Here is a 57671-nt window from a genome sequence, read left to right as displayed (position 1 = left end):
GTGCTGAGTGGCCGAAGGTGCGGGGCCACCGGCAAACGGGCGCAACGGCTGCCAGAGGTCATCGCCACCGGCGGCAGCGCCTATCAGCAGCAGCCCACCCCACAATGCGCCCAGCAGCGGTACGGCGCGCAAGGCAGGCAAGCGCTGCAGGGCCGGCCACGCGGCCCAGCCCAGTGCAATCAGCCACGCGCCGCTCAAGGCCAGCAGCAGCGGTGCGGCGAGCAGGCTGCGTACGGTGTACAGGGCCATGGCCAGGAACACGAAGCCGAACACCCCCTTGACCCGCTCCATCCAGGCGCCCGGGCGCGGCAGGTAGCGGTTGCCCAAGGTCACCAGCAACAGCAGTGGCACACCCATGCCCAGGCCAAGGCTGAACAGCACCAGCGCGCCTTGCAGCACATCGCCACTCTGCGCGATGTAAAGCAGGGCGCCGGCCAGCGGGGCGGTCATGCACGGCCCGAGCAGCAGGCCGGACAGTGCCCCCAATAGCGCCGCACCGTAGAGGTTGCCGCCCCGGGTGCTCTGCCCCGCACGGTCCAGGCGATCACGCAGGGCGGCTGGCAATTGCAATTCGAAAGCGCCGAACATCGGCAGGGCAAGTATCACGAACAGCGCCGCCAGGCTGCCCAACAGCCAAGGCTGCTGCAGCCAGGCTTGCAGGCTGGCGCCAAGCAGCGCGGCGACCACGCCGAGCCCTGCATACACCAGCGCCATGCTCAGCACGTAGACCCCGGCCAGCACCCAGCCACGTCGTGCGCTGGCGCCGTTGCCCATGACCAGGCCGGCGAGGATCGGCAGCATGGGCAGCGAGCAAGGGGTGAACGCCAGCAGCAGGCCGAGGCCGAAGAACGCCAGCAGGCTCCAGCCAAGGCTGGCGCTTTGCAGGCCGCTGGCCAGGGCTTGGTCGCTGGCCTGGTCAGTGGCAGGCGCGGCGCTGCCGCCCAGGTCGATGACAGTGGTTTGCGGCGGGTAGCACAGGCCGGCGTCGGCGCAGCCCTGCCAGCCCAGGCGCAACTGGCCTTGGGCGTTGGCGGGCAGCAGCAGTTCGAGTTGGTCGCGGTACACCGCGCTGTCGCCGAAGAATTCATCGTGATGGTTGAGGGCCGGCGGCAGTTGCGGGTGCTGCTCGACGGGTAGGCCGTCGAATTTCAGGCGCTTCTGGTAGAGGTAGTAACCCTGTTTGATCTGGAAATAAAGGCGCATCTGGCCGTCGGCCTGGCGGTCGTGGGTCAGGACGAACGCCTGGTTCACCGGCAGGAAGTCGGGCTTTACGTCGAACGGGTTGGCCTGCAGCGGGCCGGCCATAAGGAATGTGAGGAAGAGCAGGAGGACGCGCATGTCTTCGCCTTGGCAGATTTGAACGGGGCCATGCTGGCCTGAGCCGATTAACCCAAGGTTAACCTGTGGCCACGTTCGTGCGAGCTGAGCATGGACATACCGCGACATACTGTCTGCTTGACTTTGCCAAAACCTACTTGAGTGCTGTAAAGTTGACGTGAAAGTCAGTTTTCTGTGGGCGCCCTGTGTCGGCGCTCACCTCCTTCCGCGTTTCCAGCACAAGAATCAAAAGATGGGCAGGCAGCGGCCTGCCCAGAGGATCAAGCATGTCCAACCGTGATATTTCCCGGCGCTCCTTCCTGCAAGGTGGCCTGATCGCCGGTGTCGGCGTGAGCATGGCGCCGCTCGGCAGCCAGGCCTTCGCCGCACTGATGGAAGATCGTGTCACCACCTCGCCGCAGAAGTGGATGAACCACGACGGCAAGGCGCGTTTCCGTAACGACGCGTTGTCCAAGGTGTGCGGCAACAAAGTCTTTGCCCGCGACATCCGCGCCAAGGACATGCCCGGCTGGCCCGAGCAGCAAGGGCACGCCATGTTGCTCAAGACCACCAAGGCCGACCGTATCTACGCCGGTTACGACCTTGAGTGGCTCGGCGCCGGGTTGCAGCCAGACCGCATCGTCACCTCCGCTGACCTGGAAAAGGACGGCATTGCCTGGCCCGAAGCCCATTCGCCCGACCCGCTGTTGCCACCTGGCAAGGTGCCGATGTTCATTGGCCACCCGGTGGCGATCCTGATCTGGAACGACTTCGAGCGCTTCCGCCAGGCCAAGCGCAAGCTGCAGTTCAATGACAAGGCGATCCGCTACGGGGCCCAGGCCCCGCTGTATCAGCGCGACCCCTATGGCAGCTTCCGCTTCGTTCGCGTTGGCGGTGCCACGCCGTTCGACGACGATGAGTTCTCCAGCCTGAAGAACGCCATGCTGTTCCCCACCATTCTCAACCGTAAGCCGGTGTGGTCCAAGCAGCCCAACCAGCACGGCGACCTCACCGAGCAGGGCCTGTTCTACGCCAAACGCATCGGCGAGCAACTGGACAACCCGCCCGAAGACTGGCTGGTGTTCGATGAGCGCTACAAGACGCCTTCCATCGAGCCGGCGGCGCTTGAGCCCGACAACGGCAATGGCTGGTACGACGCTGGCACCGGCACGCTGCACTTCGTGGTCGCCACCCAGTGCCCGTTCGAAGTGGCGCAGGACTGCGTGCACATGATCAAGCCGTCGCGCTTCGCCCTCAAACACCTCAACATGCACCCGGGTTACACCGTGGGCTATGGCTCCAAAGACAACAACATCTTCGTGTTCTATGCCGCGGTTGCCGCGCTGTATGGCGCCGGTGTGCCGGTCCGCCTGGCCAACGACCGCTATGAGCAGTTCCAGAGCGGCATCAAGCGTCATGCCTTCGACATTCGCTATCAACTGGCCGTGGACAAGAAGGACAACAGCTTCAGGATCTTCCGCGCCGACATGAGCTGTGACGGCGGTGGCCGGATCAACTACAGCCCGTCGGTGGCCGCAGTCGGGGCCACGGCGGCGCAGTCGATCTACTACATGCCGCAGAACGACCTGTCCGTCACCGCCTACCACTCGCGGGGCGTCGAGGCAGGGTCCATGCGTGGCTACGGTACCCTGCAGACCATGGCGGCCACCGAAATGATGGTCGACGAGGTCGCCCAACGCCTGGGTGTCGATGCCATCGACCTGCGTCGTGCCAATGCGCTGAAGTCAGGCATGAAGAACACCCAGGGCGCAGTGCCTGCCGGCGCCCTGCGCCTGCACGAGATCCTCGACAAGGCTGCTGCCCATGACTGGTGGCGCAACCGTGATGCGCGCAAGCGACAGATGGACGCCAAGGACCCGGACCACTGGTACGGCGTGGGCTTTGCCATTTGCCAGAAGGATTTCGGCACCGGTTCCGAAGCGCCGATGGCCAGCGTCGAGTTCACTGCCGATGGCCGCATCAGCCTGCGCCACATCGGCACCGAACTGGGCACCGGCATGTCCACTTCCCAGGCCCTGGTGGTCAGCGACTTCCTCGGCCGCTCGGCCGACGAGGTGAAGACCGCAGTGACCGAGTGGCCTGAACTGCAACTGGCCACCAGTGGCAACCCCTACCTGATCAGCCAGGCCGAGCAGGATGCGGCGCTGCGCAACCCGCGCTGGGTCGGCAAACTGGCTTCGCCATCGTCGGCGACCAACTCGGCGTTCTATTTCAGCCACGCCACCCGCGAAGCGGCGCGCGTGCTGTTCAATCATGGCCTCTGGCCGGCGGCCTTGGCACTGTGGCGCCAAGGCCCGTTCGGCGGGCAGGCCAACCCCTTGGTGGTGCGCCGCGAGAACGCGGTATGGGTCAATGGTGAGCTGACCGGCAACGGGCTGGCGCCTATTCCCTTCGCCGAGCTTGCGAAGAAAGCCCACGAAATGGGCCTGGTCACCGGCGTCAGCGTTCACGGTTTCAACCGTTGGAGCTGGGCAGAAGCCGACTTCGTCATCGACGGCGTGCGCGAGCGTTTCCCGCTCGATGCCGTGGCCGTTAAATACGGCGACGGTGCGCCGAACGCCAAGAAAGCGCAGATGAGCAGCAACGGCTACCACTTGCTCGACCGGCAGAACGCCGCCTACCCGGCCACCCAGTTGAACAACGCCATGGTCACTTACTACAGCCCGGTGGCCACTATCGTCGAAGTGAAAGTGAACAAGGGCACCCATGAAGTCCAGGTGCTCAACCATCACAGCTGGGTCGAGTGCGGCCGGGTGTTGGTACCGGAGCTGGTCAAGGGCCAGCTCGAAGGCGGCATCGCCATGGGCATTGGCCATGCGCTGACCGAAGAGATGCCACTGCATGAGGGGGGGCCGGGGGAGGGCGACTGGAACTTCAACCGCTATCGCCTGCCGCATGCCAAGGACGTGGCCGTCTGGACGCAGACGTCCGAGATCCTCCCACCGTTGTCGCCCACCGACCCGTCCAAGGGCATTGCCGAGGTGGTGATGATCCCGGTGGTCGGTGCCATCGGCAACGCCGTGGCCCATGCCATTGGCAAGCGTGTTCGCGATCTTCCGATTACTCCAGCCCGCATCAAGGAGGCCCTCAATGGCTAACCGTCCGCTTCAACTGACCCTCAATGGTCAACCTGTCGGTCCGGTCGAGGTCCCCGACGACCTGGCGATGATCGATTACCTGCACGAACACCAGAACCTCACCGGCTCGCGCCTGGGCTGCGGCCAGGGTATCTGCCATGCCTGCGTGGTGATCGTCGACAACCCCGATGGCACCAGCGAAGAAGTGCGCACCTGCATCACCGGTGCCCACTACTTTGCCGGCAAGAAGGTCCGTACCATCGAGAGCCATGCCAAGCAGGACGAGGCCGGCAACTTCACACTGAACCCGATCCAGCAGAAGTTCGTCGACCTGTTCGCCTTCCAGTGCAGCTACTGTGCACCCGGCTTCGTCAACGCGGCGACCGTGCTGGTGGAAAGTGCCCAGCGCCAACCGGTGAAGAAGAGCGAACTTGAAGACCGCATCGAAGAGAGCCTGGGGCATCACATTTGCCGCTGCACCGGCTACGTACGCTATTACGATGCTACCCGCACGGTCCTCAACGACCTCGGCCTGGTCAAGGAGGGTTGAGCATGGCGTTCGTTCGTTCCGGTCTCACGCTGGCGCTGGGCCTTGCCGTCGCCATGGTTGCCCAGGCAGATGACCAGGCGCTGGTCAAACGTGGGGAATACCTGGCTCGCGCTGCCGACTGCATGGCCTGCCACACCGCCGAAGGCGGCGCGCCGTATGCCGGCGGCCTGCCGATCCACTCGCCGTTCGGGACCATCTATGGCACCAACATCACCCCGGACAAACAGTACGGCATCGGCAACTACACGGCCGACGAATTCTTTGCGGCCGTCACCGAGGGCAAACGCAAGGACGGCGCCAACCTGTACCCGGCCATGCCCTACACCTCGTACCACCTGATCTTGCGGGAAGACTCGGACGCGATCCTTGCATACCTGATGACCGTGCCGCCGATCAACCGCCCGGCACCGCAGACCAAGCTCAGCTTCCCGTTCAACGTGCGCATGGGCCTGTCGGGCTGGAACATGCTGTACGGCAAGAGCGTGCAGTTGCAGCCCACCGACGGCAAGAGCCCGGCATGGCAGCGCGGGCAGTACATGGTCGAAGTCATGGGCCACTGCGGCGAGTGCCATACCCCGCGTAACCCGATTGGTGCGCTGCAGCAGGATCAGCGCCTGACCGGCGGGCTGCTCAATGGCTACCTGGCACCGAGCCTGCTGGCCAAGGACCTCGCCGAGCGTGGCTGGACCCACCCCGACCTCACCACCTTCCTCAAACACGGCATCAGCGCCCAGGGCAGCATGTTCAACGAGATGTACCCGGTGGTGCACCACAGCACCCAGCATCTCAAGGACGCCGACCTGGCTGCCATGGCCACTTATCTGTTGGGTGAACAGCCACCGCCTGCCAAGGTCATACAGGAAGTCCCCCTGGACCAGCTCAGCGACAGCGCCAAGCGCGGCCGTCAGCAGTACCTCAACGTCTGCGCCGGCTGCCACGGTGTCGACGGCGAAGGCAAGCCGCATATCGCGGTGGCCATGCAGGGCAACACGGTGCTGCGTCAGGGGGACTCGCGCAACCTGGTCAAGGCCATCCTCGACGGTATCCGTGAGCAGCAATTCACAGGCTTCGAACGCATGCAGCCAATGCCAGGCTTTGCCGACAAACTCAGTGATGAGCAGGTCACGGATATGGTCAACTACCTGCGTCAGGCCTGGGGCGGATTGCCGGGTGATTTGAGCGTACAGCAGCTAGCTGAGCTGAAGGCGGAGTAATACGTGCAACATCTAGATCTGCAGGTCGTACACCAGGCGATGCAGTGGTCGGGCAACGGCCAGCGGGTCTGGTTGTGCACGGTGCTTGCCACTTACGGGTCGGCGCCTCGCGCACCGGGCTCGCTGCTGGCGGTGAACGAGGCAGGGCAGTGGGTGGGCTCGCTGTCGGGCGGCTGCGTCGAGGAAGACTTCCTTGAGCGCGTGGCCCTTGGCGAGTTTCCCGAGCCGGTCGCGATCGTGCGTTATGGCGATGGCAGCGACCGGCGTTCGAGCATTCGCCTGCCCTGTGGCGGGGTGCTGGAGGTGCTGGTGGAAAACCTGCCGGCCGATTGCGAAGTGCAGGCGCATCTGCGCGCCTTGGCTGGTGCGTTGCAGGGCCAGCGGCGGCTTTTGCGCGAGGTGAGCCTGCCTGACGGCACGCGCCGGCTCAGCGACGACTCGTGCCAGGGCCCAAGGGTCGAACGTGATAGCACCCGTGTGCGTCTGCGTGTGGGCGCCGCCCAGCGGCTGCTGTTGGCGGGGTATTCCAGCGTTGCGCATTATTGCGCCGAGTTCGGCAAAGGGCTGGGTTTTGAAGTCATCCTCTGCGACCCGCGTGACGAGGTGCTCGAAGGCGTGGTGCTGGACGGCATCGAAGTACGCCGCGAGCTGCCGTCGGAATTCATCGCCAACGGTGGTTGCCATGCCGACACGGCAGTGGTTGCATTGACCCATGACCCCAAAATCGATGACTTGGCCATGCTTGAAGCAGTGCGTACCGAGGCGTTTTACATTGGCGTGATGGGCTCGAAGGCCACCTCCGACAAGCGTCGCGAACGCCTGCAGCGCATCGGTGGCCTGGCCAGCGGCGAGCTGGCGCGCATCCACGCACCGATCGGCCTCAACCTGGGCAGCAAGACCCCCGCAGAGATCGCCCTGGCAGTGCTGGCCGATATCCTGCGCATGCGTAACGGCATCGAGCGGGCGGCGCTGTGAGCATCGTCGCGCTGGTGCTGGCGGCGGGCAGCAGCGTGCGTTTCGGTGGCGACAAGCGCCGGGCCACGTTGGGCGACGGGCGCAGCTTGCTGGTGCATAGCGTCGAGCGTGCCTGTTCGGTATTCAGCGATGTTCGCGTGGTACTGCGTGAAGGGGAGCGCGGCGAGGATCTGGGTTTACCGGGCCAATGCCGGATCATTGCCAGCCCGGATGCCGGGTTGGGGATGGGGCATAGCCTGGCGGCTGGGGCTGCGTCGTTGATCGACAGTGAGGCACAGGCGGTAGCGGTTCTGTTGGGCGATATGCCCTGGATCGCTCAGGCAACGTTGGGCCAGCTTGCCGCGGTTGCCGATTTGTCCAGGATCGTCTTGCCAGAACATGACGGACAACAGGGGCACCCGGTGTTGTTCGGGCGCGATTTCTGGCCGGCGCTTTCACGCCTGACGGGTGATGAGGGGGCGCGCTCGGTGGTGAAGGCGCACCCGGCGAGTTGCATCAGGCTTGCAGTGCAGGACGCCGGAGTGTTGCAGGACGTCGACCGGCCCGAAGCCGTCAACCGCTGAGCACGTCGTTCTGCCTATTCATTTTCTTCTTCCTCTTCGTCGAGGTCATACGGCTGAAGGTCAGCCAGTTGCGCGAGCAGAATCAAATGCACTTCGGCATCGAGTCGCTGAAGGCGCCCCGGTTCGGCAGAACCTCCCAGCATCAGGGCAGGCACGAAACCGTACATCTCGCCGGCCTCCAAATCGCCCAATGTTTTTCTGGCCTCGTCGAAAAGCCCCAGGCCGATGTTTTCGGTCATGGCCCGCATGAGCAAGCTCTGGATTTTGTTGTCCCGTTCTTCGCTGTTGGCGCTTGGCGTACTCAAGAAGTACCGGGAATGGTAGGCCGCAATGGTCAGGAGCGAGCCGGTGTTTTCACCCCACAGGTACAACTCGCCGAAAGCGCTGTGGGCAATGAGGTGGTATGTGTCGTGGGTGGTGCCACCCAGCCAGGCATCGACTACGGATTCGTATTCACGCGGGTTTACCAGCCAGAAAAGGCCACTGCCGTAGCCGCACCAACCGTGTTCTTTCCAGTAGTCGAGGAGTTGGTTGGGGAGTTTGCCTTTGTAATGTTCGAGGGCGGATTGAGGAACGGGTTGGTGGCCCGTACGGTCGCCGAAGGTTTCGAGGAAGATAGAGAAGACTACGTTCATTGTTTGATTCCTTTAGGTCGAGTTAGAGGTCTGAAAAACTGAAGGGTTCGAGCTGGCAAATCTCAGAGAGTATTAGCAAATGTTCGACAGCTTTAACTTTTTCGAGGTGGGCAATATCGCAAGGTCCGCCCATTGCTAAGGCGGGAACGAATCCATACATCTCATTGTGGTTTAATTTGCCTAGTTTTTTCTTCGCAGGCTTGAACATGCCGTCGAAATCGACAGATGCCTTTTCTTTGCTGAGGAAAAAGTTCTGGACCTCTCTGTCCATGTCATCTGCCCTCAACTCATATTCGCTAGCCCTGTAGCGCGAGATGTGAGGCAAGATTTTTACGGAGAAACCTGTGGTTTCTCCAAATAAATAAAGGTCGCCAAACGCGCCGCGAGCGATAAGATGATATTTATCTCTATTTTCTAATGAGGAGCCTTCAATGAATGAGGCGGTCACACCTTCATATTCCTGTGGGTTGACAGTCCAAAATATTCCGTCACCATATCCACACCAGCCATGCTCCTTCCAAAGTTTCAGTAATGTGTCGGGTAGTATTCCTCTATATCGCTCTATGCTTGAAGGGGGCACTGCCTGTCGGAATGCAGGTCCACCGACTTGTTCAATGAATAGCGAGTAAACTTCATCCACGGCGTAGTCCTCGGGGCTCAGCACTTATGCAGTCGTATGTTGAGCAAGCTTGTGCCTGCTCCTGATTTTGACGCTGTCTCAGCGGCGGATTTCATGCTCTCAATTTTGCTTCTCCATTGTGGGCCTATCGTTGAATTAACTTGCTTGTCCCCGAAGTCAGAAATGGCATCTCGCCCACCGGCTATTAAGTCAGGGTTATGCAGGGCAGCTAAGGATGACATGGTTTCCTTCGCTTGCTTGACTGAGAGCTTTCTTGCTTCCAAGGGACTCATGGTTTTCAAAAGGTCTCTCTGAATTCTCTCCTGCAACTCAGCGTAGAGTTCTTTCCTTGCAATTTTTGCGAGGTGGGGATTTCGCTTGGCTGGATTAGCGAGGTTTTCGAGAAACTCCTCAACCGTCAGCCGATTCAACCCGTCCTGCTGTCCCTTCAACTGACGCTCAAACTCGCCATGCTTGGATGTCGGCAATTTGTCCGCCTTGAAACATGCCACCGTATGCAGCGGCATGCTACCGGGCTTGCCTGTGGAAGGCTCCTTGTCTTTCCCAGAGCGAATCGGGGGCTCAAGGTCGTGATTACCCATCGCCCCCTTACGTCGCTCCGGCACCTGCAAATCCGGCCGGTTCTTCAGCCCCTCTTCATGCTTGAGCATCCATTGCCCAAGCCGCGCCCCCTTGCTGCTGGCCGCCATCTCCTGCGCCAGCACCCGGGCATCGCCCCGACCACGTGTGAGGTAAGAAACGATCGCCCCCAATAGCAGAACCGCCACTTCCACATGGCCCCAGGCAATGTGATGGGCCGCCCTGGAAATTGCATGCGGATCATCCCGCCCGAAAGGGTTAAGGCTTTCGTCCCGTGTGCCCTCCCAGACGATGCGGATGCCATCGATGTAGTACTCGCCGATCCGGGGCAAACCGTCGATGAAGAACTCGGCAATGGAGGCAAGTCCCAGTGCGCCCAGGATCCAGCCACTGACCTTGAGGCCCATCGCCGCGCCAGCGCCGGCCAGGGGAATGGCCCCTGCACCGGCGCCGAATGCCCCGATCCCGGCGCCAATCGCGCCGCCGGTTAACGTGCTGCCGACGACGATCATCGCCATCTGCCTGACGACGATCAGCAGTTCGTCAATGATGCTGGCGATGTCCAGGTCGGCGAAGCGCTGGCGCAGCATGTGCGCCGCCTGCCATTCGGCCTGGTTGAAGGCGGACTGCACCGCCCTGAGCCGGCGCAGGTTGAGTGACAGTGAAGCGACCGGCTGGTTATGGTGGGTGCGGAAATGGGCGCCTCCCTGATAGCCCACTTTATCGATGATCCGCGACTCGATCTCGTGCCATGACGGCACCAGGTGGCTCAGAAACATGTGTGTCTCCCTGACAACGCTGTGCAGGGGGAAATCACATCATGGGTTGGAGGTGATCATTTCCGTAAACCTTGTAGGAAATGTCTATATCGTCTGCGAAAGGATATGATCATGGTGCAAAATGATCGATGCCCATGTCTGAGGCCGGGGACTTGGATGCCATGCCCACCATGGCCGAAAAAAGGCCCATAATCCCCAGTTAATCCCTTCATAGTGCAATGCCAGCCATACCACTCCGGGAGCCCCCACCATGCACGTTCTGCTCTGCGAGGACGACGACCTGATCGCCAGCGGCATCTGCGCCGGCCTCACCGCCCAAGGCCTGACCGTCGACCGCGTAGCCAACGCCGGTGCCGCCCGGGCCATGCTCCAGGCGGCGCAGTTCGACGTGATGATCCTTGACCTCGGCCTGCCCGATGAAGACGGCCTCAAGCTGTTGCGCCGCTTGCGTCAGCAGGGCATCGACCTGCCGGTGCTGGTACTCACCGCGCGCGATGCGGTCACCGATCGGGTCGACGGCCTGCAGGCCGGTGCCGACGACTACCTGCTCAAGCCCTTCGACCTGCGCGAGCTGGCCGCGCGCCTGCACACCTTGCTGCGCCGGGTTGCCGGGCGGGCGGTGAACGTGATCGAGCATGGCCCGCTGCGCTACGACCCCAGTAGCTGCGAAGCGACCCTGGCCGGCCAGCCGGTCGACCTGTCGCGGCGCGAGCAGGCCTTGCTCCAGGCGCTGCTGCAGAACCCGGGCCGGGTGCTGTCCAGCGAACAGCTCAAGGACTGCGTGTACGGCTTCAGCGACGAAGTCGAAAGCAACGCCCTCAACGTGCATATCCATCACTTGCGCCGCAAGCTTGGCAACAGCATCGTCGAGACCGTGCGCGGCCTGGGCTACCGCCTTGGCCCGGCGCAGGCGCCAGAGGAAGCCGCATCATGAGCCTGCGGGTACGCCTGAGCCTGATTCTGGGCAGCGCGTTCATCATCATTTGGGTGCTCGCTGCTGCCTGGATGCTGCGCGACCTGCGCCAGCAGATGATGTTCTCCCTCGACCAGCGCCTGGTGGCTTCGGCGCGCATGGTTGCCGGGCTGATCGACCAGTTGCCCAAGCCGCTGACCGCCAAGGGCGAAGAGGCGCACTTTTCCGCCGACCAGTTCACCGTGCCCGACGGCATGGCCTGCCAGGTAAGTTCGCTGCGCGGCGAGATTCTTGCCAGCAACCACAAGCATGATGGGGGCATGGACGATGAACAAAGCGGCTTCCGCGACCAGACCATCGACGGTGCACTGTGGCGTACCTTCACCTACAACCATGGCGATGTGCGCATCACCACTGCCGACCGTCACATGGAGCGCGAGGCACTTAACCAGTCGATCCTGCTGGCAGCTTCGGCGCCGGTGCTGATGGCCTTGCTCGGCAGCCTGGGGCTGGTGTGGATCGGCCTGGGCAAAGGCCTGGAGCCGCTCAATCGCATGCGTGACGCCTTGCGCAGGCGGCGTGCCGACAGCGTTGAGCCGTTGCAGGTGGCGGGCTTGCCCAGTGAGTTGCAACCTTTGCTCGACACCCAGAACCAGCTGTTTCTGCGCATCGCCCAGACCCTTGAGCGCGAACGGCGGCTGACCGACGACGCCGCGCATGAACTGCGCAGCCCGCTGACGGCGATCAAGACCCATCTGCAGGTGGCCCGCATGACCGATGGCGCAGTGCGTGAACAGGCGCTGGAACATGCAGAACAGGGCACCGACCGTATGCACCGGACCCTGGAACAGCTGCTGCTGCTGGCGCGGGTCGAAGGCAGCCTGTCGTTCGAAGATGGCGTGCAGTGCAGCGCCGAACAGGTCGCCCGGCAGGCCGTGCAGGATGCCGGTGGGGGTGACAACCGGCGCATCGTTCTGCGCCTGCCCGAGCAGGCCACGCAGATCTACCTCGGCATGCCGGCCCCGCTGGCGGTGGCGGCGCTGCGCAATCTGCTGGACAACGCCCTGCGCCATGGCGGTGATACTGAAGTGGAACTGGAGGTGCAGATGGCCGACGGGCAGATTGGTTTCATGGTGCGCGACCATGGGCCTGGTATTGCCGCTGATGACCTGCAGCACTTGACCGAGCGCTTTTGGCGCAACGGCCAGAGCGGTGGCTGCGGGCTGGGGTTGGCGATTGTCCAGGCGATCGTGCAGCGCTGTGCCGGCAGCTTGCGCTTCGACAGCCAGAGCGATGGCTTGCGGGTGGTGCTGCAAGTGCCGGCGCGCTCGGGGGCTTGATCTTCGCCGCCTGTACCGGCCCCATCGCCGGTACAGACCCCAAAAAATCCCATAACAAGCGCTAAATCCTCCCCCCAGCCAAGCGTTTTCCAAGCGACAACTACCCGCACATTCGCTTGCTTGCGAGGATTTACCCATGTCGACTGCTTCCAGCCTTGCCCAGGTCCCGCCGGCCAGTGCGCCGCAACCGCTGTACGAGTTCACCGAGTCGCCCCTGCTGCAACGCCAGCAGCAACAGGAATCCAACGCCCGCAGCTATCCGCGGCGCATCCCGCTGGCACTCAAGCGCGCCCGTGGCATCCATGTCGAAGATGTCGAGGGCAGGCAGTTCATCGACTGCCTGGCGGGCGCCGGCACCTTGGCCCTGGGCCACAATCACCCGGTGGTGATCGAGGCCATCCAGCGTGTACTGGCCGATGAAATACCCTTGCACACACTCGACCTGACCACGCCGGTCAAGGACCCCTTCGTTCAGGACCTGTTCGGCATCCTGCCCGAAGCATTGCGCCGTGAAGCCAAGGTGCAGTTCTGCGGCCCGACCGGGACCGACGCCGTGGAGGCAGCGCTCAAGCTGGTGCGCAGCGCCACCGGGCGCAGCACCGTGCTGGCCTTCCAGGGCGCCTACCATGGCATGAGTCAGGGCGCGCTGAGCCTGATGGGCAGCCATGGCCCCAAGCAGCCGCTGGGTGCCTTGCTGGGCAACGGGGTGCAGTTCATGCCGTACCCCTACGACTACCGATGCCCGTTCGGCCTGGGTGGCGAAGCCGGGGTCAAGGCCAACCTGCATTACCTGGAGAACCTGCTGCTCGACCCTGAAAGCGGCGTGCCGCTGCCCGCTGCCGTGATCCTGGAGGTGGTGCAGGGCGAAGGCGGGGTGATTCCTGCCGATGTCGAATGGCTCAAGGGGGTGCGCCGCATCACCGAGCAAGCCGGTGTGGCACTGATCGTCGATGAGATTCAGAGCGGTTTTGCCCGTACCGGGCGGATGTTCGCCTTCGAGCACGCTGGCATCGTGCCGGATGTGGTCACCCTGTCCAAAGCCATTGGTGGCAGCCTGCCGCTGGCGGTGGTGGTGTACCGCGACTGGCTCGACACCTGGAAGCCGGGCGCCCATGCCGGCACCTTCCGTGGCAACCAGATGGCCATGGCGGCGGGTTCGGCGGTGATCAACTACCTGGTCGAGCATCGGCTGGCCGAGCATGCCCAGGCCATGGGCCAGCGCCTGCGTGATCACCTGCAGCGGCTGCAACGCGACTATCCGCAGTTGGGCGATATCCGTGGGCGTGGCCTGATGCTCGGGGTCGAACTGGTCGATGTGCAAGGCCCGCGCGACGTGCTGGGCCACCCACCGGCCAATCGCGAACTGGCACCCAAGGTACAGCGCGAATGCCTCAAGCGCGGGCTCATTCTGGAGTTGGGTGGGCGCCACGGTGCGGTGGTGCGCTTCCTGCCGCCGCTGATCATCAGCGCGCAGCAGATCGATGACGTGGCGCAGCGCTTTGCCGAGGCACTGGCTGCGGCGGTCTGAGCTCACGAGGGGGCGCGTTGCGCCCCATTTCTCGGCAAGCCCGCTGCCACGGGAGTTGGCGCGGCATGCCTGTCGCGTCCTGTGCCGCTTACCAGCCGCGCCCGGAGTTGACCCAGAAATTCACCGACAGTGATGTCGACACCGACTCCACTTGGTGGAACCAGCCTTCGGGCAGGAACAACAGGTCGCCGGCTTGCAGCAGCACGCGCAGGAAGGTCACCCCGCGCGCGTCAGGGAAGCGCTGGTAATCCGGCGCATCGGGGTTGAAGTCGCACCCGTCCAGGCCGCCCTTGGGTGAGGTCGACCAGGTGCCGAGTGCCGGGCGATGGTGCGGCGCTGCCAGGATGAACGACTTGTCCCCCCACACCTGGGCGAACAGGTTGTCGGCATCGTCGCGGTGCAAAGGGGTGAGGGTGCCTTTGGGGCCGATCCAGATGCGCGGTGCGATGTACAGCGAGCGCTCGAAGTAGGGCGGGTACTGGATCAGCTCAAGCAACTGCGCAGGCACGATGTTGTTGCCCATGTAAGCCGGTGGCTCGCCGTTGCCGGTGCGTGGCTGCGGGTTGTCCAGCGAGTTGATGAAATCTGCCATGGAAGTGGAGCGAAAGTCGCGCTCGGTGGAGAAGGTCTTCTTCACATAGTCGCCATGGCGGGTGATGCCCTGCAGTTCGGCGAAGTGCTCCAGCGAAGCCTGGCGCTCGAGGTTGAACAGCTTCCACTCACGCAGGGCGTCACTGATCACCACCGGTGTGCCGTACGGCAGGAAGTTGCGCTGGAAGCGCTCGGCATCCAGCTGCGCGGCGGGGATTCTTTCTACCTCGGTCAGCTGTGGCAGGCTGGCCGACACACGTTCGCTGTAGCGCGGTGGCGTGACATGGCGCTGGTTCATGTCGGTCTTCTGCGCCGTCACCCCCTTGCGCGCCAGGTCGATGATTTGCGGCAGCAGGGTGGCCAGGCCCAGGTTGCCGCCGATTTTCAGCCGGCCGCCAGCAAACAGCTCTTCGACGTTGGCGCTGCCGGCCATGATGCCCAGCAGGTCTTGCTGGGTGACTTCGATGGTGACATCCGGCGTGGCATGCCGACCGGCCTCGGTGCGCGGCTGGGTACCAGCTTCGCACCAGTAGGCCTGCTGCGGGCCGAAGATGAATTGGAAGGTGCCTTCGACGCCGACGGCACCGGCATTGGCGAACAGCTTGCTCAGCAAAGGTTGCAGTTCCACGGCGCAGCCTCTTCGTGGGGGGAGGGGTGTGAGAACGGAACGAAGGGCGGGCTGCGAAATTTAGCGCGCTGCCCGGCGCTGGCCAGGGGGTTGGCGGTGTTAATTTTTTGCAGGTTGTATCCGTTTCGTAGGGATAGCCGGGCACTGCCCGTGGTACCCCACTCGTACGGAAAGCAAGCTGATGAATCCCGAAAAGTCCCTGCAACTGGCCCGCCGTTTCATTGAATTGCCGCTGGAAAAGCGCCGCCTGTTCCTTGAAACCCTGGCCAGAGAGGGCATCGACTTTTCCCAGTTCCCTATTCCGGCCGGGGTGGCGGCGCAAGACCGTCTTGCACCCTCGTTCGCCCAGCAACGCATGTGGGTGCTCTGGCAGCTGGATCCGCACAGCGGTGCCTATAACCTGCCAGGTGCGGTCCGCCTCAAGGGAGCACTTGACGAGGCCGCCTTGCAGCAGGCGTTCAGCCACCTGCTCGAACGCCACCAGAGCCTGAGCTGTGTGTTCCAGCAGCAGGCCGATGAGCGCCTGTGCCAGGTGCACCGCCCGGGCGCGCCGCAGATCCAGCGCCTGGACCTGCGCGAGCTGGCCGAAGACGCCCGCCAGGCACGGGTGCAAACCGAGGTCGAGGCCGAGTCGCTGTGCCCCTTCGACCTGGAGCATGGCCCGTTGCTGCGCATCCGCCTGCTGCAACTGGCTGAGCAGGACCACGTGTTGCTGCTCACCTTGCACCACATCGTCGCTGACGGTTGGTCGATGAATGTGCTGATCGACGAATTCAGCCGCTGTTATGACGCCTGCGCCGCTGGCACACAGCCGCAACTGCCGGCGCTGCCGATCCAGTATGTCGATTACGCCCTGTGGCAGCGGCGCTGGCTTGAAGCCGGCGAACTCGAACGCCAGCTGGCCTACTGGCAAGCCACGTTGGGTGAAGAGCAGCCGGTGCTGGAGTTGCCGCTCGACCGCCCACGCCCGGCCGCGCCCAGTTTCAAAGGCAGCCGCCAGGAGCTGGTGGTGGACACGGTGCTTGCTCAGCAACTGCGCAGTTTTGCGGCGCAGCACAACCTGACGCTGTTCATGGTCCTGCTCGGTGCTTTCGGCGTGCTGCTGCAGCGTTACACCGGCCAGTGCGACCTGCGCATCGGCAGCCCGGTGGCCAACCGCAACCGCGCAGAAGTCGAGGGGCTGATCGGCCTGTTCGTCAACACCCAGGTATTGCGCCTGCAGCCGGATGGCCAAACTGACGCACTGGCCTATTTGCAGGCCGTGCGGCAAACCGTGCTGGGCGCCCAGGCCCATCAGGACCTGCCCTTCGAGCGCCTGGTCGATGCGTTCAAGGTGGAGCGCAACCTGAGCCACGCGCCGTTGTTCCAGGTGATGTACAACCACCAGCCGCAGGTGGCCGACCTGGCTGCGGTCACGCTGGGCTCTGGCCTGGAACTGTCCGCACTGGAGTGGCGCAGCCGCACCACCCAGTTCGATCTGAGCCTGGACACGTACGAGCAGGGTGGCGTGCTGCGCGCTGCGTTCACTTACGCGACCGACCTGTTCGATGCGGCGACCATCGAGCGCATGGCGGGCCACTGGCTCACCGTGCTGCGTGAGTTGGTGGCTGACCCTGCACGCCCGCTATGGCAACTGCCCATGCTCGACCAGGCCAGCCGCCAACGGGTGCTGCAGGACTGGAACGCCACGGCTGCCAGCTACCCGCTGCAGTATGGCGTGCATGAGCTGATCGAGGCCCAGGCGCAACGCACCCCGCACGCGCCGGCACTGCTGTTCGCCGATAGCCTGCTCAGCTACGCCGAGCTCGATGCCCAGGCCAATCGCCTGGCCCATTACCTGCGTGGTCAAGGTGTGGGCAGCGACAGCCTGGTCGGGGTCGCGGCTCAGCGCAGCATCGAGATGGTCGTTGCCTTGCTGGCGATCCTCAAGGCCGGTGGGGCCTATGTGCCCCTGGACCCGGAGTACCCTGAGGAGCGCCTGGCCTACATGATCGAGGACAGCGGCATTGGCCTGCTGCTGACCCAGCAGGCGCTGCTCGACAGCCTGCCGCTGCCGCACGGTGTGCAGTGCGTGGCGCTCGACACCCTGGTGCTGGACACGATGCCGGACAGCACCCCGGGTCTCAAGGTCGAGCCGACGCAGCTGGCCTATGTCATTTATACCTCCGGCTCTACGGGGCGCCCGAAGGGCGCGGGTAACAGCCACCAGGCGCTGACCAACCGCCTGTGCTGGATGCAGCAAGCCTATGGCCTGGACGCCAGCGATACGGTGCTGCAGAAAACCCCGTTCAGCTTCGACGTGTCGGTGTGGGAGTTCTTCTGGCCGTTGATGACCGGCGCCCGCCTGGCCATCGCGGCGCCGGGCGAGCACCGCGATCCGCAACGCCTGATCCGCGCCATCGAGCACTACCGGGTGACCACGCTGCACTTCGTGCCTTCGATGCTGCAGGCCTTCATCCATGAGCCCGGTGTGCACGCCTGCAGCACCCTGTCGCGCATCGTCTGCAGTGGCGAAGCGCTGCCTGTGGACGCCCAGCGCCAGGTGTTCGCGCGTTTGCCTGCAGCGGGGCTTTACAACCTTTATGGCCCCACCGAGGCTGCCATCGATGTCACCCACTGGACCTGCGTCGAAGAGGGCAAGGACAGCGTGCCTATCGGCCAGCCGATCGCCAATATCCGCACCTATGTGCTCGACGCCGGCCTTGAGCCCGTCGCTGTCGGTGTGGCCGGTGAGTTGTACCTGGGCGGGGTGGGCCTGGCGCGCGGCTACCACCACCGCCCAGGGCTGACGGCCGAGCGCTTCGTCGCCGACCCGTTCGGCACCGGCGAGCGTCTGTACCGTACCGGTGACCGTGTGCGCCAGCGTGCCGACGGTGTGATCGAGTACCTGGGGCGCTTCGATCACCAGGTGAAAATCCGTGGTTTGCGCATCGAGTTGGGTGAGATCGAGGCGCGTCTGGCCGAGCATGCGCTGGTACGCGAGTGCGTAGTGCTGGCCCTCGATGGTCGCCGGTTGGTGGCTTACCTGGTGCTCAATGCAACGCCTGAGGGCTGGCAAGGGCAGCTCAAGGACTGGCTGCTGCAAAGCCTGCCCGAATTCATGGTGCCCAGCCAGCTGATGCCACTGGACGGCCTGCCGCTGACACCCAACGGCAAGCTCGATCGCAAGGCCCTGCCACAGCCCGAGGCCGGGGCACAGGGTACCCATGTTGCGCCTCAGAGCGCGGCCGAACGCCAGCTGGCAAAGGTCTGGTGCGAGGTGCTGGGCACCGCGCAGGTGGGCCTGGACGACAACTTCTTCGAACTCGGTGGCGACTCGATCATTGCCATCCAGGTCGTCAGCCGCGCCCGTCAGGCCGGGCTGGCGCTGAGTCCGCGTGACCTGTTCCAGCACCAGACGCTGCGCGCTCTGGCCCAGGCTGCGGGCAGCGTGGACAGCCGCCAGGCCGACCAGCGCCCGGCTGAGGGCGAGGCACGCCTGACCCCGGTGCAGCTGCAGTTTTTCGACACGCCCATGTCGGTGCGCCAGCACTGGAACCAGGCCGTGCTGCTGGTGCCCCGCGAACCGCTGCAAGCGGCGCAGCTGCAGCAGGCCCTGGCTCAGGTGGTGGCGCAGCACGACGCCTTGCGCCTGCGCTTCACCCAGGCTGATGGCCAATGGCAGCAGCACCACGCGCCGGCCTCTGCTGGCGTGCCGCAGCTCTGGCATCGCCAGGCAGGCAGCGAGCAAGCGCTGGCTGCATTGTGCGATGAGGCCCAGCGCAGCCTGCGGCTCGATCAGGGGCCATTGCTGGCGGCGATGCTGGTGGCCATGGCCGACGGCAGTCAGCGCCTGCTGCTGGTGATCCACCATCTGGTGGTCGACGGCGTTTCCTGGCGCATCCTGCTCGAAGACCTGCAACGTGCCTGCCTGGGCCAGCCGTTGCCTGCCCGGACCAGCAGCTACCAGGCCTGGGCCGAGCGCCTGGCCGGGCATGCCGACGCCTGTGCGGGGCAGCTCGATTACTGGCTGGCACTTGGCGAGGCCGGGGCGCAGGCCCTGCCACGTGACCGTGCGGTAACGCAGACGCGCGTGGCGGATGAGCGCAAGGTACGGGTCAGTTTCCCGCCGGCCTTTACCCAGGCCCTGCTGCAACAGGCGCCGAGTGCCTACCGTACGCAGGTCAACGACCTGCTGCTGGCGGCCCTTGCCCGTGCCCTGTGTAACTGGAGCGGCAATCAGCAGGTGCTGGTGCAGCTCGAAGGGCATGGCCGTGAGGAGCTGTTCGAGGATATCGACCTGACCCGTACCGTGGGCTGGTTCACCAGCCTGTATCCGGTCGCCTTGCGTCCGCAAGCACAGCCCGGTGCCTGCATCGCGGCCATCAAGGAACAACTGCGCGCCGTACCCCAGCGTGGCCTGGGCTATGGGGTGCTGCGTTACCTGGGCACACCGGCGCAACGCGAGCAACTGGCGCGCCAGGCGCAACCGCGGGTGACGTTCAACTACCTGGGCCAGTTCGACAGCCAGTTCGAGAAGGGTGCGCTGTGGCAGCCCGACCCTCAAGGGGCCGGGCAGGGGCAGGATGGCGACGCGCCCCTGGCCAACTGGCTGAGCGTGGAGGGGCAGGTCTACCAGGGCGAGCTGGGCATCAGTTTCGGCTACAGCCAGGCGATGTACGACGAGGCCACCATCGACGCGCTGGCCAGCGATTTCGCCAGCCAGCTGCGCGCCTTGGTCGATCACTGCCTGCAACCGGGGGTTGCCAGTGCCACGCCGTCGGACTTCCCGCTGAGCAACCTGGACAGCACCGGGCTCGCCGCCCTGGCAGTGGACCTGGCCCAGGTCGAGGACATCCTGCCGCTTTCTCCCTTGCAACAGGGCCTGCTGTTCCATTGCCTGCATGCGGCCGCCGCCGGCGACTACATCAACCAGTTGCGCCTGGATATCGACCAGCTCGACCCGCAACGCTTCCAGGCCGCCTGGCAGGCGGCGCTGGACACCCACGCGGGGCTGCGTGCCAGCTTTCACTGGCCGGTCGACGTGCAGCAACCCGTGCAGGTGATCCGCCGCCAGTTGCAACTGCCGTTCAGCCAGCTCGACTGGCGCGACCAGGCCGCGTCGGCCGACCACCTGCAAATCCTGGCCGAGCAGCAGCGCCTGGCCATGGCCGCGACTGATCAGGCGCCCTTGCTGGGCATCACCCTGGTGCGCCTGGGCGAACAGCGCTGGCACATGATCTACACCCATCACCACCTGCTGCTCGATGGCTGGAGCCATGCCCGGTTGCTGGCTGAAGTGATGCAACGCTACCGTGGCCAGGCACCCCGCCAGGCACCTGCGCATCCACGTACCTACCTGGCCTGGCTGGCCACGCGTGACCGCCAGCAGGACCAGTCGTTCTGGCAGGCGCAGCTGCAGGGCATGCAGGCGCCAACACTGCTCGCCAGCCAGCGCCGCAGCGTTGAAGCGGCTGGCTACGGCCTGTGGCAGCAACGCCTTGGCAGCGCTGCATCGGCGCAGATCAAGGCGGCGGCGCGGGCGCGCAAGGTTACCGTCAATACATTGGTGCAGGCGGCCTGGCTCTTGCTGCTGCAACGGCACTGCCGTCAGGACACCGTCTGCGTCGGTGTTTCGGTATCGGGGCGGCCTTCTCAGTTGCCGGGCATCGAGGCGCAACTGGGGCTGTTCATCAACACCGTGCCGTTGGTGGCCGCTCCGCGCCTTGAGCAGCGCCTGGACGACTGGCTGCAACAGCTGCAGGCCAGCAACCTGGCACTGCGCGAGCACGAATACACGCCACTGGCCGACATCCAGCGCTGGGCGGGCAGGGCTGGCGAGGCACTGTTCGACACCTTGCTGGCGTTCGAGAACTACCCCGTGGCCGAGGTGCTGCAAGGTGGCGGTGACGGGCCGCGCTTCGGTGTGCCGGCCAGCCACGAGCAACCCCACTACGCCCTGACCCTGTCGGTGGGCATGGGTGAGCAGTTGCAGGTCGACTATCGCTTGCGCCACGACGCCTTCAGCCTGGCCGACGTGCAGCGCCTGGCCGGCCAGTTTGGCCACCTGTTGCAGGCGATCGCTGGCGCCGGTAACCCATGCCTGGCTGAGCTGAGCCTGCTGGATGCCGCCAGCCGTCAGCGTTGCCAGGGTCAATGGCAGGCCGCTGACGGCAGTGTTCCGGCACTGGGCGTGCACCAGCTGATCGAGGCCCAGGCGGCGCGCAACCCGCGCGCCGTGGCGGTGGTTGCCGAGGACGGCACGCTGGAATACGGCCAGCTCAACGGCTTGGCCAACGCCTGGGCGCAACAGTTGATCGCGCGGGGTGTCGGCCCCGAGGACCTGGTAGGGCTGTGCAGCGAGCGAGGCCTGGCGATGGTTGTCGGCCTGTTGGCGATCCTCAAGGCCGGTGCCGGCTACGTGCCGCTGGACCCGCAATACCCGCGTCAGCGTCTGCAGGACATGCTCGACGACAGCGCCGTCAGGCTGGTGCTGGGCACCCGCAGCGCCGCGCAGCCACTGGCGCTGGCAGGCACGGCCGATTGGTTGTGGCTGGACCAGCCCCTGGCGCCGCTGGACGATAACCCTGCGCCGCGAGCCTGCGCCGACAACCTGTTGGGGTTGATCTACACCTCCGGCTCCACCGGTCGCCCCAAGGGTGTGGCCCTGACCCATGGCGCCATCGCCGCGCACATCGCGACCATGGTCGGCCAGTACCAGGTGACGGCGCAGGACCGCTTCGTGCACTTCGCTTCGATCAACTTCGACTGGGGCACTGAGCAGTGGTTGTTGCCGTTGAGCCAGGGCGCCTGCTGCATCGTGCGTGGCGATGAGATCTGGACCGCGGCCCAGGCATTCGAGGTGATCGAGCGCGAGCGCGCCAGCGTGGTCTACTTCCCCACCCAGTACGCCTGTCAGCTGGCCGAGTGGGCGCATCAGCAGGGCCGGGCACTGCCGGTGCGCTGCATGAATGTGGCCGGGGAGGCGCTGGCGCGTGAAGGCTTCGAGCGAATCCAGGCCCACTTGCAGCCGCAGCGTATCGTCAACGGCTACGGCCCTACCGAAACAGTGATCACCCCGCTGCTGTGGCAGGCCGACGGGTCTACCCGCATCGACACCGGCTATGCGCCGATCGGAACGCCGGTGCCGGGGCGTACCGCTTACCTGCTCGATGCAGCCTTGCAACTGCTCGATACCGGCACTGACGGCGAGCTGTATATCGGCGGCCCATGCCTGGCGCGTGGTTACTTTGGCCAGGCGGCGCTGACCGCTGAACGTTTCGTGCCCGACCCCTACGACACGGTCGGCGGGGGCCGCCTGTACCGCAGTGGTGACCTGGTGCGGCAGCAGGCCAATGGCGAGCTGGTGTTCATCGGCCGCCTGGACCACCAGGTGAAAATCCGCGGTTTCCGCGTCGAGCCCGGCGAAGTCGAAGCCTGCCTGCTGGCCCTGCCTGAGGTGCGCGAGGCCGTGGTGATGCCGGCCGGTCAAGGTGCCGACCTGCACCTGGCCGCCTGGCTGGTACCGGTCAGCGGTTCGCAGGCCGATGCCGGGTTGCGTCAGCGCATCCTCGACGCGTTGCGCGCCGTGCTGCCGCCCTACATGGTGCCGTCACGCCTGCAACTGCTCGACAGTTTGCCGCTGAACCCCAACGGCAAGGTCGACCGCAAGGCATTGCCGTCGATCGAGGTCGACACCTCTGAAGCAGCGTTCAGTGCGCCCCTGGATGCGCTCGAACGCGAGGTCGCCCAGGCCTGGGCCAGTGTGCTGGGCAGGCGTGAAGTGGGCCGTTTCGAGCACTTCTTCGAGGCTGGTGGCCACTCACTGCTGGCCACGCAGGTGGTGGCGCGGCTGCACCGCGACGGCCACACTGGGGTCGGCGTACGCGACCTGTTCAGCGCCCCGCGCTTGTGTGATTTCGCTCAGCGCCTGCGCCAGGCGCAGCCGGTAAGCGATACCGGCCCGCAACTGCGCGCACTGGGCGCCAAGGCCAGCGCACCGCTGTCGCTGGCCCAGCGCCGGTTGTGGATTGCCGAACAGTTTGCCCAGGGTAGCGGGGCGTACGGCATGCCGCTGGGCCTGCGCTTGGACGGGCCGTTGCAGCCCGCATGCCTGAAGCAGGCATTGCAGGTGCTGGTGCAGCGCCACGAAGTGCTGCGCAGCGCGGTGGACTGTGACGACGAAGGTGAACCGCTGCTGGTGATCCAGGCGGCGGTCGACCTGGACCTGCCAGTGGACGACCTGAGCCTTTTGGCTGCCGCCGAGCAACAGCTGCGCGTGCTTGAAGCGCAACTGGCCAACGTGCGTCAGCCGGTGCCCCTGGACCAGGCGCCGATGCTGCGTGCACGCCTGCTGCGCCTGTCCGGCGACGCCCATGTGCTGCTGCTCAACATGCATCACATCATTTCCGATGGTTGGTCGATGGCGCTGATGGTCAACGAACTGATCGCCAGCTACAGCGCCCTTGCCCGTGGCCAGGCGCCCGTGCTGGCGCCGCTGGTGCTGCAGTACTCCGACTATGCGCTATGGCAGGCCGAGCGCGAGCGTGCCGGGCTGCTGCAGGCCCCGGCGCAGTGGTGGCGCACGGCCTTGCACGGTAGCAGCGGGCGCTTGCAGTTACCCACTGACTTGCCGCGCCCGGCCAAGGCGTCCCAGGCGGGGGAGAACCTCTATCACGAGCTGCCGCCGGCTACGGTCGTGGCGGTACGCGAACGGGCCGCGCAATTGGGCGTGACCCCCTACATGCTGCTGCTGGCGGCGTTCCAGCTGCTGATGCACCGCGCCAGCGGCCAGCACGACCTGCTGCTCGGGGCGGATGTCGCCGGCCGCGAACACCCCGACCTTGAGGCGCTGATCGGCTTCTTCGTCAATGTTCTGCCACTGCGCTCGCAACTGGACGAACAACTGGACTTCGCCGCGTGGCTGGCGCGCACCCGCACCACCTTGCTCGATGCCAGCGAGCAGCAGGCGCTGCCGTTCGACCTGATCGTCGAGGCTGCTGGCGCGCCGCGCCACCCAGGCATGAACCCGCTGGTGCAGGTGCTGTTCGTGATGAACGACATGCCGCTGGCGCATGGCGGCCTGGCCGACCTGAGTGTGCAGGTGCTGCCGCAGGCGGGCGGCTATTCGAAATTCGACATGGCGCTGTTCATCGACCCGGTCGCGGACGGCTGGCGCGTCACCTGGCAGTACGCCACACAGCTGTTCAAGGCAGAACGGGTCCAGGCACTGCTGCGTGGCTGGCTGGACATCCTGGGCCAGGTGCTGGGCAACCCACACATCCAACTGAGAGAGATCACTATGGCGCTTCACAGTGAAATCGTGGCGGCGCCTGCCGCCGCCGGCGGGCAACCCAAAAAAGACAAGCTGGGCAGTTTCCTCAAGCGCGGCGCCGGCACGCCAAGCCGGCCGGCCAGCGCAGTGCGCGAGGCTGCGATGGTGCCGGGGCAGGCCTTTCCGTTGCTGATCGAACCGGTCGATCCCGGCGTGAGCCTGACCGACTGGGTGGTGAAGCACCGTGCCGAGATCGAACGCAAACTGGTGGCTCATGGCGGCATTCTGTTCCGCGGTTTCGGCTTGCAGACCCCGCAGGACTTCGAGGCCTTCGCCGAGGCTGTGCAGCCTGGGCTGTACGGCCAGTACGGTGACCTGCCTAAGAAGGAAGGCGGCAAGAACACCTACCGCTCCACGCCGTATCCGGAGCAGAAGATGATCCTCTTCCACAACGAAAGTGCCCACCAGGACCGCTGGCCGCGCAAACAGCTGTTCTTCTGTGAACTGCCTTCGCCGGTTGGCGGTGCCACCCCGGTGGTCGATTGCCGGCAGATGTATCAGCGCCTGCCCGCACCCCTGCGCCAGCGTTTCGAGGACAAGGGCCTGCTCTACGTACGTACTTTCACCGACAAGCTGGACGTGTCCTGGCAGCATTTTTTCAAGACCGACTCGCGTGCGGATGTCGAGCGCCGTTGCCAGGCGTCGGGTATCCAGTGGCGCTGGCTGGACAACGACGAACTGCAGATCCGCACGCCTTGCCCGGCGGTGATCGAGCACCCGGTCAGCGGTGAGAAGAGTTTCTTCAACCAGGTGCAACTGCACCACGTGTTCTGCCTGGATGCCGACGTGCGCGAGGACCTGTTGGCGCTGTATGGCCTGGAGCGCATGCCGCGTCAGGTGTACTACGGCGATGGCAGCCCGATCGAAGACGCCGACATGGCGTTGATCGGTGAGCTGTACGAGGCGTGCGCGGTGCGTTTCGACTGGCAGGCCGGTGACGTGATCCTGCTCGACAACATGCTGGCCGCACATGCCCGCGACCCGTTCCAGGGGCCACGCAAGATCGTCGTCGCCATGGGCGACATGATGCAACGTGCCGACCTTGAAACCCTCACCTTGAACCGCACAGGAGTGCAAGCATGAACATCACTGTCGAAACGAGCGGCCTGCCGTTGTTGCCCATGCAGGTGCTCGAGCTGACTGCACTGCCTGCCCGCTGGCAGGACGCGGCGCGCTGCATCACCTTGCAGCTCGACAGCGTGCCGGCGCCCGCCGCGCTGCGGGCTGCCCTGCAGCTGTGGCAGGGCCAGCACGACGCGCTGCGCCTGCGCATCGGCCAAGCCGCCGGTTATCGCGGCCTGCGTCAGTTTTTTCAGCGCGAGGCGGCAGCGGTGGACCTGACGTGGCTGGCGGCGGGCGATACCGCCGGCCGCCAGGCCTGGTTCGAGCGTGAGGTGGATGTGCAGGCCGGGGCGGGCGTCGCCGTGCTGGTGTGCGAGCAGGCCGAGGGGCGCTGCCAGTTGGTGCTTGGTGTGCTCGCTGCGCTGGTTGACGCTGCCAGCCTGCCGGCCCTGGCTGCAAGCCTTGCGGCGATCTGCCAGGGCACACTGGGAACAGCCGAAGACGGCGATTTCGAACAGTACCTGCAGTGGCGCAGCGAGGTGGTGGTGGATGAAGACGCCAGCACTGCGCGCAGCTACTGGAACGCGCTGAACGGCAAGCCCGCAAGCGCCCAGCAACTGCCCTGGCGCCCCCCGCAAGGCAGCCCGCGCGGTGAGCGCGCGCAGGCCCGCGCCGCGCTTGACCCGGCCGTTGTGCAGCACCTGGCCGGCCTTGGCCTGCCCTTGGACATGGTGTTGCAGGCAGCCTGGTGGCTGCTGCTGGCGCGGCTCGATGGTCAGCCTGCGCAGGTGGTGAACTGGTGCCACGACAGCCGCGGCGACTACGCCTATTTCGCCGACAGCGCAGGGGTGTATCACAAGCAGCTGCCGGTGCTTGTCGACTACCAGGCCGAGCAGCCACTGCGTACCTGGCTGCACGGCCTGGCCGCGCAGTTGGAGCAGCATGCCGTTTGGCAGGAATACTTCACCCCCGAGCAGACGCCCGCGCTGGAGCCTGCCGCCATCGGTTTTCGCCTGATCCCCGCCTGCCCGCCGCTGGCCGGTGGTTGGCAGGTAGTGGGCATGGACGCGCCGAGGGTCGGCCCCGACCTGCTGCTGCAAGTCGACAGCGACCGCGCAGCGCCACAGGCGCTGTTGCAGTACTGGGCCTCGTGGCATAGCCCGGCACTGGCGCAGCTACTGCTCGAGCAGTACGTAACGCTGCTGGCAAGCATCGCTCAGAAACCAGACGCGGCCTTGGCCAGCCTGGGCCTTGTCGGTGAGCAACAGCGTCGCCTGGTGCTTGAGCGTAACGCCCAGGCTGCACTGCCAGCGGTCACCGAACTGCTGCCCGAACGGGTCGCTCGCTGGCTGCGCGAACAGCCCCAGGCGCTGGCGATCATCGAGCAAGGGCAGGGGTGGAGCTGGCAGCAGCTCGACCAGCTGGCCACTGCGCTGGCCGCGCACCTGCAGGCCCAGGGCGTTGGCAGCGCCAGCGTTGTCGGCCTGGCCCTGCCGCGCTCGGTGCACTGGCTGGCGGCGGTGCTGGCCTGCTGGAAGTGCGGCGCTGCGTACCTGCCGCTGGACCCGCTCTGGCCCGCAGCGCGACGCGAGCAGGTCAGCCGCCTGGCCGGCGCGCAGTTGCAGATCGATGCCACGCTGTTCGAGCAGTTGGCGGACACTTCTGCGCCGTTCGAGGCGCAAGCGCTCACGGCCAATACGGCGGCCTATGTGCTGTTTACCTCGGGTTCGACCGGTGAGCCCAAGGGGGTGGTCATCGAACACGGGCAACTGGCCGGGTACCTGCAGGCCGCTGAGCAGGCCTTGGACCTTTCGGCCTGCAGGCACTTTGCGTTCAGCGCCACGGTGGCGGCTGACCTCGGTCATACCAGCCTGTTCGGCGCCTTGCAGGTTGGCGCCACCTTGCACGTTGCCAGCGACGCAGTGATGCAGGACCCGGCAGCCTTTGCCGCGTTCGTGCGCAACGAAGGTATCGATTGCCTGAAGATCGTGCCGTCGCACCTGGCGGCGCTGCTCGACAGCGCGCAGCCCAGCCTGCCAGCGACCCTGGTACTGGGCGGCGAAGCGCCGAGTGCGCAGTTGCTGGCGCGCATCGCACGGCTGGCGCCTCAGGCTCGGGTGTTCAACCACTATGGCCCGACCGAGGCCACCGTCGGCGTGCTGGTCCAGCCACTGCGGGCCGAGGCGCCGATGGCGAGCCTGGGCCAGGTGCTGGCCGGCAACCGCGTTTACTTGCTGACGCCTGCAGGGCAACTGGCGGGCGTGGGTGAGCTGGGTGAACTGCATGTGGCCGGGCGCCAGTTGTGCCGGGGCTATCTGGGGGACGAGCAGGGGGCGTCGCGCTTTATCGACAACCCATTGCAAGCCGGCGAGCGCCTGTACCGCAGCGGTGACCTGGCCCGTTACCAGGCCGATGGCAGCATCCTGCTGCAGGGGCGGCAGGATCACCAGGTGAAGATTCGCGGGTTCCGTGTCGAGTTGGCCGAAGTGGAAGCGCGCCTGCTGGAGATCGACGGGGTGGCGCAGGGGGCGGTGCTGGCGATCGAAACCCAGCCCGGGCAACTGGAACTGCTGGCTTGCTACGCCGTGCACGGCGAAGCCGAAGGGCTCGATGAAGCCTCGCTGCGTGCGCGGCTGGCCGAGTGCCTGCCAGCGGCCATGGTACCGACGCAGCTGCGTTGCCTGCCGAGCCTGCCGCGCCTGGCCAACGGCAAGCTCGACCGTCGCGCGCTGCTGCAGCTGCCGCTGCCGCAGCAGGGCGGCCAGCAGGATGCCCCACAGGACGCATTGCAGGCGTTGCTGGCCCAGCGCATGGCGCAGTTGCTCGGGCGTGACAGCATCGGTATCCACACCGACTTCTTCGCTGCCGGCGGCCATTCGCTGCTGATCATCAAGCTGGTGGCTGGGATCCGTAAGTTGTTGAACTGTGAAGTGGCGCCGGCGCTGGTCTTCGAGCACCCCACAGTGGCGGGGCTGGCCGAGGCATTGCAGGCCAGCGAGGCAAACCGCGGGCAGTTGCTCAAGATTGCCCAGGCGCGCCTGCAACTGGAGCGCATGAGCCCTGAGGAAAAGGAGCAGATGCTGGCCAAGGCGAAGAACCTTACGGCATAGCTCAAACAGCGTTTGATAGGGCCGCAAAGCGGCCCCAAATCTATTGACCGACTGGCATTAGCCTTCCGGTTTTTCATGAGTGCGAGGTTAGGCAGCCCCGAGCCATCGACAAATTGAACGCAAATGAAAAAAGTTATCATTTTTTTTCACGTTCGTGCGTCTTACCTGTAAGCCGCTGAAAACGCGTCGCTCGAACGCGTAAGGCCCTTATAGAAACGGTACGTCGAGACCGTCACCTACACACTCATAGAACAGTCGGAGTCAGTTGCGCACATGAAGTCCAAACGTATGCGAAACAAGGGGGCAGCCTTGGCCGCCGGGCCATCGAAGTGGAGCCTGCGGGCTTCGGCACTGGTGCTGAGCCTGGCCATGGCCCATGCCCATGCCCAGCCGGTTGCGGTGGACATCGCAGCCCAGCCATTGGACCAGGCCCTGATCGCCCTTGGCCAGCAGACCGGCCTGCAGATGGTCTACTCGCCCGACCTGGTCAGCGGCAAGCGTGCACCCAAGGTCAGCGGCACCATGGAGCCGGACCAGGCCCTGGCGCAACTGCTCGAAGGCGCAGGCCTTACCTACCGCATCGAGAACAATTCGGTCCTGTTGATCAGCACCGACACCAGTGATGTCGGCGCCGGTGCTCTGGTTATCGGCGAAACCACCATCATGGGCCAGGGGATGGGCCAGGCTACCGAGAACACCGGCTCCTACACGCCGGGCCTGACCAGCGTCGGCTCGAAGAGCCCGACCTCGTTGAAGGAAACCCCGCAATCGGTATCGGTGATCACCCGCCAGGTCATCGAAGACCGCCAGTTCACCGACATCAACGATGCGATGAAGGCCGTGCCGGGTGTGACCGTGCAGAGCAACACCTTCCGTATCCAGGACTTCTATTCACGCGGCTTCCCGATCCAGAACATCCAGCTCGACGGCGCCGCCCCCATGGCGTTGGGCACCACCGCCGGCAGCTTTTACGCGTCGAACATTTACGACATCGCCGAGTTCGACCATGTCGAAGTGCTGCGTGGCGCCAGCGCACTGTTTGGCGGCACCGGTGACCCGGGCGGTATCATCAACCTGGTGCGCAAGCGCCCGCTGGACTTCTACCAGCTCAAGTTCACCGCCTCGGCGGGCAGCTGGGACAACTACCGCAGCGAGCTGGACGTGACCGGCCCGCTGGGCTTCGACGGCAAGCTGCGTGGCCGTATGGTGGTGGCCTACCAGGATCGCCAGTACTTCGTCGACAACCGGGCCACCGACAAGCCGTTCTTCTATGGCGTGCTTGAAGCCGATGTCACCGACGACACCATGCTCACCGCGGGCTTGCGTTTCAACAAGGTCCACGAGACCGGCACCGCCTCGGCCGTGCCACGCTACAGCAACGGTGCAGACCTTGGCCTGCCGCGCCATACCGGCCTGTCTACCACCTGGGCGTACGCGGACGGTTTTTCCCGCGAGTATTTCGCCAAGATCGACCATCGCCTCAATGATGATTGGAAGCTCAACCTCAGCTACACCAACATCTACGACACCATCACCACCAACAACGCCACCACGCTGGGCTCTGTCAACCCGGTCACCGGCACCGGCGTGACCCGCTACGGCACCTACAACACCCAGTGGAGCGAGCAGAACCTCTGGGATGTCAACGTCTCCGGCGACTTCAGCATGTTCGGCCTCGACCACCGCCTGGTGGTGGGTGGCGACTATCAAGAGATCGACAGCCGCTGGCGCGGCACTGGCCGCTTCACCACTGCCGGCGGCCCGGTCAATGTATTCGATCCCGATTCCACCCCATGGGATGATCCAGGCGCCAGGCCGGTCATCAGCCGCGACTACAAGCCCAACAGCCAGACCCAATACGGCCTGTACTCAAGCCTGCGCCTGCAACTGGCCGAGCCGTTGCACCTGATCGTCGGTGCCCGTGCACAGCGCTACAAGTTCGACCAGACCTACCAGACGGCAGACGCCACCGGGTCGACCTGGACCCAGCAGTCGCGGGTGGACATGCGCGAACCGACCAAGGTCACCCCGTTTGGCGGCATCGTCTATGACCTGACGGACGAATGGGCGGCCTATGCCAGCTACGCCGAGATCTTCAAGCCACAGCAGAACTTGCTGGCCGGGCCTGCGACCTCTGGCAGCACCCTCGACCCGATGACCGGCAAAACCTACGAGACCGGCATCAAGGGCGAGCTGTTTGGCGGTGCGGTCAACACCAGCATTGCGCTGTACTACACCAAGCGTGAAGACCAGGCAGTGCAGGACCCGAACTACCCGTTGAGCCAGGTGGCATTCGGCGGTAACTGCTGTTACGTCAATGGTGGGGAAACCATCAGCAAGGGCATCGACATGGAAATCTCCGGCGAAATCCTGCCGGAATGGATGATGATGGCCAGCTACACCCTCAACATCAACAAGAACCGCGACACGGGCTCTGCGCTAAGCACCGTCACGCCCAAGCACATGGCCAAGCTGTTCACCACCTACCGCTTGCCGGGTGTGCTGAACGACTTCCGCGTCGGGGGTGGCGTGGACATCCAGAGTGCGACCAAGGTCAGCGGCACTGCAGCGACTTACGACAGCCTGGGCAACGTAGTGCAGTCCGACGTGCCTTTCGAATACCAGCAGAGCGGTTATGCGATCTGGAACGCGATGGTCGACTACCGTATCGACGAGCACTGGAACGTGACCCTCAACGGCAACAACCTGTTCGACAAGAAGTACTACCAGACAGTCGGTACCTCGACCTACGGCAACTACTATGGCGATCCACGCAACTTCATGCTGACGGTACGGGCGACGTACTGATTTCAGTTAGCGTAATCAGGGCTGCTGCGCAGCCCATCGCCGGCAAGCCGGCCCCCACAGGTACAGCGCAGTTCTTGAGGTCTGCGCTGTACCTTTGCGCCGGCTTGCCGGCGATGGGCCGCAAAGCGGCCCCAGATTCGCATCAGGCCAGCACCTGCTCCAACCAGCATCCTGCCGCGGCATACACCTCGCCAGTCGCTCCGGTGATCCCCGACATGCGCAGAAAGTCGTGGGTCAGCCCCGCCTCTATGCGCAGGGTGGTCGGTGTGCCGCTCGCCTCAAGCTTGCGCGCATAGTCCAGGCCTTCATCGAACAACGGGTCGTACTGGGCCAGGTTCACATACGCCGGCGCCATGGCCGGCAGCGCCGGGTGCAGCAGAGGCGAGGCGCGCCAGTCATTGTGCGCCTGGGCGGCGCCCAGGTAATGGTCATAGAACCAGTCCAGTGTGCCGCTCTCCAGCAGATAACCCTCGGCATACCGCTGGTGCGAGGCGCGCCGGGTATTGCTTTCGGTCACAGGGTAAAACAGTAGCTGCGCCTTCACTGCCATGGCCTGCGGGTGTTGCGCGGCTTCGATCGCCAGCACCGTGGCCAGGGTTGCCCCCGCGCTGTCGCCGGCCAGCACCAGCGCGCTCGGCAGGCCCAGTTCGGTGGCGCTGTGCTGCAGCCAGCTGGCGGCGTCCTGGCAATCGTGCAGGGCCGTCGGGAACGGCTGCTCCGGCGCCAGCCGGTAGTGCGCAGCGAACACCGCATAGTCACCCAGGCAGGCCAGGCGCCGGCACACGCAGTCATGCGAGTCCAGGCTGCCGACCACATAGCCACCGCCATGCAGGTAGAGCAGGGTGGCCTTGGGCGTGACGCCCGGGCGCACGTAGAGGCGGGCGGGCAACTGCGCACCATCGCGGCAACTGAACTGCAGGGCGCGCACCTCGACGTGGGCGGGAGGGTCGGGGTCGAGCAGGCGCGAGGCGTTTTCGAATTCCGCCCGCGCCTGGGCGATGCCCAACTGATGCATGGGCTGGCTCTTGCCCGTCAGGCGGCCGAGTTCGGCCAGTTCCAGGAACGCTTCCAGATCGCAATCCAGGGACATTCGGGTTTCCTTCACATTGTTGGATAAGGGCCCGGCCGCGCAGGGCGGCCGGGCGCAGGCTCACAGGGTTGGTGCGGGCACCGGCTGCAGGCGGTGAAGCACGGTTTCGAGCAGTGCACCATGGCTGACGATGGCGTAGTGATCTGCGGCCAGGCGCTGGCTGGAGTGGATCGCGTGGTGCGCTTCGAAGGCCTGGCAGACGCCCGCTTCGCTGCTCTGTGCCCACCAGCAGTCCAGGCTGGCGCGTACCGCAGGCAGGGCGTGCACTTGCAGCGACAGGGCCTTGAGGGTCATGGCGACGGTAAACGTGCGCGCCAGATCCTCGCTGCTTTGCAGGCCGTCCATGGCCTCTGCGCCCAGGCTCCGCTCGATCAGTGCCTGCAGCTGCGTGGCATCGGCATTGGCCGCTACCGGGAACAGCGGCAGGCTGTCGGCCGGGCGGCCACTGACCACGGCGAGGAAAGCGCGCAGGTCGCCGCCGCAGTCTTCGTCCAGGGCCGCACCTGGCTCACCCGGTACATATGGGTCAACCAGACCAAGCAGGTCGATCTGCTGGCCCTGGCTCTCCAGCTCGCGGGCCACCAGCAGCGCCAGGGTGCCACCCAGCGACCAGCCCAGCAGGCGGTAGGGGCCTTGGGGCTGCTTCTGGCGGATGTACTGGGCGTAGTCGATGGCCATGGCTTCGAGCGACTCGTCCTGCCACTGGCGGTCGAGCAGCATGCGGTTCTGCAGGCCATAGACACTGCAAACGCCGTCCAGCCGCTGAGCCAGTGCGCGGTAGTCGAACACCGTGCCGAAGCCTGCATGCAGGCAGAACAGCGGTGCCTGGCGTTCGACCTTGCGGTTGAGCAGCAGCAGTGGGTCGAGTGCCGTTTGCTCGCGCGCCTCGGCCGGGCACAGTTCGGCGATGGTCGGGCGGGCGATCAGGTCGCGCAGCTTCAGGTTCAGGCCCAGTTGCGGTTGGTTGCGCAAGCGCGAGAGCACCTTGAGCACACTCAGTGAATCGCCCCCCAGTTCGAAGAAATGATCACTCACCCCAACCTGCTCCAGGCCCAACACATCGGCCCATATCGCCGCCAGCGCACGCTGGCGGTCATCTGCCGGTGCCTGGTACTGGCGTTCGCACATGAGAGGTTCGGGCAGTGCGCGGCGATCGACCTTGCCATTGGGGGTCAGCGGCAAGGCATCGAGCACCATCAGTTGCGCCGGTACCATGTAGTCCGGCAGTACCTGGCGCAGGTACTCGAGCATCGGGGTGACAGCCCGCTCGCCGTCGCCACGTACCACGTAACCGACCAGCTGCTTACCGTTGGCACCCTCGCGCGCCACCACCACGGCATCGAGCACGTTGGCGATATCGCGCAGGCGCGCCTCGATCTCACCCAGTTCGATGCGAAAACCGCGGACCTTCACCTGATTGTCCAAACGCCCGAGGTAGTCGAACACCCCGTCCGGGCGCTGGCGTACCAGGTCACCGGTGCGGTACAGGCGCCCGCCCGTGGCGCTGAACGGGTCGGCGACGAAGCGCTCGGCACTCAGCCCCGGGCGGCGGTGATAGCCACGGGCAAGGCCCTCGCCACCGATGTACAACTCGCCGGCCAGGCCTGCCGGCAGCGGGTTGAGGCAATCATCCAGGACATGCAGCGTGCGGTTGCCCACGGCCACGCCAATGGGTGCATACACCGCTTCGCAGCGCGCCGTCACCGGCACCTTCCACAGCAGCGGGGTGACCACAGTTTCGGTAGGGCCGTAGCCGTTGGTGAGGTACTGCGGTTTGAGCACCTGCTTGACCTGCTCGAAGTTGGCATCGGCCACTGCATCGCCGCCGAAGCAGTAGATGCGCACAGGGGGCGGGGCCGGTTGGGCCTGGCCATATTCGGCCAGTTGCTGAAGATAGGCCGGCGGGAAGCAGGCGATGCTGATGGCCTCGGCATGCAGCACGTCCCAAGTCTGCTGCGGGGTCCACAGGGTGTTGCCACGCACCACCAGCAAGCCCCCGCTGATCAGGGTCGACAGCCAGCGCTCCTGGGCACCGTCGAAGGCGAACGACATGAACAGCAGTTCGCGGGTCGACGGGCCCATCTCGTAGCGTTCGATGATCGCCTGGCAGTGCATGCGCAGCGGGCCACGAGCCACGGCCACGCCCTTGGGGTTACCAGTGGAGCCGGAGGTGTAGATCATGTAGCTGAGCTGATCGTCATGCGCCTGCTGTCGCGGCGCGTGTCGCTGCGCGGACAGCTTGCACCGGTCCAGGTCCAGGCGGCGCTCCGGGGCGACGCCCAGGCGCTCGCCGATAACGCTGTCGGTCAGCAACAGGGCCACGTCGGCGTCGCCGATGATCCACTGCAGGCGTTCGGCGGGGTAATCGATGTCCAGCGGCACATAGGCCGCGCCAGCCTTCATCACCGCGTAGAAGGCAACGATGGTGCGCACCGAGCGGTCCAAGGCGATGCCCACCCGGTCCTCGCGCCCGATACCGCGTTCGAGCAGGGTCCAGGCCAGGCGGTTGGCCTGCTCTTCCAATTGCCCGTAGGTCAGTTGCACCCCGTCGCAGCGCACTGCCACCTGGTCTGCACGCTCCTTTGCATGACGGCCGATCAGGCTGGCCAGGTCATGCTGTGCTGTATCGCAGGGCTGTGCGTGTGGCTGCACGACGGTGTCGAGCAGGCCGAGCGTGCCGACTGCCGCCTCGGGGTGGCTCAGCAGGCGTTCGAGCAAGGCTTCGAAGTGGCGGCGGATGGCCTGCACCTGCTGCGCCTGGAAATGGTCCAGGCGGTAGAGGAACTCGATACGCAGGCGGGTATTGAGGTGCACCGCCAAGTCCATCGGGTAGTTGGTGACGTCGCGCAGTTGCGCTTCGCCGAAACGCAGGCCGGCGGCACCGGCCGATTGCAGGCGTTCATCGATGGGGTAGTTCTCGAACACGATGATGCTGTCGAACAGCGCCTGGCCGTTGCTCTGGGCCCAGCGCTGGATGTCCACCAGCGGCGTGTGCTCGTGGTCGCGCACTTCCAGGTTGCAGGTCTGCAACTGTTGCTGCCAGTCCTGCACCGCTTGTGCCGGGTGCGGGGCCTGGATGATCGGCAGGGTGTTGATGAACAGCCCCAGCAGGCTGTCGGCACCCGGGAGGCTGGCCGGGCGACCGGACACGGTGGCGCCGAAGCACACGGTCTGTTGGCCGGTGTAACGTTGCAACAGCAGCACCCAGGCAGCCTGCACCAGGGTGTTGGGGGTTACGCGCAGGCGCTGGGCCTGCTCGCGCAGCCAGGTGGTGCGCTGCTCGTCCCAGTGCAGGTAGAGCGCGCCGTGGCCTTCCTGGGCGCTGCGGCTGCCGGCCGCACCGGCCAGCTGGGTGGGGGCCTGCAGCTCGGCCAGGCGTGGCCGCCAGAAGGCTTCGCTGGCCTGTTGCGCCGGCGCCTGCAGCCAGCGGATGTAGTCGCTGTAGCGGCCTTGCTGAGCCGGCAACGGCTGGCCGGCGTAGCACTGGAACAGTTCACCGAGCAGGCGTGACTGGCTCCAGCCATCCATGAGGATGTGGTGGCTGGTCAGGATCAGTTGGTGGCGCTCGTCATCCAGGCGCACCAGCAACAGGCGCAGCAGGGGCGGGGCGAGCAGGTCGAACGGGCGGCGGCGCTCGGCTTCGGCGGCGGCGGCCAGGCGCGCCGGCTCGACGGCCTGGCCACGCCAGTCCAGCTCCCGGGCGTCGAGCTGGCCCTGGCGCAGCACCACCTGCAGTGGCTCGCTCAGCTGCGGCGCCTGCCAGAAGGCACTGCGCAGCATCTCGTGGCGCTCCACCAACCGGCCCCAGGCGGCGATGAAACGCGGCGCCTCCAGGCCTTGGACCTCGACGCTGGTCTGGTTGATGTAGAAGTCCCCGGCACCGGCATCCTGGGTGTGGAACAGCATGCCCTGCTGCACGGTGGACAGCGGGTAGATGTCCTCGACCTGGTCGCAGGCGAAGGGCAACAGGGCCAGCTGGGCCTGGCTCAGGCGGGCCAGCGGCACGTCCGAAGGGGTCAGGCCCCGGCGCACGCCCTGGCCGCACAGGGCCACGGCCTCGCGCAACTCGGCGGCGTAGTCATCGGCCAGGCGCTGCAGTTGAGCCGGCTCGAACATGCGCTGGCTGAAGCTCCAGTTCAAGCGCAGCTCGCCGTCGAACACCTGGCCATTGAGCGCCAGCCAGTTCTGCAGCGGTGCATCGGCGCTGTGTTCGCGGCCTTTGTCTGCCGGGATCGGCCGCATCAGCGTGGCGGCATCGTCGTTGCCACTGTCGAACTGGCCCAGGTAGTTGAAGGTGATACGCGCAGCGGGCAACGCGGCCAGGGCCTCACGTATTGCCGGGCTGGCGAAGCTGCGCAGGGCACCGAAGAAAGCACCTTTGCCCGGCAGGGCGCGCAAGTGTTCCTTGGTCAGCATGATCGCTTCGGCCAGCGAGCTGCCGGCGCTGATGCGGGCCGGGTAGAGGCTGGTCAGCCAGCCGACGCTGCGGGTCAGGTCGGCCTCGACGTCGGCGAAGGCTTCGCGGCCATGGCCTTCGAGTTCCACCAGATGGTCATCGGCGCCGGTCCAGCGTTGCAGCACGCGGGCGAGGGCGGCCAGCAGCAGGTCGTTGATCTGCGTGCGGTAGGCGGCCGGGCAATCCTTGAGCAGGCGCGTGGTGGTCGCGGCATCCAGATGGGTGGTGACGCTGCGGCTGTCGCGCAGGCGCAGCGCAGCGTCGGCATCGATCACCGGCAGCGTGCTGTCGATATCGGCGCACTGACGTTGCCAGAAGGCGGCTTCCTGCTCCCCGGCCGGGCTCTGTGCGTGCGCTTGCAGGCGCAGGGCCCAGTCCTGCACCGACAGGGTACGCGGTGGCAGCGCGCAGGCCTGGCCGGCAGCCGCCTGGGAATAGGCACTTTGGAGGTCTTCAAGCAGGATGCGCCAGGACACACCGTCAACGGCCAGGTGGTGGATCACCAGCAGCAGGCGCTGCTCACCGTCGACCACCCCCTGCACTGCGCGCAGCAACGGGCCTTGGGCCAGGTCGAGGCTGCCCTGAGCACGGTCGCACAGGCCCTGCCAGCTGTCGCCCTGGCTTGGCTCGAACAGCCAGAGCACGTCGTCGTCGGGCACGTGCGGGGCAAAGTGTGCCTGCCACTCGCCTTGCACCTGGCTGAAGCGCAGGCGCAAGGCATCGTGGGTGGCCAGCAGTGCAGCGAGTGCCTGGCGCACATGGGCCGGGGCCAGCGCCTGGTTGGCCTTGAGCATCACCGACTGGTTCCAGCGCTGCGCCTGTGGCACGGCCTGGGCGAAGAACTGCTGTTGCATCGGCAGTAGCAGGCTGCGACCGCTGGCCGGCCGGTATGCGGCCTCGGCCGGTTCGGCCTGGGTCAGGGTGACGTGGGCCAGCGTGCGCACGGTCTGGTGGCTGAACAGGTCTTTGGGGGTGATGTGCAGGCCGTCGCGTCGAGCCTGGCTCACCAGCTGGATGGACACGATCGAGTCGCCGCCCAGCTCGAAGAAGTTGTCATCAATGCCCACGTGCTCACGCTTGAGCACCCGCTGCCAGACCTGCACCAGGCGTGCCTGCAGTTCATCTTCGGCGGCGCTGTAGCTGGCCTGTGCCTGAGCCCGCCCCGGGGCGGGCAGGGCCTTGCGGTCGAGTTTGCCATTGGGGCTCAGCGGCATGCGCTGCAGGAACAACCACTGGTTGGGCACCATGTAGTCGGGCAGGTGGGCCAGCAGTGCCTGGCTCAGTTGCTCGCGCTCCGGCAGCGGTGTGCCGGCCTTGGCCACCAGGTAGGCGACCAGCTGGTTGTCCACGGCCAGCACGGCGGCCTCGTGGATGGCGGGTTGCTCCATCAGGCGCGCTTCGATCTCGCCGAGTTCGATGCGCAGGCCGCGGATTTTTACCTGGTGGTCGATGCGCCCGCAGTACTCGATCACGCCGTCGGCGCGGTAGCGCGCCAGGTCGCCGGTGCGGTACATGCGTGCGCCAGGCTGGAACGGGCAGGCAACGAAACGCTCGGCGGTCAGTGCCGGGCGTTGGTGATAACCGCGGGCAAGGCCCACGCCGCCCAGGTACAGCTCGCCGATGACGCCCGCGGGTTGCGGCTGCAGGCCGGCATCGAGGATCCAGCAGGCCAGGTTGGCGATCGGTTTACCAATCGGTACGCCGGTCTTGCCCTCGTCACGGCAGGTCCAGTGGGTGACGTCGATGGCCGCTTCGGTGGGCCCGTACAGGTTGTACAGGCGGGCCTGCGGCAGTTGCGCGAACACTTGCTGCTGCGCCTCCACCGGCAGCGCTTCGCCACTGCAGACGATGTGCTGCAGGCTGCTGCAGTGGGCAACCTGGTCGTCGAGCAGGAAGGCCTGCAGCATCGAGGGCACAAAGTGCAGGGTGGTGACCTGATGCTGGGCGATCAGTTGTACCAGGCGCGCCGGGTCGCGGTGGTCACCCGGCGCGGCGATGGCCAGGCGGGCGCCAGTGATCAACGGCCAGAAGAACTCCCACACCGACACGTCGAAGCTGAAGGGGGTCTTCTGCAGCACTGTGTCGCTGGCATCCAGGCCGTAGGCCGCCTGCATCCACTGCAGGCGGTTGGCCAGGGCCTGGTGGCTGTTACCCGCGCCTTTCGGCCGGCCGGTGGAACCGGAGGTGTAGATGACGTAGGCCAGTTGCTCGGGCGCGCACGGCAGCTGCGGATCGTGCTCGGGCTGCGCAGCCAGCGCCTGGTCGAGCAGGAGCACGGGCAGCCGGGGCGGCAGCGGCAGGCGATCGCGCAGGTGCGACTGGGTCAGCAGCAGGCCGATGCCACTGTCTTCGACCATGTAGCTCAGGCGCTCGGCGGGGTATTCAGGGTCCAGCGGCACGTAGGCGCCGCCGGCCTTGAGGATGGCCAACAGGCCAACCACCAGTTCCAGGCTGCGCTCGGCGGCGATGCCGACCGGCGTGTCCTGGCGCACGCCTTGGGCGATCAGGGCGTGGGCCAGCCGGTTGGCCTGACGGTTGAGCTGGGCGTAGCTCAGCGCGCTGTCGCCGAACAGCAGTGCGGTGGCATCGGGTGTGCGGCGTGCCTGGGCTTCGACCAAGGCATGGATCGACGGCGTGGCAGGGTAGGCGTGGGTGGTGGCGTTCCACTGGGTGAGCAAGCGCTGGCGTTCTTCATCGGCCAGCAGTGTCACCTCGCCAAGCGCCTGCTGCGGGGCATGCACCACTTGCGCCAGCAGGCGCAGCCAGTGGTCACCCAGGCGTTGGATGGACGTGTGGTCGAACAGGGCTGTGGCGTAGGTCAGGCTCGCACTCAGGCCCTGGGCGTCCTCAAAGGTGTTGAGGGTCAGGTCCAGCTGCGCGGTCTCGCCTGCCAGTGGCAGCGGCTCGATGGCCAGGCCATGGCCGAGGGCCGTTTCGTTCGGCTGGGGCGCGCCGACCTGATGGTTGAACATGACCTGGAACAACGGGTTGTGGCTGAGGTTGCGCTCCGGCTGCAAGGCCTCGACCAGTTGCTCGAAAGGCAGGTCCTGGTGGGCCTGGGCCTGCAAGGTGGTGGTTTTGACCTGGTCGAGCAGTTGCTCGAAGGACAGAGTTGGCTGGCACTGGCCATCGATGACCAAGGTGTTGACGAAGAAGCCGATCAGGTCTTCGGCCTCGACCCGGTTACGGTTGGCGCTGGGCACGCCGACGCGGATGTCCTGCTGGCGGGTATAGCGGTGCAGCACGGCCATGAACGAGGCCAGCAGCACCATGAACGGTGTGGCTTGGCGTGCCTGGGCCAGCTGGCGCACGGCCAGGGACAGGGCCGGCGGGATGGCCAGCGGCAGGCGCGCACCGTCGAATCGCTGCACGCTCGGGCGTGGCCGGTCCAACGGCAGTTCCAGCACCGGCACTGCGCTGCCCAGGCGCTGGCGCCAGTAGTCGAGCTGGCGTTCCTGCTCGCCGGCTTCCATCCAGTGGCGTTGCCAGATGGCGTAGTCGGCGTACTGCAGCTGCGGTTCTGGCAACTGGCTGGTCAGGCCCTGGCTGAAGCGGGCGTAGCAGTGGGTCAGCTCCTTGACCATCACCTGCATCGAGCGGCCGTCGCTGATGATGTGGTGCTGCACCAGCAGCAGCACATGGTCATCGCTGCCCAGTTGCAGCAACTCGGCACGCAGTAATGGGCCGCAAGCCAGGTCGAAAGGTTCACGTACCCGCGCCTGGATATGGGCCTGTACGGCCTGCTCATCGAGCGTGGTGAGCGTCAGTGCCAGCGCGACGGTGCTGTCGACCTGCTGCGCGACGCCTTGCTCGTCTTCGACGAAACGCGTGCGCAGGCTGTCATGGCGGCGCACCAGCGCCTCAAGGCTGGCCTGCAGCGCCGCCACGTTCAGTACGCCGCGCAGGCGCAGGGCGCAGGGGATGTGATAGGCGCTGGCCTGGCGGTCGAACTGCCAGAGGAACCATTGGCGTTGCTGGGCGAACGACAACGGCAGGCGGTCGAACGCTTCACGTACCTGAGGGATCGGCAGGCTGGCCACCGACAGGCCTTGCTCGCGCATTTTCAACAGGTACTGCCGGCGCTTTTCCAGCGGCAGCAGGACAAAGCGCTTGGCAATTCTCGAAGCGGCAGTGCTGTCCATCAGTGTTCCTCCATTTCGTCGAGCCAGGCTTCGAGGGTGTCGAGCTTGTTTTCATCGACCGCAGTTGTAGTGGTGTCCAGGTGAAGCGCCAGGGCTTGAAGGGTCGGGTGCTGGAACAGGGCCTGTGGGGTCAGCTCGCGGCCCAGCTCCAGCTGGATGCGCGAGACCACGTTGATCACCAGCAGCGAATGGCCGCCCAGCTCGAAGAAGTCGTCGTCCAGGCCCACGGCCTGCACGCCGAGCACCTGTTGCCAGATGCCGGCCAGCTGCTCCTGCAACGGTGTGTGGGGGGCGCGGAAAGTGCGTTGGGCGTTGCTGTCGGCTGGTGCCGGCAGGGCACTGCGGTCGAGTTTGCCGTTGACGGTCAGGGGCAGCTGTTCGAGCCACATGCAATGGGCCGGCACCATGTAGTCGGGGAGCTGCGCTTTGAGCGCGGCGCGCAGGGCGCCGGTGTCGCCGCCCTGGCCTGCATGCGCCACCAGGTAGGCGAGCAGGCGGGTGCCGGCGGGCCCCTGGTCGGCGATCACCACTGCCTGCGCCACCGCCGGCTGCGCCAGCAGGCTGGCCTCGACTTCGCCCAGTTCAATACGGAAGCCGCGGACCTTCACCTGTTGGTCGATGCGCCCGATGTATTCGAGGGTGCCGTCGCTACGGCGGCGCGCCAGGTCGCCGGTGCGGTAAAGGCGGCTGCCGGGCTGGGTGGAGAACGGGTTGGCGATGAAGCGCGTGGCGCTCAGCCCGGCGCGGTTGAGGTAGCCTCGGGCAAGGCCCGCCTGGCCGATGTACAGCTCGCCGACGCAGCCCGCCGGAACCGGCTCGAGTTCGCCGTCGAGCAGGTAGCCGCTGAGGTCGTCGATCAGTTCGCCGATCGGGCTCACCGTGCGGTTCAGGTCATCCAGGCCAATCGGTCGATAGGTGACGTGCACGGTGGTTTCGGTGATGCCGTACATGTTCACCAATTGTGGCCGCTGTGCGCCGAAGCGCTCGAACCAGGGGCGCAGTGCAGCCACGTCGAGCGCTTCGCCGCCGAAGATCACAAGGCGCAGGGCAAGGTCTGCCGAGGTGGCGCTGCACGCGGCCTGGGTCAGTGGTTTGAATGCCGAAGGTGTCTGGTTGAGTACGCTTACACGCTCGTCCACCAGCAGGTGCAGGAAGCCCTGCGGGTCGCGGCTCAAGGCCTGCGGCACGATCACCAGGCGGCCTCCATGCAGGAGCGCACCGAAGATCTCCCACACCGAAAAGTCGAAGGCAAAGGAGTGGAACAGGGTCCAGACGTCATTGTGGTCGAAGCGGAACCAGCGATCGCAGGCGCTGAACAGCCTCAGGACATTGCGCTGGCTGAGCAGCGTGCCTTTGGGCAGGCCGGTGGAGCCGGAGGTGTAGATGATGTAGGCGAGGTTGTCGACGCTGCTGCGCGGCGCGGGATTGGCCACCGGCTGGTCGTCGTAGCCGGCCTCCAGGTTCAGGCGCAGCAGCCCGCCGTACTCTGGCAGTTCGGCGAGCAGGCCGGGCTGGTCGAGCAGCACCTTGATGCCGCTGTCGCGGACCACGAAGGCCAGGCGCTCTGCCGGGTGCGCGGGGTCGAGCGGCACGTAGGCGCCGCCGGCCTTGAGGATGGCCAGCAAGCCGACGATCATCGCGAAGCCGCGCTCGGCCGCCAGGCCCACCGGCACCTCGGCGCCCACGCCCGCCGCGATCAGGCGGTGTGCCAGGCGGTTGGCGCGCTGGTTGAGCTCGGCGTAGCTCAAGGCCTGGCCCTGAAAGCGCAGGGCAACAGCCTGCGGTTGGTGTTGTACCTGGGCTTCGATGCGTGCGGCCAGCGCTTGCGTTTGTGGGTGGGCGACCGGCGCGCCGTTCCAGGCGTCCTGGACCTGCGAGCGTTCGGCCGGGTCCATCAGGGCCAGTCGTGCGAGCGGCAGCCCTGGCTGGGCCAGGGCCTGTTCGAGCAGGTTCAGCCAGTGCCTGGCCAGGCGTTGCAGGGTGGTGGCGTCGAACAGCGTGCGGTCGTAGGTAAAGCTGGCGCTGAGGCCGTGTTCACCCTGGGCCGTGCTTAGCGCCAGGTCGAACTGGGCCTCCTGCGGCTGGCTGTCCAGTGCCTCCAGGTGCAGCGCACCCAGTGGCGCGGCATCGGCCGCCTGGTGGTGGTTGTACAGCACCTGGAACAAGCCCTGTTGCGGGCCGCGCTGGGGCAGCAGGGCTTCGAGCAGTTGCTCGTAGGGCAGGTCCTGGTGGTCTTGGGCTTCGACCATGGCCTGGCGGGTCTGCGCCAGCAGCCCGGCAAACGACAGGTCGGCTGTGCACTCGGCGCGCAGCACCAGCGTGTTGACGAAGAAGCCGATCAATTGCTCGGTTTCCAGGCGGTTGCGGTTGGCCACCGGTACGCCGATGCGGATGTCCGGCTGGCCGGTGTAGCGGTGCAGCAGGGCCTGCCAGGCCGCCAGCAGCACCATCGGAACTGTCGCCTGGTGCGCGCTGGCGAAGCGTTGCACGGTTTCGCCCAGTGCCGTGGGCAATGCCAGATGCAAGCGTGCTGCCGGGCGCTTGGCGTTGTCGCGACGGGGGTGATCGCAGGGCAGCTCGAGCACCGGTTGCTCGCCGGCCAGGCGTGTGCGCCAGTAGGCCAGCTGGCGCTCGCGCTCGCCGTCATCCAGCCAGCGACGCTGCCAGGCAGCGAAGTCGGCGTATTGCAGTGCCAGTGCGGGCAAGGCTTGGCCTTGATAGAGCGCGCACAGCTCGCGGACCATCACTTGCATCGACCAGGCGTCGGAGACGATGTGGTGCTGCACCAGCACCAGCACGTGGTCGTCGGCCGCCAGGCGCGCCAGGCCTACGCGCAGCAGCGGGCCGCTGGCCAGGTCGAAGGGCTGGCCGAGCTGGCCTGCGATGAAGGCTTGGCACTGGCTTTCTTCAAGTGGCTGGCCCTGCAGGTTCAGCGACCAGGGGGCGAGGATGTGCTGGCGCGGCCTTTCGCCTTCGAGGGTGAAGCAGGTGCGCAGCGCTTCATGGCGGGCGATCAACTGGTCGAAGGCTCGGCTCAGGGCGGTGACATCCAGCGGGCCGCGCAGGCGCAACACGCTGGGAATGTGATAGGCACTGCTCTCTGGGGCCAGCTTCCACAGCAGCCACTGGCGCTCCTGGGCGTAAGACAGCGGCAGTTGGTCGCGCGCGGTCTGCACCGGCAGGGCCAGCGGCGTAGCCTTTTGCAGCTGCGCCAGGGCCTGGCAGAAGTCACCCAGGCGCGGCTGGTCGAACAGCAGGCGCAGGGGGAAATTCAGCGCCAGCTCATGGCGCAGGCGCGAGACTGCCCGCGCCACCAGCAGCGAATGGCCGCCCAGGGCGAAGAAGTCATCACCCAGCCCGACGCGTTCGGCCTTCAGCAGCTCGGCCCAGGTGGCCGCAACCTGGCGTTGCAGGTCAGTGGTCGGCGCCAGGTATCGAGCCTGCGCAGGGCTTTCGTCGACCACCGGCAGGGCCTTGCGGTCGAGCTTGCCGTTGGGTGTCAGCGGCATGGCCTGCAACAGGTGCAGGCGTGCTGGCAGCATGTAGCCCGGCAGTTGCTCACGTAGCGGCGCCAGGCAGTGTTCGGTGAATGCCTGGATGTCGGCGGGCCTGCTGGCGGGTACTACATAGGCGACCAGTTGCGCGCCATCGACGCCGTCGCGGGCGACCACTGCGGCTTCGCGCACCGCGTCCAGGGTGAGCAGGGCCGATTCGATCTCGCCCAGCTCGATGCGAAAACCACGGATCTTCACCTGATGATCGACCCGGCCAAGGAAGTCCAGGCTACCGCTGGCGTGGCGACGCGCCAGGTCGCCGGTGCGGTACAGGCGCTCGCCGGGCTTGCCATAGGGGTGCGGCACGAAGCGTTCGGCGGTCAGGCCGGGACGCTGGTGGTAACCCTGGGCCAGGCCGTCGCCGCCGATGTACAGGTCGGCCGGCACACCCGATGGGCTGGGCAGCAGGTTGCCGTCGAGCAGCAACAGGCCGGTGCGTTCGATCGGCTGGCCCAGTTCGGGGCGGGCGCTGGCGCGGGCCAGTGCGTGGCGTGCCGACCAGATGGTGGTCTCGGTCGGGCCGTACAGGTTCCACAACGCGGCGCAACGGTCCAGCAGCCTTACCGCCAGGTCATCGCCGAGCGCCTCCCCGCCGCATAGCGCGGTCAGTGCAGGCAGGCGTTGGTCGGGGTCATTGTCGAGCAGCATGCGCCATGTCGACGGGGTGGCCTGCAGCACGTCGACGTGCTCGCTGATCAGCAGGTCGAGGATTGCCGCCGGGTCCTGCACGGTGTGCTTGTCGGCCAGCACCATGCACGCTCCGGTGCACAGCGGCAGGTACAGCTCCAGGCCGAAGATGTCGAAGGAGCAGGTGGTGATGCTCAGCAGGCGCTGCCCCGGGTGCAGGCCAGGGGCCTTGGCCATGGCCGCGACGAAATTGGACAGTGCGCCATGGGGCACCATCACGCCCTTGGGGTTGCCAGTCGAGCCGGAGGTATAGAGCACGTAGGCCAGTTGCTGCGGTGGGCAGTCCAGGGCCAGGGCCGGTTCGGGCTGGTGCGTGGCCTGCAGGTCGAAGTCATCGAGCAGCAGTACCTGCTGGCCTGGCGTTGGCAGGGCAGCGAGCACCGAGGCCTGGCTCAGCAGCAGGGGGGCGCCGCAATCTTCAAGCATGTAGGCCAGGCGTTCGGCGGGGAACTGGGGGTCCAGCGGCACGTACGCCGCGCCGGCCTTGAGGGTGGCCAGCAAGGCGACGATCAGCGGTGCGCCGCGCTCCAGGGCCACCGCCACTCGCTCGCCCGGGCGGATGCCGGCGGCTTGCAGCCGGCGGGCGAGGCGCTCGGCGGCGTTGTCGAGGGCGCGGTAGCTCAGGTGCGAGTCGCCGGCGACCAGCGCAACGGCCTCGCCGTGGCTGCGCGCCAGGCGCGCGAACTGCTGGTGCACGGCCAGGCCGTCGAGGGCATCGCCAGCGGGGCCCTGTGCGGCCGCCAGCCACTGTTCACGCTGCAAGGCAGGTTGCGCATGAAGCTCACCGATAGCGCACTGGGGGTGGTCGAGCATGGCCTGGAGGATGGCCAGCCAGTCCTCGCCCAGCCGCAAAGCGGTGGCTGCCTCGAACAGCGCGGCATCGTAGTCGAGGCTGATGCCGAGCCGCTCGCGACCCGCCTGAACGTTGAGGCTGAGGTCGACCTTGGCGGCAGTCGGCGCACTGGGCAAGGGCTCGATGTGCAAACCTGCGAAACCGGCCGGGGGCTGCTCGGCATTGTCGCTGGTCCAGTTGAACAGGCAGTGGAACAGTACGCCGTTGGTGCCTTGGCGTTGTTCGGCAAGCGCTTGCTCAAGCGGGTAGTCGGCATGTTCCAGGCACGCCAGGGCGTGCTTGCGCACCTGCTCGAGCAGGCCGGCCACGGACTGGCGTGGGTCCAGGCGTGCCCGGTGGATCTGGCTGTTGACGAAAAAGCCGATCAGGTCCTGTACCTGTTCCTGGGGGCGCCCGGCATTGGGCACACCAACGATGAAATCCTCCTGCCGGGCATGGCGGCCAAGTACCAGTTGCCAGGCGGCCAGCAGCACCATGAACGGCGTCAGGCCATTGGCCCGGCAGGCTGCCTGCAGCTGGCTGAACAGCGCGGCGGGCAACGCCAGGGTGCAGGTCCCGGCGGCAGTGGCGGGGCGGCTGTCGCGCGGGTGATCGGTGGGCAGCTCCAGCCGTTGCAGGCCACCTTGCAGGTACTGGCGCCAGTAGCTGGCAGCGCGTTCGTGGGCCGGGCTGGCCTGGTAGACGCCGCGCTGCCAGTGGGCGAAGTCCAGGTACTGCACCGCTGGTCGAGGCAGCTGACAGTCACTGCCGGCGCAGACGTTGGCGTAGGCCTGCGAGAGGTCGCGCAGCAGCACCGGATTGGACCAGGCATCACTGACGATGTGGTGGCTGGTCAGGGCCAGCACATGGCGTTGCGCGCCCAGCTGGTAAAGGCAGGCGCGCAGCAGTGGGGCCTGGGTGAGGTCGAACGGGGTGGCGGCCTCGGTGTGCAGCGCCTCGCGCAGCACGTGCTGTGGTTGGCTGCGCAGGTCGACGCAGCGCAGGTTCAGCCGCGCTGCGCGGTCGACCTGCTGGCGTGGCTGGCCCTGCACCTCGTTGATGCGGGTACGCAGGATGTCGTGACGGTCGATGACCCGGTCCAGTGCCTGTTGCAGGTCTTGCGCCTGCAGCGGGCCCTGGAGCAAAAAGGCGCGCGGCTGGTTGTAGGTGGCGGCATCGGGGTCGAGCTGATCGAGCAGCCACAGCTGCTCCTGGGCGAACGACAGCGGCGCGTGATCGGCGCCGTGGGCAACGATGCCGGCAGGGGCAGCGGCGGTTTCGTCGAGCTCGCAGAGCAGGGCCAGCAGCGCGTCATCGGTGGATTGGTTCTGGGGTGTCATCTCGGTCTCGCCATCACTGGAGAATTAAGCGTACTGAGAGAGACGAAGGGGCAGGGGGGTGATTTAGGCAGGTGGCGAAACAGCTGCACCCGGCGCGCGTGGGGCGCGCCGGGTGGGGCTCAGGCGAGGGCGGGTGCGTGTTCGACGACGACTTTGCCGGCCTGCAGCCGCACCAGTTGGTCGGCGATGTCGAAGTAGCGGTCATCGTGGGAAATGACAATGATGGTCTTGCCCAGGCGCTTGAGGTCGGGCAGCAACTCAGTGTAGAAAATCCGCCGGAAGGTCGGGTCCTGGTCGGCGGCCCATTCGTCGAACACCAGCACCGGGCGCTCTTCCAGCCAAGCGTTGATCAGCGCCAGGCGCTTGCGCTGGCCGGTGGACAGGTCGGTGGTGCTGAACGCACCGTCCTTGACGCTGACCTTGTGGGCGATTTCCAGGCGCTCCAGGTAGCGGTTGGCGTCTTCGGGGATGTGCGTGTCCCCCTGCACCACATCATCGAACAGGTAGTAGTCGGCAAACACCGTGGTGAACAATTGCCGGTAGTCGTCGCGAACCTGTGCGTCGACGGCCTGGCCGTTGAGCAGGATCTGCCCCTGTTGCGGCGTGTACAGGCCCAGCAGCAACTTGATCAGGGTGGTCTTGCCACAGCCGTTTTCACCGACCACGAAGACGATGTCGCCCTGGGCGATGCGCAGGTTCACCGGCCCTACCTGGAACGGTTGGGCACCGGGGCTGGCTTGATAGGCATAGCTCACCTCGCGCAATTCCAGGCTGTCGACCACGACAGGCTTGTTGCCGTGGTCCTCCAGCAGCAGGTGCGCTTCAGGCGAAGAAAACTGCTCGGAAAGCTCGGCGATACGGCGAAAGGCGATTTGCGCGCGGCTGACCACTGGCAAGGTACCGATCAGGTGTTCCAGCGGGCCTTTCATGTACAGCAGCACCAGCACGAAGCCGCTGATGGCCTTGGGGTCGGCGCTTGGCCAGAGGAACTGCAGGGTCAGGCCCAGGCCGATGACCACGAAGAACAGCATGGAGCCGAAGCTCTTGGCAATGACGAACGTGTTGATCGAGCGGACCTGGGTGGCGCAGATCGCGTCGGCGGTGTCCTGGATGCCTTGGCGGAACATGCGCTGGCGCCGCGGGCGGTGGATGCGCAGCTCCTTGGCCCCCTCGGCGATGGCGTGGTAGTGCTTCTGCAGCCGGTCTTCCGCGTCGCGCGCCGCCATGAAGCCTTTGATGCCACGGCCTCGAGCGATGTACTGGACGACACTGCCGATGCCGATTGCCAGCAGCATCATCAGGAACATCGGCAGTGACAGGGTGGCCAGGTAGCCGAGGCAGCCAAGGGTTACGGTCAGCGAGATCGCCAGGGGCGCAAAGGCGAAGGCGAAGTCGCTGATGGTATCGACGTCATGGGTCAGTACCGGGATCAGGCGGTGGCTGCGGAAACGTTCGATCTGCTCGATCGGGGCCGACAGCACCTTCTCGCCCAGGGCTTTGCGCAGTTTGGCGATGATGTGCTGGCCGACGTAGTTGGTGCCGATGTCGGAGCAGATCGAGCTGGCCAGAGCCAGCGCACACAGCCCGGCGAAGCCGAGGATCACGCTGTTGCTCAGGCCGCCGTCGGCGTGCAGGCCACTGTTGATGGTGGCCAGCAGTGCGGTAACGCTCAGGCCGCCGACCATGCCCATGACGACCGACAGGGTGACGATCGGCCAGAACGGTTTGAGCAGGGTGAATAGCTCGCTCAGCGCCCCGCGGGTTTTGGAGGTCATGTTGAATTCCTGGATCAGAGGCAAAAGTACATCGTTATGACGAGTGGCCCGCGGGGCAATTTAACCGCGTACCGTCACAGGTCGCGGACCACCCGCACACCCAGCCAGTCACCCAGGCGGCCCGGGAAATTGGTGTTGCGGTTGCCGGAGCGGGAGAAGATCGGCGCCTCGCCCCAGTCGTTGCCGCGGATACTTACCACCTTGCAGCTGTCCTTGGCCCGGCTGGCCTGGCCCCAGGCACTGCCGTCGGCCGGGGCGCCTTCATAGCTGTTGTGGTAGCAGTCGGCGACCCATTCGTAGACATTGCCGTGCATGTCGTACACGCCAAAGGCGTTGGCCGGGTAACTGCCCACGGGCGAGCTATAGCTGTAGCCATCCTTGGGGCCATAGACGTTGGCGTGCTGGCTGATTTCCAGGGTGCTGTCCGGGTCGATGGGGAAGGGGAACATACCGGTGCTGGCGCCGCGTGCGGCATATTCGCGTTGGGCCTCGCTGACCATGCGGTAATGCTTGCCGGTCTTTTTCGACAGCCAGGCCACGTAGTCCTGCACATCGTGGTAGCTCATGCACACTGCCGGTTGCTGCGGGCCCTGTTTGTAACTGGGCTTGCTGGCGGTGCAGCGGCGGCCAGGGCGATCGTCGCCGTCGGCGATGCGTGTGCCCGTAGCCTCGAGGTAGCCGTCCCATTGCTCGGCGGTCACCTGGAAGCGGCTGATGGCGAAGGGCTTGGCGAAGGTCACCGCATGCTGCGGACCTTCGTCATCCTGGCGCCCCATTTCGTCGGCCGGGGTGCCCATGTTGAAGGTGCCGGCGGGCAGTACCACCATCTCCGGGCAGAGCTTGTCGCAGTCACGGAACACCGTGCCAGGGGTATCGGCGGTTTGTGCTGCCAGGGCCGGCAGGCTGCAGGCGGCCAGCAGGCCGGCCAGGGTCAGGCGATGCAGGGAAGCGGTCATGGTGATGCCTTGTCAGAGTTGTTGGGTAATCAGGGCCATGGCCCGGTCGATCTGCTGCTCGTCATTGAGCAGGCTGGGGGCCAGGCGGATCACCGGGCCGACATCGCGATACACCGCATCGCACATCACCTTGTTGGCGGTGAGGTGGGCGGCGACGGCGTCGGCGTCGCGGTCCTTGATGCGGAAAAACGTGAAACCGGCCGAATAGCGCTCGCTGCGCGGTGTCACCAGCTGCACCTGACGGTGCTCGGCGAGGCGCGCCTTGAGCAGGCTGTTGAGCTGGTGGATGCGCTGTTGCACGTCGGCCTTGCCCAGCGCCAGGTGCAGTTTGAAGGCCTCGTTGGTGGCCCAGCGGTGTTCGAAGGCGTGGTAGCCGCCAGGGGTCATGATGGTGGCGAAGTCTTCATCGCGGGAGAACGTGGCGATGGTCGGGGTGAGGTGCTCCATGCCGGTGGAGGCTGCGCAGATGATGCCCGTACCGCGCGGGCCGAACATCCACTTGTGGGTGCCGGCGATGAAGTAGTCGCAGTTGAAGTCGGCAAAACGCACGTTCTCCACACCGAAGCCGTGCACGCCGTCGACCACATAGAGAATGCGCTCGGCTTCGCTGCGGTTGCGGTTGTGCTGGCGCACCAGCGCGCCGATCTCACCCACCGGCAGCTTGACGCCACTGCCGGAGTGCACCCAGGTCATGCCCAGCACGCGGGTGTGCGGCTGGATGGCTTTGTCCAGGGTGCTCAGCACCTGGTCGGTGGAGACTGTCCATGGGTCGTCGAACAGGCGGATCTTGCGGGTCAGGGTGCCCTGGCGCTGGGCGCGGAAGGCCAGCGCCTTGTGGGTGGAGTAATGCTCGTGCTCGGTGACCAGGATTTCCTGGTGGGCGCCGACCTTCAGGCCGCCATAGATCATCGCCAGGCCTTCGGTGGTGCTGCCGGTCAGGGCCACCTGGCGCGGCTTGACCTCAAGGTAGCGCCCGACCCACTCGCGCACCTCGTCCTCGCGCTGCCATTCGTACTGGCTTTCCCAGTCCATCAGGGCGGCGGGGTTGCGGTCCAGCGTGGCACGGTGGCGGTCGATCGCTGCCTGTACCGGGCGCGGGTGGGCGGTCACCAGGAAGTTGGCGAAGTGCGCGACCTGTGGGTCGAGCGGGAACAGCGTGCGCAGGTTGCGCCATTTGTCGGGGCCGCTCAGTGGTGTGCTGGCGCCAGCCAGGGCCTGGGGCAGCAGTGGCAGGCTCGCGGCCAGCAGGCCGGCCTGTTTCAGGAAACTACGGCGGTTGCTCATGGTAGGCAGGGCTCGGCTCAACGGTTGGCGACAGGCTGGGCAGCGCTCTGGACTTGCTCCCAGGCGCGCAGGAAATTGCCCGCCCAGAGCTTTGCAATGTCCGTTTCGCTGTAGCCGCGGGTCAGCAGTTCGGCGGTGACGTTGCTAATTTCGCTGACGTCCTTCCAGCCCTCCAGGCCGCCACCATCGTTGAAGTCCGAGGCGATGCCGACGTGGTCGATACCCACCTTTTTCACGGTGTAGTCGATGGCGTCGACATACTGTTTCAAGGTTGCTTTGGGTTCGTCTTCGAGGATGGCGTACAGCGAGCTTGCATACTCGCCGAAGCGTGCCTCGGGCCAGATGGCGATCACCGCGTCGCCCGGCATCAGGGCATTGGTCAGGCCTTGCAATGGTTGCAAGTCGAAGCGCGCACGCAGGGCATCGAGCTTGTCCACCACCGGCTGGGTCAACGGCTTTAGGTACTGACCGAAGCCGACCACCTGGATCACGCCGCCGCTCTGCTTGATCAGTTGCATCTCCTTGTCGGAGAGGTTGCGCGGGATATCCACCATCGCCCGCGGTGCCGAGTGCGAAGCGATGATTGGCGCGCGCGACAGGCGAGCGACATCTTCGAGTGCCAAGGTGGACATCTGTGACACATCGATGATCACCCCCAGGTCGTTCAGGCGTTTCACTGCCTGCTCGCCCAGCGGTGACAGGCCGCCGAGGGCGTCGGCGGTGTCGTTGAAGAACGGCAGCGGCCGCGAAGAATCGGCCCAGTCGTTGTTGCCGACGTAGCTGAAGCCGAACATGCGCATGCCACGTGCTGCCCACAGGTCAAGCTGCGACAGGTCGTGGCCCAGCGGGTAGGCATTGAGCATGCTGATGAAGATGGCGAACTTGCCTTCGCCGTTGAGGCGCCGGAAGTCGTCAGGGGTGTAAGCGATACCGACCTGGTTGGGGAAGTCGCGGACCATGCCGGTGATGATCTTGTAGCGCCCTTCCTGTTCTTGCCGGGCGGCATCGACGAAGCCGGGGGTGGGGCGGTGCGGGGCGTTCGGGCCGTTCCAGATTTCCGGCCAGCCGAACACGGTCAGGGCGGCACCAGAGAGGCGGCCGCGGTTGGCCTTGACCAGGTCGAACTGGCCCGGGCCATCCTTGTCCACTTCGTGCCCCTCGCTGCCCATGCTCAATGGCACGGTGATATGGCTGTCGAACGAGAGCATGTGCTCGTGCAGCTCCTCAGCCTGCTGCACGATCTTGAGCGGGTAGCCTGCGTGCAGGTGCCGCCAGTAGAAGTAGCCAGCGGCACTTGCCAGGGCAACGGTCAGGGCCAGGGGCAGGCCGATGTACAGGGCTTTGCGGGAACGGGTCTTGGTCATTGCCATCTCGTTGCGCGGTGATCGGGGCGGCTGCCGGCTCAGGGTTTGCTGCGCGGGCAGGGCTTGGGTATCAGGTGGACGAACAACGGCGGGGCAAATTTATCGTTGGCTGCGTCACAGGCCGTCTGCCTGCGGCGGTAAATTTTGTGTACTGCACAACGTTCTAGCCTTGGACGGGCCGTGCTCCATGGCCGCAATGAATGCTCAGGTAGTGCAATGACGATTTCTCGACGCGGGTTCATCGCCGGTGTGGCATTGACAGGCATGGCGGTGCCCGGTGCGCTGTATGTGCGGCACGTGCAGCGCCAGCAGTTCGACGAGCAGTTTCCTGAAACCCCGGGCGAAGCCGTTGTCGAACTTGCCGATGCGCCCCTGCAGCAGCTGGGCGACACCTTGCGCGGGTGCTGGCGCTGGACAGCGCAGGGCAGGGACGCAGGGCTGCACGGTTTGCCTGATGGGGAGCTGGAGCTGCTGCTGGACGTTGCCCACAGTGGGCGTGGCCTGCGTGGTTATCTGGACACGCCCGAGCGCCTGCTTGGTCCGCAAGAGCCGCGCTATCGCGTGATGGGCGACCTGCTGGGGGACAAGCCAGGGACACTGCGCTGGCGGCTGTTTTCGACGCAGCCGGGCCAGGAGCAGGCGAACTATGAGTGCCAGGTGGTCCTCGACGAAGCCTGGGGCGGGTTCGGCAACGCCGGTCAGGCGACACTCAATGGCCGCATCCTGCCGCTGAACCGCGCATTGACGCTGCCCGAGCAGGACAACCGGTTTCTAGCGCTCAAGCGGCCTTTCCCCGAGGCCCGCGAACGGGCGCCCCTGGCACCGGCCTTGCTGGCGAGGCTGATCGCGCCGGAGCATCGGTTGTTCCACCAGCTCTGGCATGCCGCGCGCGACAAGTGGCACAAGCTGGACGAGGACAAACAGGCAGCGCTGCGCGGCCTGGGCTGGCAGCCAGGGCCGCGGGGCCATGAACGCGATGCGCGGGGCCGGCACAAGGACCGCAACGGTTCGGGCGTGGATTTTTTCTTCATGCACCGGCACATGCTGGGTGCTGCCCGGGCCCTCCAGGACCTACCCTCCTGGCCGCGTTTTCCGCTGCCGCAGCCGGAGCTTGAGCGCGACCGTATCGGCTTCGCCCGCTATTTCGACAACCATGATGGCAATGCCCTACCGCCTACCTGGCTGGCTTCGGACGATGCCGCGTACACCCAATGGGTGCGCGATATAAAGACGCCCGAAACGTTCCATGCCAACTTCCAGGTATGGGAGTCGAAGTACACTGATCCGCACTACCTGAGCACGCTTACGCTGGGGCAGTTCGGGTCGGAAATGGAGCTGGGTTTGCACGACTGGCTGCACATGCGCTGGGCTTCGGTGCCGCGCGACCCTTCCAGTGGCCTGCCAGTGCCCTTCGCTCGCAAACCGGAGGATTTTGCCGCGCGTTGGTTCCAGGCCGAGAACGACTTCCTCGGCGACCCGTTTTCATCCCATGTGAACCCGGTGTTCTGGCACTTCCACGGCTGGATCGACGACCGTATCGAGGATTGGTTCCGTGCCCATGAGCGGGTCCACCCGGGCCAGGTCAGGCGCCTGGAAGTCAACGGTGTGCCGTGGTTTGCGCCTGGGCGCTGGGTCGAAGTGGCCGACCCGTGGCTGGGGCCAGACACCCACGGTTGCTCGACGGTACCGGGGCTGCGGCCTGGGCGCAGTGTGGAGATGGACCCTGAGACCATGAAGCTGGCGTTGCGCATCATCTTTGGCGACGATGACCTGTTCGCCAAGCTGCGGCCGAAAGTCCCGCAACGCCCCTGGTACGCGCGCAATCTGAAACTGGCTCAGCGCTGAAAAAACTGGCCGCAAGCCGTGCGCGGCCTTTTCAGTGCGGCACCTGCCAGCCACCCCCAAGCGCCTTGTAGAGCGCCACGCTGCCCTGCAGGCGGGCCAGGCGCAACTGCGCTTGCTGGTCCTGGGCCAGGTAAAGCGTGCGCTGGGTCTCCAGCACGGTCAGCAGGGTCTCGGCGCCAGCCCCATAGCGCCGTTGTGCCAGGTCGAAAGCCAGGCGTGCCTGCACTACTTCCTCGTCCTGCCACAGCCGTTGACGCTCCACACCCTCAATGGCGTTGAGGGCTTTTTCAACATCGGCAAAGCCGGCCAGGATGCTGCTGCGATAGTTTTCCAGCAGTTCATCCTGCTCGGCTTCGGCCAGCGCGCGTGAGGCGCGCAGCCGGCCGTTGTTGAAGATGGGCGCGACCAGGCCAGCGGTGAGTGTGTAGTAGGAACTGTCGAGCACCTGGGCAAAGGTGTTCGCGCCCGTGCCAAGGTTGGCGCCAAGCGTCAGCTTCGGCAGCATGGCCGCCCTGGCCACCTGCACATTGGCGTTGGCGGCGGCCAGGCGCGCTTCGGCAGCGGCGATGTCGGGGCGGCGAGTCAGCAGTTCGCTGGGAACGCCGCTGCCGATTGCCGGCCACTGCACAGTGGTGATCGGTTGGTGGCTGACCGGCAAGGCCTGCACCGGGTCACCGAGCAAGGTGGCGAGGGTGATGCGGCTGTCTTGCCGCTTTTGCTCGAGCAGCGGCACCTGGCGCTCCTGAGCCGCCACCAGGCTACGCTGCTGGGCCAGTTCAAGGCGGGTGGCGGACCCTGCACGCTGGCGGGTTTCGACCAGGTTGAGCACCTCACGTGCATTGCGCAGGTTGAGGCGTGCGATGCGCAGCTGTTCTTCCAGGGCGATGCCTTGCAGGTAGCTGTCGGCAACCGCACTGACCAGGGTCAGCTCCACTGTCTGGCGTTCGAAGCGGCTGGCGTCGAGGTCGTGCAGCGCGCTCGCCCGAGCCGCGCGCAGGCCGCCCCAGAAGTCGAGTTCGTAGCGGGCGGTAAGTTGCAGGCCGAAGGCTGTGTAGGTGGGTTCGCTGCTACTGACGTCCAGCTGGTCAGACCCTTCGCCGTGCAGCAGGCGTTGGCGGCTGCCATCGAGGCCCCCTTGCACCTCTGGCAGCAACGGCGCGCCAGCGATCACGGCGCGGGCCTGGGCCTGGCGTACGCGGGCCGCGGCAGCGGCGAGGTCATGGGCGTTGTGTTGTGCGCGCCTGACCAGTTGGTCCAGCTCGCTGCTGGCGAACGCCTGCCACCAGTGCCCCGATGGCAGTGCGATGACGGGCGCAGCTGCCTCGCCTTGCCAGTGTTGCGGTGCGCTGATGCCGCTTGAGGGCGCAGGGGGTGTATTGCAGGCGGTGAGGCCCAGGCACAGGGTCAACAGGCTGATGCGGCTTGGCAATGTCATGGATTATTCGCTGGTAAGGGCTTTGACCGGGTCGAGTCGGGCGGCCTTGCGTGCTGGCATGAAACCGAACACCACGCCGGTGATGACGGCGCAACCGAAGGCGCCAAGGATGGCGGGCAGGGCGAAGGCGACGGCGACTTCGGCGAGTATCAGCGCGCCTCCGATCAGCAGCGCCAGCACGATGCCGGTCAACCCGCCGACCATCGACAGCATGACCGCCTCGCTGAGGAACTGGCGCAGGATGTCGCGCTGGCGTGCGCCGGTGGCCATGCGGATACCGATTTCACGGGTGCGCTCGCGCACGGTCATGAGCATGATGTTCATCACGCCGATACCGCCGACCAGCAACGAGATCGCAGCGATCGCCCCGAGCATCAGCGACAGGCTGTTTTGTGTGCGTGCCTCGGCCTGGATCAGTGCCGCATCGTTGGTCAGCTCGAAATCGTCCTTGCCTTGATGGCGCTTGCGCATCAGGCGGTGGATCGCTGTTTCGGTCTCGGCGACCCGGGCCGAGTCGGCTGCGGCGATGATCACGTATTCCGGGTCGTGGCTGCCGAACAGGCGCATGGAAGCGGCGGAATAGGGCACCACGATGCGCTCATCGCTCTTCTGGTCACCCGAACTTGCGCCCTTGCCGGCGAGCAGGCCGACGACCTGGAACGGTACGTTGCCGATCAGCAGGTACTGGCCCAGCGCGTCGGTGCCGGGTGCCAGCAGTTTGTCGCGGACTTTCTGGCCGATGACCGCCACGGCAGCGCCACTGCGTTCGTCGGCTTCGCTGAAAAAACTGCCCTGCACGACCGGCCAGTTGAGGATGGCGGGGAATTCGACGTTGTTGCCGCCAACGTAGAACCTCTGGTTGTTGTTGCCGTGGCGCACCATCAGGTCGCCGCCGATGACCGGCATGACGCGCCGAACCTGGGGCAGTTCGGCGATGGCGGCGACGTCATCGAGGGTGACGATGCCGCCTGGCTCGCGCAGCGTCGGCGGGCGGCCGTTGAGGTAGAGGATGTTGGAACCGAACGCGGCCATCTGAGCCATGACCTGGCGTTTGCTGCCTTCGCCCACGGCCAGCATGACCACGACCGAAGCCACGCCAATGACGATGCCAAGCAACGTCAGGGCGGTGCGGAACCGGTTGACCCACATGACCCGCCACGCTGCCTGCAAGGCCTCGAGCAGCTCGCCTTTCCATGCGCCACGCACGGTCGCGCCGCGGTCCAGGCGCTGGCGCAGGTCATCGGCCTGCAGGCCTTGTTGCGCAGCAG

The 57671-nt window shown here is 65.9% G+C and carries 26 protein-coding genes (2 of these 26 cut by a window edge); 12 read left to right on the top strand and 14 right to left on the bottom strand.

Translation table 11 applies throughout. The features are described from left to right. On the bottom strand, positions 1–1338 hold the 5' portion of the coding sequence (gene dsbD / locus ACEWE8_RS14155) for a protein-disulfide reductase DsbD (RefSeq protein WP_046785282.1). Its footprint begins 375 nt before the window's first position; 1338 of the gene's 1713 nt are visible here — the first part of the coding sequence; the start codon lies at positions 1336–1338; its stop codon lies off the left edge, out of view. Positions 1339–1604: 266 nt separating this feature from the next. Here dsbD and ACEWE8_RS14150 point away from each other — a divergent pair, with 266 nt between their 5' ends. Genes ACEWE8_RS14150 through ACEWE8_RS14130 form a run of 5 tightly spaced genes read left to right on the top strand, consistent with a single transcriptional unit; the run spans position 1605 to position 7717 of the window. Beyond that, entirely contained in the window at positions 1605–4436 is a 2832-nt protein-coding gene (locus ACEWE8_RS14150; RefSeq protein WP_046785281.1) for a xanthine dehydrogenase family protein molybdopterin-binding subunit, read from the top strand. Beyond that, positions 4429–4965, top strand: a complete 537-nt coding sequence (locus ACEWE8_RS14145) for a (2Fe-2S)-binding protein (RefSeq protein WP_046785280.1) — start codon at positions 4429–4431, stop codon at positions 4963–4965. The genes ACEWE8_RS14150 and ACEWE8_RS14145 overlap by 8 nt, the downstream gene beginning before the upstream one ends. A gap of 2 nt (positions 4966–4967) precedes the next feature. Continuing rightward, positions 4968–6179 carry a cytochrome c gene (locus tag ACEWE8_RS14140; protein WP_046785279.1) on the top strand — a complete coding sequence of 404 codons (1212 nt, stop codon included), beginning with the start codon at positions 4968–4970 and terminating at the stop codon, positions 6177–6179. A 3-nt stretch (positions 6180–6182) separates the two neighbouring features. Next, a complete protein-coding gene (locus ACEWE8_RS14135) occupies positions 6183–7154 on the top strand; it encodes an XdhC family protein (protein ID WP_046785278.1) in 972 nt (323 codons plus the stop codon). After that, the gene (locus ACEWE8_RS14130) at positions 7151–7717 is read left to right on the top strand and encodes an NTP transferase domain-containing protein (protein WP_046785277.1); all 567 of its coding nucleotides are present in this window, start codon (positions 7151–7153) and stop codon (positions 7715–7717) included. Before ACEWE8_RS14135 ends, ACEWE8_RS14130 begins: the two co-directional genes overlap by 4 nt. A 14-nt stretch (positions 7718–7731) precedes the next feature. Here the strand turns inward: ACEWE8_RS14130 and ACEWE8_RS14125 are convergent, their stop codons facing one another. Genes ACEWE8_RS14125 through ACEWE8_RS14115 form a run of 3 tightly spaced genes read right to left on the bottom strand, consistent with a single transcriptional unit; the run spans position 7732 to position 10350 of the window. Beyond that, the gene (locus ACEWE8_RS14125) at positions 7732–8352 is read right to left on the bottom strand and encodes a GAD-like domain-containing protein (protein ID WP_046785276.1); all 621 of its coding nucleotides are present in this window, start codon (positions 8350–8352) and stop codon (positions 7732–7734) included. Positions 8353–8374: 22 nt separating this feature from the next. Next, positions 8375–8992 carry a GAD-like domain-containing protein gene (locus ACEWE8_RS14120; RefSeq protein WP_046785425.1) on the bottom strand — a complete coding sequence of 206 codons (618 nt, stop codon included), beginning with the start codon at positions 8990–8992 and terminating at the stop codon, positions 8375–8377. Positions 8993–9009: 17 nt separating this feature from the next. Then, a complete protein-coding gene (locus ACEWE8_RS14115) occupies positions 9010–10350 on the bottom strand; it encodes a DUF6861 domain-containing protein (protein ID WP_046785275.1) in 1341 nt (446 codons plus the stop codon). 250 nt (positions 10351–10600) lie between these two features. Here ACEWE8_RS14115 and ACEWE8_RS14110 point away from each other — a divergent pair, with 250 nt between their 5' ends. From ACEWE8_RS14110 to ACEWE8_RS14100, 3 genes are all read left to right on the top strand, one after another. Then, complete coding sequence (locus tag ACEWE8_RS14110; protein ID WP_012315384.1) at positions 10601–11284, top strand: response regulator transcription factor; 684 nt, start codon at positions 10601–10603, stop codon at positions 11282–11284. After that, positions 11281–12603 (top strand): ATP-binding protein, encoded by a 1323-nt coding sequence (locus ACEWE8_RS14105; protein WP_012315383.1) that lies wholly within the window; start codon positions 11281–11283, stop codon positions 12601–12603. The genes ACEWE8_RS14110 and ACEWE8_RS14105 overlap by 4 nt, the downstream gene beginning before the upstream one ends. 136 nt (positions 12604–12739) lie before the next feature. Further along, complete coding sequence (locus tag ACEWE8_RS14100; RefSeq protein WP_046785274.1) at positions 12740–14131, top strand: aspartate aminotransferase family protein; 1392 nt, start codon at positions 12740–12742, stop codon at positions 14129–14131. Positions 14132–14219: 88 nt separating this feature from the next. Here the strand turns inward: ACEWE8_RS14100 and ACEWE8_RS14095 are convergent, their stop codons facing one another. After that, complete coding sequence (locus ACEWE8_RS14095) at positions 14220–15350, bottom strand: cupin-like domain-containing protein (RefSeq protein ID WP_046785273.1); 1131 nt, start codon at positions 15348–15350, stop codon at positions 14220–14222. Between the two features lie 181 nt (positions 15351–15531). Here ACEWE8_RS14095 and ACEWE8_RS14090 point away from each other — a divergent pair, with 181 nt between their 5' ends. From ACEWE8_RS14090 to ACEWE8_RS14080, 3 genes are all read left to right on the top strand, one after another. Continuing rightward, positions 15532–25746: an amino acid adenylation domain-containing protein gene (locus ACEWE8_RS14090; RefSeq protein ID WP_395589316.1), complete on the top strand. Its 10215-nt coding sequence runs from the start codon at positions 15532–15534 to the stop codon at positions 25744–25746. Continuing rightward, on the top strand, positions 25743–28835 hold the full coding sequence (locus ACEWE8_RS14085; RefSeq protein ID WP_046785271.1) for an amino acid adenylation domain-containing protein: 3093 nt from the start codon (positions 25743–25745) through the stop codon (positions 28833–28835). Before ACEWE8_RS14090 ends, ACEWE8_RS14085 begins: the two co-directional genes overlap by 4 nt. 273 nt (positions 28836–29108) lie before the next feature. Next, positions 29109–31643, top strand: coding sequence for a TonB-dependent receptor (locus ACEWE8_RS14080; RefSeq protein WP_080952081.1), 2535 nt, complete (start codon positions 29109–29111; stop codon positions 31641–31643). A 142-nt stretch (positions 31644–31785) separates the two neighbouring features. Here ACEWE8_RS14080 and ACEWE8_RS14075 read toward each other — a convergent pair whose 3' ends face one another. The 7 genes from ACEWE8_RS14075 to pvdM form a co-directional block, all read right to left on the bottom strand. Continuing rightward, on the bottom strand, positions 31786–32733 hold the full coding sequence (locus tag ACEWE8_RS14075) for an alpha/beta hydrolase (protein WP_012315377.1): 948 nt from the start codon (positions 32731–32733) through the stop codon (positions 31786–31788). A gap of 60 nt (positions 32734–32793) precedes the next feature. Further along, positions 32794–41331, bottom strand: coding sequence for a non-ribosomal peptide synthetase (locus ACEWE8_RS14070; RefSeq protein ID WP_046785269.1), 8538 nt, complete (start codon positions 41329–41331; stop codon positions 32794–32796). After that, positions 41331–47744 (bottom strand): non-ribosomal peptide synthetase, encoded by a 6414-nt coding sequence (locus tag ACEWE8_RS14065; RefSeq protein ID WP_046785268.1) that lies wholly within the window; start codon positions 47742–47744, stop codon positions 41331–41333. The genes ACEWE8_RS14070 and ACEWE8_RS14065 overlap by 1 nt, the downstream gene beginning before the upstream one ends. Before the next feature lie 119 nt (positions 47745–47863). Continuing rightward, positions 47864–49519 carry a cyclic peptide export ABC transporter gene (locus ACEWE8_RS14060; protein WP_046785267.1) on the bottom strand — a complete coding sequence of 552 codons (1656 nt, stop codon included), beginning with the start codon at positions 49517–49519 and terminating at the stop codon, positions 47864–47866. A gap of 74 nt (positions 49520–49593) precedes the next feature. Continuing rightward, entirely contained in the window at positions 49594–50475 is an 882-nt protein-coding gene (locus ACEWE8_RS14055; protein ID WP_046785266.1) for a formylglycine-generating enzyme family protein, read from the bottom strand. Between the two features lie 12 nt (positions 50476–50487). Then, on the bottom strand, positions 50488–51759 hold the full coding sequence (locus tag ACEWE8_RS14050; protein ID WP_046785265.1) for an aminotransferase class V-fold PLP-dependent enzyme: 1272 nt from the start codon (positions 51757–51759) through the stop codon (positions 50488–50490). A gap of 17 nt (positions 51760–51776) precedes the next feature. Continuing rightward, a complete protein-coding gene (gene pvdM / locus ACEWE8_RS14045; protein WP_046785264.1) occupies positions 51777–53123 on the bottom strand; it encodes a pyoverdine-tailoring dipeptidase-like protein PvdM in 1347 nt (448 codons plus the stop codon). 216 nt (positions 53124–53339) lie between these two features. Here pvdM and ACEWE8_RS14040 point away from each other — a divergent pair, with 216 nt between their 5' ends. Next, the gene (locus ACEWE8_RS14040; RefSeq protein WP_046785263.1) at positions 53340–54968 is read left to right on the top strand and encodes a hypothetical protein; all 1629 of its coding nucleotides are present in this window, start codon (positions 53340–53342) and stop codon (positions 54966–54968) included. A 31-nt stretch (positions 54969–54999) separates the two neighbouring features. Here the strand turns inward: ACEWE8_RS14040 and ACEWE8_RS14035 are convergent, their stop codons facing one another. Continuing rightward, positions 55000–56403, bottom strand: a complete 1404-nt coding sequence (locus ACEWE8_RS14035) for an efflux transporter outer membrane subunit (RefSeq protein WP_046785262.1) — start codon at positions 56401–56403, stop codon at positions 55000–55002. Positions 56404–56406: 3 nt separating this feature from the next. Continuing rightward, a protein-coding gene (locus tag ACEWE8_RS14030; RefSeq protein WP_046785261.1) for a MacB family efflux pump subunit crosses the window boundary here: on the bottom strand, positions 56407–57671 show its 3' portion. 700 nt of this gene lie beyond the right edge of the window; only the last 1265 of its 1965 coding nucleotides appear in the window; its start codon lies beyond the right edge, outside the window; it ends in the stop codon at positions 56407–56409.

It is taken from the genome of Pseudomonas sp. TR47 (genome assembly GCF_044143025.1).
Classification (GTDB): Bacteria; Pseudomonadota; Gammaproteobacteria; order Pseudomonadales; family Pseudomonadaceae; genus Aquipseudomonas; species Aquipseudomonas putida_E.
This window is presented reverse-complemented; position numbering and strand designations above follow the sequence as displayed.

Coding starts and splice junctions, on each gene's coding strand:
- ACEWE8_RS14150 (WP_046785281.1), top strand. CDS start 1,605: ATGTCCAACCGTGATATTTCCCGGCGCTCCTTCCTGCAAGGTGGCCTG.
- ACEWE8_RS14145 (WP_046785280.1), top strand. CDS start 4,429: ATGGCTAACCGTCCGCTTCAACTGACCCTCAATGGTCAACCTGTCGGT.
- ACEWE8_RS14140 (WP_046785279.1), top strand. CDS start 4,968: ATGGCGTTCGTTCGTTCCGGTCTCACGCTGGCGCTGGGCCTTGCCGTC.
- ACEWE8_RS14125 (WP_046785276.1), bottom strand. CDS start 8,352: ATGAACGTAGTCTTCTCTATCTTCCTCGAAACCTTCGGCGACCGTACG.
- ACEWE8_RS14115 (WP_046785275.1), bottom strand. CDS start 10,350: ATGTTTCTGAGCCACCTGGTGCCGTCATGGCACGAGATCGAGTCGCGG.
- ACEWE8_RS14110 (WP_012315384.1), top strand. CDS start 10,601: ATGCACGTTCTGCTCTGCGAGGACGACGACCTGATCGCCAGCGGCATC.
- ACEWE8_RS14105 (WP_012315383.1), top strand. CDS start 11,281: ATGAGCCTGCGGGTACGCCTGAGCCTGATTCTGGGCAGCGCGTTCATC.
- ACEWE8_RS14100 (WP_046785274.1), top strand. CDS start 12,740: ATGTCGACTGCTTCCAGCCTTGCCCAGGTCCCGCCGGCCAGTGCGCCG.
- ACEWE8_RS14090 (WP_395589316.1), top strand. CDS start 15,532: ATGAATCCCGAAAAGTCCCTGCAACTGGCCCGCCGTTTCATTGAATTG.
- ACEWE8_RS14085 (WP_046785271.1), top strand. CDS start 25,743: ATGAACATCACTGTCGAAACGAGCGGCCTGCCGTTGTTGCCCATGCAG.
- ACEWE8_RS14080 (WP_080952081.1), top strand. CDS start 29,109: ATGAAGTCCAAACGTATGCGAAACAAGGGGGCAGCCTTGGCCGCCGGG.
- ACEWE8_RS14075 (WP_012315377.1), bottom strand. CDS start 32,733: ATGTCCCTGGATTGCGATCTGGAAGCGTTCCTGGAACTGGCCGAACTC.
- ACEWE8_RS14070 (WP_046785269.1), bottom strand. CDS start 41,331: ATGGACAGCACTGCCGCTTCGAGAATTGCCAAGCGCTTTGTCCTGCTG.
- ACEWE8_RS14065 (WP_046785268.1), bottom strand. CDS start 47,744: ATGACACCCCAGAACCAATCCACCGATGACGCGCTGCTGGCCCTGCTC.
- ACEWE8_RS14060 (WP_046785267.1), bottom strand. CDS start 49,519: ATGACCTCCAAAACCCGCGGGGCGCTGAGCGAGCTATTCACCCTGCTC.
- ACEWE8_RS14055 (WP_046785266.1), bottom strand. CDS start 50,475: ATGACCGCTTCCCTGCATCGCCTGACCCTGGCCGGCCTGCTGGCCGCC.
- ACEWE8_RS14050 (WP_046785265.1), bottom strand. CDS start 51,759: ATGAGCAACCGCCGTAGTTTCCTGAAACAGGCCGGCCTGCTGGCCGCG.
- pvdM (WP_046785264.1), bottom strand. CDS start 53,123: ATGACCAAGACCCGTTCCCGCAAAGCCCTGTACATCGGCCTGCCCCTG.
- ACEWE8_RS14040 (WP_046785263.1), top strand. CDS start 53,340: ATGACGATTTCTCGACGCGGGTTCATCGCCGGTGTGGCATTGACAGGC.
- ACEWE8_RS14035 (WP_046785262.1), bottom strand. CDS start 56,403: ATGACATTGCCAAGCCGCATCAGCCTGTTGACCCTGTGCCTGGGCCTC.